Source organism: Mesorhizobium sp. A623, from assembly GCF_054489405.1.
Genome location: NZ_JBTMXB010000006.1, coordinates 1 through 56,151 on the forward strand (window position 1 = coordinate 1; position 56,151 = coordinate 56,151).

Sequence of the window (56,151 nt, forward strand, 5' to 3'; positions counted from 1 at the left end):
CTGCTGCGCTTCATTGTCCGTCTCCAAAAGTGGGCGGACTCTACCAAAACATGGAGGAAGTTTAGGGTCTAAGGTCAGGTGTCAGACATCTCTGCCTTCATGCCCGAGGCGTTGTCGAAAGCGAGAAGCGGCAAGGATGAATGGGCAGCACTCGGCGTGCTTTCCTTCAACGGCACCGCCCGGGTTGGCAACCAGGTTTCTTCCGGCGAGACGCGGACGCTCCTTTCGGGAACCTACGAGGTGCGTGAAAAGCCCCTCTGGTCGGAAGATACCGAGGTGCTGAAGGCCGGCAAGATCAGGAGCGGTGAGAGCGCCGAGATCATGACCGCAGGCAAGGAAGGAAGGCAGCCGGCCGAGGTCTTCGGCCATATCGCCAAGATCGAACCGGGCAAGCCGGGATTCAATGTCGGCCTGGTTTCGGCTCCCGGTCCGGTGTCGCTGGAGATCGGCTATTTCGGCGGCGCCAAACCGGCGAACATCGCGCCGACCTGGATGGATCGCGCGCTGACGAGCCCTCTGGTCCTGGCCCTTGCTTTCCTGCTGTCCGTCATCCTCAGCGCCGTGCAGTTCATCGGCGGTATTGTTCCAGCTATCCTCAGGCTGGCACCCGGAGCCGAAGCAGCGGCCGTCCCGGAAAAGACGGTCGTGCAAGACCCGGTGGCCGATCACTGAACTGCCGGAATTTTTCCGTGTTCACCCTCTGTAAACCATGATTGGCCAACTGTGCCGGCATGGCTGACCTGATTCCTTTTCCGCTGAGTTCCCGCACACATCTCGTCAAGACGATGGTCGACGATCTGGAGGTGGTGCACGGCCCTGCCGCCAGCGAGTTCTGGCGGACAAGGGTCGCCGAGATCGTCACTGGCATGCGTGCATCGGGCCTGTCCGACGCGGTGATCCGCTCCGAAATCCTCGATCTCCAGGACGCCGTGCAGACCGAGATGCAGTTCCGGAGCCGGCGCGAAGCCTGATCCCCGCCGCCTTCGCCACCGCCAGGGACAGCCCGCTGGCCATCTGCCATTTCGGCAGAAGGCCCGCACATCCATGGACATGCGGGCCCGTTGCCTGAGACGCCCCGAGAATGGGTGCGAGAGAGAATGGACGGAAGCGAAACCGGTTCCACGGCTTTCTGAAAAAAAGTGGAATTGCGGAACTTTTCCGCCGGCTGCGGCTTTTCGTTGCGCAACAACAAGGGGAAACGCATCATGAGCCTCAATCTGAAAAATGTCGCGGTCGCGCTGATCGGGCTACTGGCCTACAAGAACCGCGACAAACTTGGCGAACTCATCAGCGGCGCGTCTTCGACCGACCCGAACGGCGGCGGTCTGGCTGGCGGCCTGAACGACATGCTCGACCGGCTGCGCAATGCGGGCGCCGGCGATCCCGTCGATAGCTGGGTTGGCACCGGGCCGAACAAGTCGGTTCAGCGCGACCAGATCGAAAAGGCGATCGATCCCGATACGCTGAAAGAACTTTCCGCGCAGACAGGATTGTCGATCGATGAGCTTGTCGAGCGGCTGACCAAGGATCTGCCGGACGCGGTGGACGGCCTGACGCCCGAGGGCCGGATGCCTTCCGGCGACCTGAATACGCTGCTGGACAATTTTCCGGGCGGCCGCCCGGCGTGACTGATCGGGTGTGGAAATCTAAAGCGGGAGCGGGAGATCGCCCTCGCTTTCCGGCTCTACGCCGGGCTGAACAAGCGCTGACGCGACGGGTGCTTTCAGGACCCAGCGCAAATTACCTTCTATCTTTTCCAGGGTGGCGGTTCCATTGACCGCCGCCGGCGCGACTCGCTGGAGGACGATGCTGCCAAAGCCGTGCCGACCGGTGTCCGTCGTTGCAGAAGGCGTCGTTTCTTCCCAGATGATCGACAATTCGCGTTGCCCTGCTTCGTCTGACGTCACCTGCCAACTTACCGCGATCCGCCCGGCACCCCGCGAAAGAGCGCCATGCTTGGCCGAGTTGGTTCCCAGTTCATGGAACGCCATGCCGATATACTGGACGGCGTTCGGCAACAGGGTGAGAAGCGGGCCGGAAAGCGTGATCTGCTCTTCATAGCCGAACGGTTTCAAATGCTCTTCGACAAGGTCGAACAGGCTGGCGCCCTGCCAGTCGGAGGTGACCAGAAGGTCGTGGGACCGCGACAGCGCGATGATGCGGTCGCGTATCTGCCTTTCGAAATCCTGCGGGTTGACCGCCCGCTTGGCCGTTTCCCTGACCATGGAGATAATGACCGAAAACTGGTTTTTTACGCGATGATTGACCTCACGCAGCAGCAGCTTGATACGCCGCTCGCTTTCCTTGGCCTGCGAAATATCCCTGGCGATCTTGGACGCGCCGACGATCTCGCCATCGCTGTTCCTGATCGGTGAGATGGTCAGCGAAACGGGAATAAGCGTTCCGTCCTTGCGCAACCGCAGCGTCTCGAAGGTTTCGACCCGCTCGCCACGGCTGATGCGGTCAATGATGTCGGTTTCTTCCATGTGCCGGTTTTCGGGGATGAGCATGAGAACGGATTTGCCCACCGCTTCCTGCGCGGTGTAGCCGAACAGCCTTTCGGCGGCGCGGTTCCAGTCCGTTATGACGCTGTTCAGATCCTTCCCCACGATGGCGTCGAAGGACGAATCGAAAATCGCGGCAAGGCGGGCGGCGGCGTCCACCGCCTGGCTGCTGCGGGCGCTTTCCGAAATTACCATGAATGTTCCGCCAACATGAGGTCGACAACGAGGGATCAGCTTTTGCGCGGCCGACTATATAGAATAATCCCTCATTCCGCCAAGCGCTGCCGTGCTGCGGAGCCAAGATGAATCGCGCCGTGGATGGCCGCCTGCCAGCCAAGGCAGGCCCAGCGTATATCCGGCGAATGGATCAATCCGGAGTGCGGCAGGCAGCCAACGATGCGGTGCTTGAGCAGATCGCGGGGGTATCCCGTCATTTCGACGACACCGCCGCCCAGAAGAATGGTTTGCGGCGAGAATAATACTGCGGCGCTGGCGACCGTCACCGCCTGCTGCCATAGGATGTCGTCAAGCGCGTCGGCGAGCGCCGGCGAGCCGGCGCCCGCCTCAAACAGATCGTTGACGGCGACGCCGTGCCTGGAAGCGAGATCGACCAGCGTGACGCCCGAAGCATAGGCTTCGACGCGCCGGGGCGGATTACCATGGTCGTCCATTCGGCGCACTGGCATATGCCCGATTTCAAGCGCCCATCCGCCGCCGCGGAAAATGCCGTCCCGGCCGAGATATGCCGCACCGATGCCGGTGCCGAAATAGACGCCCAGTACTTCGCTCTCCCCGCGAACGGCGCCGGCGATGCTTTCGCCGAGCAATTGGAGAACGACGTCGCGCTCAAGGCGCACCGGCACGCCAAGCGCCGCCGCCAGTTCCGAAGCAAGATGCGTTCCGTTCAACTCCGGGATGTTGGCTGTGTGCAGGACAGTGTCGAAATCGCGCCCGATGAAACCGGGAACGGTCGCCACCACGCGCTCTATCGCCAGCCCGGCCTCGAGCGAGGCAGTACGCAGGATGGCCGCCAACCTGGAAACCGGCACGCCGTGCCGAAGTTCGTCAGTCGAACAGGTGCGCGTAAACTCAAGCGGCTCGCCACGATCGGCAAAGCCGACCTTGACCGAAGTTCCGCCGATTTCCGCCACGGCGATCGTTGCCGTTTCTGCACCTTGCATCATGCCTGGGCATCCAGGAATTCGGCAAGACAGGCCCCAAATTCCTGCCGGTAGGCGTTCCGGTCGACGGCCTTCGGCGTTATGACGCGGAGGATCGCTCCAGGGATCAGGCGGGCCAGCGTCTCGGCATGGGCCAGCGGATGAGCCAGGTCGTGGCCATGGCCGATCACCAGCGTCGGAACCTCGATGGCGCGCAGTTCCTCTTCGGCAATGCCGGGCCCGTCGGCGGCGATGGCGCTCAGCAAGCCACCAAAGGCCACCGGCGCGGCGCGGGAAAAGAACCCTTCCAGGCTGGCGAGATTGTCGGGCGCGCGCTGCCTTAACTCGGCCGCCGTTTCGCTCGCGTCGAACCGGCGTCGCGCCTCGTCCGGCGGGCAGCTCTGGAGCAGCTCGCCGACCAGGCCGTAGGGCAGCATGTTGGCGGGGGCGGAAGCCGTCACCCATGCCGGCCGTGCAAGAACCAGCGCGCGTACCCGTTGCGGCCGCCGCACCGCCATGCGCAGGGCAATTGCCGCTCCCATGGAGATGCCGCCGACAACGGCCGCTCCCAGCTTCAGGCGATTTGCCAACGCATCGAGGTCGTCGGCGAAGGTCTCGATGGAAAGCTGCGCGACCGGTCCGAACGACGAACCGCCCTGCCCACGGCACTCCAGCGTGATCCTGCGAACCTCCGGCACATCCGGGAAAATGTCGGCGACCTGTGCATCGTCACCGCCGAGACCGTGCTGGAAAAGCACCGGCCGGTCGCTTCCGATGTCCCGATATTCGAGATGAACGCCGTCCCGGTCGAAAGCGGTCATCTGCCGCCTTCCTGCGCCGCCCGAGAGGACGCATGGCGCTCTAATACGCCCTTTAGGAAGCGGGCCACCGCAGGCGCCTTCGCTTCGGTTAGCCCATGGGTTATCAGGGGACCGTCGAAGCCGGCGCTTTCCAGGCAAGCGACGAAGTGAGGAAAATCGATCACGCCTTGCCCGGCCGCCGTAAAGCCGCCGTCCGCGCTGCGGTCCTTGGCATGAGCCATCGTGATGTTTGGGCCGAGCAGGCCGACCGCTTCTTCCACCAGCCTATGCCTTTCTTCCGGCGTCGCCACCTCGAACAAGTTGGCCGGATCGAGCACGATGCGCAGGCGCGGGCTGGCCATTTCCTTGAAAAGCTGTGCTGCGGCAGCCGCGCTGGAAACGACATTGGCCAGTTCGGGTTCGATGCCAAGTTCCAGATCGAAGCGCTCTGCGATGGCGACGGCCTTCTCCATCTCCACGAGAAGGTCGCGCCATGCGTCGGCATCGGCGTTTGCCGGATGCCACCGCCATTGGTCGGCCGGATCGCGCGTTCCGGTACACAGCGTGACCAGCCGCGTTCCCATGCCGTGGCTCACGCCGCAAAGAACCTCCAGTCTGGCAAGGCCGGCTTTCCGCACGGTAATGTCCGGGTGGATCATGTTGTAGGTGCCGGAGACGGCGGTGATCGATATGCCCGTGCGCACTGCCGCTTCCGCGACATCTGCGGCCACGGCGGGATCGATGTGTTCGGGCATCGACGGCATGCCGAGGCATGCGAGGTTGAACTGTGCGGTCTCAAAGCCTGCGGTGGCGACCGCCTGCAGACTGGATAGCGCCCCTTGTGCCGCGAAAGTCTTGGCGAAGATGCCGAGCTGCATCACACGATTCCTTCGGCGTCGGCGAGACGGAAGGCCTTGCCGCTGGCCACCGACCGCGCAATCGCCACCATGGCGCGGACCGATGCGATGCCGTCGTCGATGTCGGCGCCTTCCATGGGCGCGCCGTTCAGAATGACATCGGCGAAGCCCTCGACCTGGCGCCGGTAGAAATGACCGTCCGCTCCCAACAGGCGATGCCAGCTTCCGTCCGCTTCCCGGAAAATATCGACTTCGCTGCTCTTATAATACCAGGGATTGTAGGTCTTGGCCAAAACGCTGCCGTTCTGGCCGTAGATCTGGAAACCTTCATGCCAGTCCATCCGCACGGCGACGGTAAGATCGAGCTGGCCGACCGTGCCATCCTCGAAATAGGCGTTCACGAACCAGCAATAGGCTCCGAACCGCTGGGTGAGGCGGGCATCTACCGCCTCGATCGGGCCGAACAGATGCCTGGCCGTGTCGACCAAGTGGCTGCCATGAGCCAGCATGTAATACTGGGCCAGATTGTCCTTGGGGTTGACCGCCGGTTTCCTCGCCTTGGCGCTCTTGACGATCAGGGGCTGGACAGCGTCGGTCATGGCGTAGCGGTGGGTGTTGTCGCAATACCAGCCCTTATAGGCCAGCCGCTCGCCCATTTCCCCGGTCACGAATGCCTTGGCCGACTGGATGCCGGGATCGAACCGCTTCATGTGCCCGACCTGGAGCACCTTGCCGCTGGCCTTGACCAGCCCGCGCAGGCCCTCCACTTCCTCGATCGATACGCCAAGCGGCTTCTCGCACAGCACATGCTTGCCCGCCTGAAGCGCCATTTCGGTGGCCCTGACATGGAAGGCGTCGGAAGTCGCGATGATGACGGCATCGAGATCGGGATCGGCGAGCATCGTCTCGTAGTCGGCGTAGGATTTTTGCGGCGCGTGCGTCGCGGCCATCCGCTCGCGCAGATCGTCGGCGACATCGCAGATGGCATAGAGGTCCGCGTTCCGTGCCTTGGCGCATGATTCGAAGTGCGCCGCCTGCGCAATCGGACCGCAGCCCAGAATCCCGATCCGCAGCCTGTTGTCGTCTTTGCGAGGCATGAAAACTCCTGTCTGTTACAATTCTGCGAGATCGCGCGGCTGCAGGCGCGATTCTCCCGAGAACAGCGCCTGATGAAGCAGATAGGCCGCGCCGAGCGCCGGCCCGTCATTGCCGGTGCGCGATAACTCGATGCGCGGCACGGGGTAGCCTTCGACGAAGGCTACCGCCAACGAAGCCTCGGCCTGTTCGGCAACGAACGGGTAAACCGCACTGACCGACCCGGCGAGAATGATGCGCCCGGGCTGCAGCACGCAGGCAAGCGCGCCAAGCCCGCGCACGAGCCAGTGCGCCCAGTCTTTCGCGCAGGCCAGGGCGGCGGGTTCTCCGGCGGCCAGTCTCTCGATGAACGCGTCCAGCGTGCAGGTGACGCCCGCCATATGCGCGTACCGGGCAAGCAGCGCGTCCTTGCCGATAAAGGTCTCCAGGCGGCCGGGCCGCACCGGGTCGTAGATGAAACCTGCCTCGCCGATCGGCATATGGCCGATCTCGCCTGCGCCGCCCAACTGGCCGCGATGCAGCCGGCCGCCACTGACGATGCCGCCGCCGACGCCGTTTTCGATCAGGACAACGAGGCTGTCTTCGCTTTCCCCCTCGCAAAGACCGGAGCGATAGGTTTCGGCCACGGCCACCGCGTTGGCGTCGTTTTCAAAAAGGATCGGGATATTCAGGCCGGCGGAGACGGAAAGAAAGTGCGTCAGGTTAATGCCGTGCCAGCCGAGAATCGCGGCATGGTAGGTTGCGCCATTCGCGCCAAGAAAACCCGGGAGGGCTATGTTCAAGCCGTAAGTCCGCGTGCCTGGGGGCAGCTTGCGAAGCACGTCCCCAACGAGCGCCATGACGATCTCCACCGCCAGATCGGGCTTGCTCGCCGCACCCGAAAAGCCGCGCGACGCCCTGGCGCAGATCGCTCCGGTCAGGTCGACGGCAAGAACGTCGACCCGGTTGACGCCGATATAGGCGCCGAGAAAGGAGGCACCGTTGCCATCGAGTTCGACGATGATTCCCGGTCGGCCGACCCTGGCCCCGCCTTCGTCCCCTGCAGTGTCCTCCCGCTCCCGGGCAAGGCCGGCATCGACCAGGCTCTGGACGAGGATGCCCGTCGTCGAGCGCGTCAGGCCAAGTTCGCGTGCGAGTGCCGCCCGGCTGAGGCCGCCCATACGGAACAGCGCGCCAAGCGCACGGACTTCATTTGGTCGAAAATCGGAGGTGCCCAAGGAGGTATCCACCTATTTGTTCGATACATTGACTAATTGACTGTGCATTCACTGTCAATTCGTGATTATCGTGCTGCATTGCAGCATACCGAAGCTGCATTCCGGCTATTGACGGGCCGTAAAAAGGGTGGTTTGTTCGATAAAATTACAAAGATGCGGGGAGATGCGATGACCCTTCTGGCGCGGCTCGAAAATATCGTGAAGGATTTTGGTGCCGTCCGCGCGCTCGATGGTGTTTCACTCGACATCAACCAGGGCGAAGTTCTGGGTCTGATGGGAGACAATGGAGCCGGCAAGTCGACCCTGGTGAAAACCATCGCCGGCAATTTCCAGCCCTCGTCTGGTTCTTACGTGCTGGAGGGCAAGCCGGTAGTGTTTTCCGGCCCGGCCGACGCCCGCCGCCACGGCATCGAGGTCGTCTATCAAGACCTCGCGATCTGCGATAATCTGACGGCTTCGGCGAACGTTTTCCTCGGCCGCGAATTGATGAAGCGGCTCGGGCCGGTGAAGGTGCTGGATCACAAGGGCATGAACGCCCGGTCGGCCGAAATATTCAAGGAACTGAAATCCGAGACGCGCCCTGCCGATCTGGTCATTCGCATGTCGGGGGGCCAGCGCCAGGCGGTGGCGATTGCGCGCACCAGGCTTGCCAGGTCGAAAATCGTGCTGATGGACGAACCGACGGCGGCAATCAGCATCAGGCAGGTCGCCGAGGTGCTTGCCCTCATCCGCCGCATGAAGGAGCAGGGGCTTTCCGTCATCCTGATCAGCCACCGCATGCCGGACGTCTTCGAGGTGTGCGACCGGGTGGTCGTGATGCGCCGAGGCCGCAAGGTAGCCGACAAGATGATCGACCGGTCGAGCCCGGAGGAAGTGACCGGCCTGATTACCGGCGCGATCCAGACCGCCTGAAACCGACGATCCGGAGAAGAAACGCATGAGTGCTCCCGACGAAGCCCCCGGCATGGATGTCGACCTGCTGAAAGGCTCCGAACGGCCGTTCTGGGGCCGTGTAGTCCTGGCGCAGGAAACGTGGATAGCGCTGGCGATCCTGGTGATCGGCCTCGCCGTCTCGCTGATCTCCTCGAAATTCGCGACCCCCGGCAATTTGCTCAACGTCTTCCAGAACGCCTGTTTCATCGGCATCATGGCGCTTGGTATGACGCCGGTGCTCATCTGCGGCGGCATCGATATTTCGGTCGGTTCCATCCTCGGCATGTGCGGGGTGACGCTCGGCATCGTGCTCAACGCCGACATGCCGCTTGTGGTTGGCATTGTGGCCACGCTTGTCATGGGTATTGCTTGCGGCGCGGTGAACGGCGCCATCATCGCCTATATCAGGCTGCCGCCCTTCATCGTCACGCTCGCCACCTTGTCTATCGGCCGCAGCCTGGCGCTGGTGCTGACCAACAACGAGGTGTTCTACGAGTTCGGCCGGGCGACGAACGGCATCATCGCGCTTGGTGGCGGCTACAGCTTCGGGCTGCCCAACGTGGTCTATGCCCTGGTCGTCGGCGTCATCGTCCTGCACTTCCTGCTGACCATGACGCGCTGGGGCCGCTATCTGTTTGCCATTGGCGGCAATGAGAGCGCGGCGCGGCTGGCCGGCATCCCGGTCGACCTCGTCAAGGTCTCGGCTTACGCGTTCAGCGGCATGATGGTCGCGATCACGGCCGTATTCCTGGTGGGCTGGCTCGGCGCCGTCACCAACGCGATCGGCACCGGCTACGAGTTGCAGGTCATCGCGGCGGCGGTCATCGGCGGCGCTTCGCTGACCGGCGGCTTCGGCACCGCGCTTGGCGCCGGCATCGGCGCCATCCTCGTCGAGGTCATTCGCAACGCGCTGCTCATCGCAGGCGTCAACCCCTTCTGGCAGGGAACGTTCGTGGGAAGCTTCATTCTCGCTGCCGTCCTGCTTGAAAGAATCCGCTCGCTGCGTCGCTGAGGGCGGATCCACACCTGAAAAAGAATAACGGAGGAACGTCCATGCATCTCTCTCGCAAACTCAAGGTAACCCTTTCGGTCGCTTGCCTGGCCATCGGCATGACGGCAGTGCAGGCCAATGCGGCGGAGCGCGAGTTCGCGCTCGTCTTCAAGGTTCTCAACAACGCCTTCAGCCCGCCGATCAAGCAGGGCTGCGAGGCTGCCGCCAAGAAACTCGGCGACGTCACCTGCACCTATCTCGGACCGACCGAATATGACGAAGCCAAGCAGGTCCAGCTTGCTCAGGACATGGTCACGCGCGGCGTTGCCGGCCTCGGCATTTCTGCCGGCAATCCGAAGGCGATGGCCCGCATCATGAAGATGGCCAAGGAAAGGGGCATTCCGGTCGTCACCTTCGACACCGACGTCCTGCCGGAAGACGCCGGCCTGCGCTCCACCTATATCGGCACCGACAATTACGAATTCGGCATTGCGCTGGCGCAAAAGGTGCTCGACAACAAGAAAAGCGGCGGAACCGTCTGCATCCAGTCGGGCGCGCCGGCTTCCGAAAACCTGAAGGCGCGCGTCCAGGGTATCCGCGACACGCTGGCCGGCGTCGCCAAGGACAAGGGCGTGGATACGCTGACCGGCCAGAATGGCTGGACGGAGCCGGCAGGTTGCCCGGTCTACAACAATGACGACATCACGCTGGCGGCCCAGCAGGTTCGCGACGTCATGACCAACAATCCCGAACTCAGCGCCTTCGTTGCGGTCGGCGGTTGGGCGCAGTACGCGCCGCAGGCCTACAAGCAGGCAATGGAGCCGCTCAAGGCCCGTCTCGACAGCAAGGATCTGGTGGTGGTATTCGGCGACAATTTCGGCCCGCAGCTGCCGCTGCTCGCCGAAGGCCTCAGCCATTACAATATCGGCCAGCGCCCTTACGACATGGGCTACGAAACCATCATGGCGCTGGACAAGCTGACCAAGGGCGAAACCGTTGAGCCGTTCATCAAGACCGGCACCGAGGTCTGTACGCCGGAAGACGCGCTGACCACCTGCGGCAAGATCGCCGAGTAACCGAAACTCCCTGCATCCCGGCCGAAGTTCGGCCGGGATGCAGCATATCGGATGGAGCGACCGTTCAACGCCCTCGCTCCCCTCAAGGATAGAGTCGTCTCCGAGCCGGGCGGACGTCAGGCCCGGTTGGCGGACGCCTTGATGAAATCGATGAAGGCGCGCAGCGGCGCCGGCACGAGGCGGCGACCGGGATAGTAAAGGAACGGCCCGGAAAAACGCGGCCACCATGGTTCGAGGACGGGCTGGAGGGCGCCGCTCCGCAAATGCGGGCGCAGCCATTCTTCGAACAAGTAAATGATGCCGTTTCCCGCGATTGCCGCATCGACGGCGAGATCGACCCCTCCACCTGCCCGCACGATGAGCGGCCCTGTTGGATCGACTTCTATCGTCTTGCCGTTGCGCTCGAATTCCCACGGGGTGACGGCCCGCCCGGAAAAGCGACTGCGCAGGCAGGCATGGTCGAGCAGGTCGCGGGGATGTTCCGGCCGATCATGGCTGGCAAGGTATGAAGGGGAGGCGGCGGCGGCGAAGCGCTGGACGCGCGGTCCGATCGGCACCGCAATCATGTCCTGCTCCAGCCGCTCGTCGTAACGGATGCCTGCATCACACCCAGCGGCCAGCACGTCGACGAAGCTTTCCTCGGTGATCACTTCCAGCCGGATGTCGGGATAGGCGTCGAGGAATTGCGGAACGATAGCGGGCAGCACCAGGCGAGCAGCGCTGACCGGAACGTTCAGCTTGAGCATTCCCGCCGGCCTGTCGCGAAAGCCGGTCACGGCGTCGAGGGCAGCTTCAACCTCGGCGAATGCCGGGCTAAGCCGCTCCAGCAGGCCCTTGCCGGCTTCGGTGGGAGCGACGCTGCGCGTCGTCCGGTTGAGGAGCCGGACACCAAGCTGCGCTTCGAGCCTACGCACGGCCTCGCTCAGACCCGAAGCGCTCAGGCCGCTGGCCCGCGCTCCCACGCGAAAGCCGCCGGCGCGCGCCACCGCGACAAAGGCATTCAGATCGGACAGGTCGCCCTTCATTGTTCGGTACTCCGCACAAGCTGTTCGGATTGTACCTAATTATCAACAGGCCGCATAGCGACTATCTTCGGTTCATCTTGATAGGAGATCGACCATGACCAATATCGACAAGTCCGGCACCTTTATCTTAGGCGGCCGCAGCGTGAACCGCCTGGGCTACGGCGCCATGCAACTCGCGGGGCCGGGCGTTTTCGGCCCGCCCAGGGACCACGACGCGGCTCTGGCCGTGCTGCGCGAGGCCGTGGCATCCGGGGTGAACCACATCGACACCAGCGATTTCTACGGCCCGCACGTCACCAACAAATTGATCCGCGAGGCGCTGCACCCCTATTCCGACGATCTGCTTATCGTGACCAAGATCGGCGCGCGGCGGGGCGAGGACGGATCGTGGCTGCCAGCCTTTTCGCCCGAAGAACTGACCCAGGCGGTACACGAAAATCTGCGCAATCTAGGCCTCGACGTGCTGGATGTGGTCAATCTCCGGCTGATGTTCGATACGCACGGCCCCGCCGAAGGGCCGATCGAAGCGCCGCTTTCCGCTCTCGCCGAACTCCAACGGCAGGGTCTGGTGCGCCATATCGGCTTGAGCAACGCCACGCCGGTCCAGATAGCGGAAGGCCGTCGCATCTGCGAAATCGTCGAGGTGCAGAACCAGTACAATCTGGCGCATCGGGACGACGATGGCCTGATCGATGATCTTGGGCGCGAGGGCATCGCCTATGTGCCGTTCTTTCCGCTTGGCGGGTTCACCCCGCTGCAGTCGTCGACCTTGTCCGGTGTCGCTGCTCGTCTAGGCGCGACACCCATGCAGGTTGCGCTGGCCTGGCTGCTTCGCCGCGCGCCGAATATCCTGCTGATCCCCGGAACGTCTTCCGTCGGGCATCTGCGGGAGAACCTTGCCGCGGCCGAACTGGTCCTGCCGGACGAAGCCATCGAGGAACTGGACGGCGTTGGCGATAGCAGCGCCGACTAACACTCTGACCCTGGACCAATCGACATATCACGCTCCGATCGCTGAATGTCGATTGGTCCCAATAAAACCCGTTTGGAAAATTTGTGAGAGGGGGCTTTAAGAGCCGCACGAAAACCCGGCTAATCGCCTCACCTCTTGCCGTACCCGGAAACGGCGTGATACCTCGCCTCCAACCTTTATCACGGAACGGCGGAAAGAATGTCCAAGCTCAAAGACGTCAAGAAGGTCGTGCTTGCCTATTCGGGCGGTCTCGATACCTCGATCATCCTGAAATGGCTGCAGACCGAACTCGGCGCGGAGGTCGTCACCTTCACCGCCGACCTCGGCCAGGGCGGTGAACTGGAGCCGGCGCGCCAGAAAGCCGAGATGATGGGCATCAAGGACATCCGCGTCATGGATGTGCGCGAGGAGTTCGTGAAGGACTACGTCTTTCCGATGTTCCGCGCCAACGCCGTCTATGAAGGCTGCTACCTGCTCGGCACCTCGATTGCGCGCCCGCTGATCTCCAAGCATCTGGTCGACATCGCGCGGGAAACCGGCGCGGACGCCGTCGCCCATGGCGCGACCGGCAAGGGCAACGACCAGGTCCGCTTCGAACTGGCCGCCTATGCGCTCAACCCCGACATCAAGGTCATCGCGCCGTGGCGCGACTGGGCGTTCAAGTCACGCACCGACCTGTTGAACTTTGCCGAACAGCACCAGATTCCGGTGCCGAAGGACAAGAAGGGCGACGCCCCGTTCTCGGTCGATGCCAACCTTCTGCACTCCTCTTCCGAGGGCAAGGTGCTGGAAGACCCGTGGGTCGAGCCGCCGGAATTCGTGCATCAGCGCAGCGTTTCGCCGATGGACGCGCCCGATGTCGTCACCGAGATCGAGATTGAATTTCTCAAAGGTGATCCGGTCGCGTTGAACGGGAAGAAAAAATCTCCTGCCTCGATGCTGGCGGCGCTCAACGACCTTGGCCGCGACAACGGCATTGGCCGGCTCGATCTGGTCGAGAACCGTTTCGTCGGCATGAAGAGCCGTGGCGTCTATGAGACGCCGGGCGGCACCATCCTGCTGGCCGCGCATCGCGGCATCGAATCCATCACGCTCGACCGAGGTGCCGCGCATCTCAAGGACGAGTTCATGCCGCGCTATGCCGAACTGATCTATAACGGCTTCTGGTTCTCGCCGGAGCGCGTCATGCTGCAGGCGATGATCGACAAGAGCCAGGAAGACGTCGAGGGCACGGTGCGGCTGAAGCTCTACAAGGGCAATGTCATCGTTTCCGGCCGCAAGTCGCCAAAATCGCTCTACCGCAACGACCTCGTCACCTTCGAGGACGACCGTGGCGCCTACGACCAGAAGGACGCAGAAGGCTTCATCCGCCTCAACGCGCTGCGCCTGCGCACGCTGGCCGCCCGCAATCGCGGCAAGTAGGCTTCGGCCAGCGGGCGCTGCTCGCGGGTACAAATCGACATAAAAAAACCCGGCGCGAGGCCGGGTTTTTCATTTTTGAGGCGAAAAAGAATCAGAACGGAGAATCCGGGAAGTAGAAGCTTTCCGCATTGTCCTTGGTCACCAGCGTGGCGTCGAGGATGAAGGTGCCGCGAACCGGAACCTGATCGTAGAAGTTGCTGGCGGTGAGTTCCATCGCCGTGCCGATCATTGCCGGCGGATACAGCACGTCCACCGGGACCATCTTGTCGCCGTCCATGACCTTCTTGATCATGTCCTTGGAACCCGCGCCGGCGATGACATACTGGATGTCGGTGCGCTTCGCCTGCTCGATGGCCTGCAGCACGCCGACGGCCATGTCGTCATCCTGGCACCAGACCGCGTCGATCTTGGGGTACTTGGTCAGATAGTCCTGCATCACCTTGAAGGCGTCGTCGCGGTTCCAGTTGCCGAACTGCTTTTCCAGCACCTTCACGCCCGAGCCTTCGATCGCCTTGTCGAAGCCGTCCTGGCGCTGCTGGTCAATCGGAATTGGCAGGCCGCGAATGACGACGACCTGGGCATCCGGGGTGGTGTCCTTGATGTATTTGCCAGCGACAGCGCCAAGGGCGGTGTTGTTGCCGGCGACATAGAGGTCACGCACCGAATCGTCGTTGTTCGACGGCGCACGGTCGACCAGCGTCACGAAGGTGCCCGTGTCCTTGACTTCCTTGATGGCATTGACCAGCGGGTCCGGATCGGACGGCAGGATGACCAGCGCGTCGATGCCCTGCACGGCCAGATCCTGGACCGCGTTGGCCTGCGACGCCGCATCCGCTGAGGTCTTGACGATGACGTTCAACCCCGGATGTTCTGCCATCAGAAGCTTGGCCACGCGCTCTGCGTGGTACACGATGCCGGCGGTCCAGCCATGGTCGGCCGCAGGTATCGAAACGCCGATCGTCACTTTCTTGTCTTCGGCGTGAGCCACGCCCATTAGGGCCGCCATGGCGACGGCCAAGCCCAACATTCGCTTACGCATAGTTACCTCCCAAGAGCTTCAGGTCAGTTGATCGACGACCGGGCGACCCGACAATCCGGCCATTCACGATTTCCGCACCAGCGAACGCTGGACGAGCATCGCAATGATGATGATCGCGCCCTGTATGGCGCCGATCAGATATTCGCTGACGAAGTTCGACAAAAGCATGATGTTGCCGACGATTTCGAGGATGAACGCGCCGCACACCGTGCCCCAGATGCGGCCGACTCCACCGCGTAGCGCGGTGCCGCCGACCACCACGGCGGTGATCGCCTGCAACTCCCACATCAGGCCGGTGGTGGCCGAGGTGGAGCCGAGGCGGGGCACGTAGAGCAGGCAAGCCACGGCGACGCACAGGCCCTGGATGATGTAGGTGACGGTGCGCACGCGGTCGACCGGAATGGCCGAATAGCGCGCCACGTCCTCATTGGAGCCGACGGCCAGCACATGGCGTCCGTAGCGGGTCCGATGCAGCACGAACGCGCCGATGAGTGCCACCGCCACGATGATGATGATCGGCACAGGAACGCCCAGCACCGAGCCGAAATAAGCCGGACGGTAGAGCGTCTGGATTTCGGGCGAACGCACGGTGATCGCGCCGCCCTGCGACAGCCAAGTGGTAAGGCCGCGATAGATGCCCATGGTGCCGAGCGTCGCGATGAACGGCTCGATGCGCCCGACCGTGGTGACGAGGCCGTTGGCAAGCCCGCAAGCCAGGCCGACAACGATGGCCACGCCCATGGCGGCAACCAGCATGAGGGCCGGGTCGGCGATCACGCCGCTGTTCATGAACAGGATCATCAGGCTGGCAACGAACGCCACCATGGAGCCGACCGACAGATCGAGGCCGCCGGCGGCGATCACGAAGGTGGCGCCGACCGCGATGATGGCGATGAAGGCGCTGCGGGTGATGACGTTGAGGAGGTTGTCGACGCCCAGGAAATTCGGGTTGGCGAAAGTGCCAAGCACCAGAAGCAAAGCCAGCGCGACGAAGGGCGCGACCGCCCTCAGGTCGATGTCCTTCCACGATTTCCGGACTTTTTGATTGCTCGCTGCGAGGTCGGTCATTGTCGATCCGCTATGCGGCCTCCCCGGATTTGACGCCCGTCGCCATGACGACGATCTCGTTTTCGTTCATGTGTTCGCCCGACACTTCGCCGACGAGGCGGCCGCCGCGCATGACGACGATGCGGTCGCAGATGCCGATCAGTTCCGGCATCTCGGACGAGACGACGATGATCGAACGCCCTTGCGCGGAAAGCTCGGCGATGAATTTGTAGATCTGTTCCTTGGTGCCGATATCGATGCCGCGCGTCGGCTCGTCGATGATGATGATGCCGGGATCGGTCATCATCATCTTGGCCAGCAGCAGCTTCTGCTGGTTGCCGCCCGACAGTTGCCCGGCAAGCATGTCCTTGCGGCCGGCGCGAATGTCGAACTCGCCGATGGCCTTGTCGAGGGCGACGCGTTCCTTGGCGCGGTCGACCTGCAGGCCGCGCTGGAACCTGTCCAGCGAGGCAAGCGTCAGGTTGATGCGCAAATCCTCGGCCAGGAGCAGGCCCTTGCCCTTCCGATCCTCACTCAGATAGGCGATACCGGCCTTCAGGCTGGCGTCGACATTCTGGAAATGAGCCGTCTTGCCGTTGATGCGCAGCGCGCCACGACCGGGCCGGAGGCCAACGATGCCTTCCATCAGTTCGGTGCGCCCCGCGCCGACAAGGCCGGCAAAGCCCAAAATCTCACCCTTGCGCAGCTGGAACGAGGCGTGCTGGGCGTAGCCGGGAACCGAAAAGTCCTCGACTTCCAGCACCGTTTCCCGAACGGCTTCCGTGTGGCGGTCGGGGTAGAGTTTTGCCACGTCGCGGCCGACCATCAGCCGCGCCATGTCGACCGGCTCCAGTTCGCGGGCCGGATGGCTGGCGACCAGCTTTCCGTCGCGCAGCACCGTCACCTTGTCGGCGATTTCCTTCACTTCCGGCAGCCGGTGCGAAATGTAGAAGACGCCGACACCCTTGGCGCGAATGGCGGCAATCACCTTGAGCAGGGCGTCCGTCTCTACCGGGGTCAGCGAGGCGGTCGGCTCGTCGAAGATCACGACGCGGTGCGGCACCAGAAGCACGCGCGCGATCTGGATGAGTTGACGCTGCGCGATGGAAAGGCGGCCGACCACCACGTCGGGATCGATGTCGGCGCCAAGGTCGCGCACGGCCTGATGCGCTCCGGCGTTCATGGCGCGGTCATCGACAACGATGCTCCCGACGAGGCCCCGCTTGTGCAGTTCGCGGCCGAGATAGACGTTCTGGGCCACAGTCAGATCGGGCGCGAGCAGGATTTCCTGATGCACCAAAACGATGCCGCGCCGTTCGGCGTCGACCGGCCCCGTCAGCGTCACGGTCTCGCCGCCGATATGCAGTTCTCCCCGCGTCGGCTGAAGGTGCCCGGACAGAAGCTTCATCAGCGTCGATTTGCCGGCCCCGTTCTCGCCGATGATGGCATGGACCTCGCCCGGATTGACGCCAAGGCTGACGTCCTTCAACACCTCGACCGGGCCGAAGGATTTCGACAGGCCGACCGCTTCCAGTAGCGGCACGCCGGGATTGAGAGGAGCGAGGTCGGCGAAAGGGCTCATCCCACTTTCGTCCACACATTGCCGGCTTTCGATGAGGCGACCGCCGCGTCGATGAAGCGCATGCCGTCAAGCCCGTCCTGCACGGTCGGATAAAGCACGTCGGCGTCCAGTGCCGTCCCGCTGCTTGCGGCGCGAATGGCGCGCGCGGCCTCGGCATAGATCGTGGCAAAGCCTTCCAGATAACCCTCCGGATGGCCGCCCGGCACGCGGCTGACGCGCGCGGCCTGCGGCCACACACCGGCCCCGCCGCGGGTCAACAATTGCTTTGGCTCGCCTAAGCGAGTGAACCACAGATAGTTAGGGTCGGCCTGCGTCCATTCCAGCCCGCCCTTGCTGCCATAGACGCGCAGCTTCAACCCGTTTTCATGGCCGACCGCGACCTGGCTGGCCCACAGCATGCCGCGCGCGCCGCCCTTGTACCGGAGCAATATCTGCACGTCGTCGTCGAGCAGCCTTCCCGGCACGAAGGTCGTCAGCTGCGCCAGAAGATCATCCGTCTCGAGCCCGCTGACGAAGGCCGCCAGATTGTAGGCGTGGGTGCCGATATCGCCGATGGAGCCGCCAGCGCCCGAGCGCTTCGGATCGGCGCGCCATTCGGCCTGCTTGGAGCCGGCAAGCTCGGCCCGCTCGGTCAGCCAGTCCTGCGGGTATTCCGCCTGCACCAGCCGAAGCTCGCCCAGTTCGCCGGCAGCGACCATGGCGCGCGCCTGCCGCATCATCGGATAGCCGGTATAATTGTGGGTCAGAACGAAGACCTTGCCGGTCTGCTTCACCAGATCGACCAGAGCTTCGGCTTCGGCAACGGTGGTCGTCATCGGCTTGTCACAGATGACATGGATGCCGGCTTCCAGAAAGGCGCGGGCGGCCGGCGCATGGACATTGTTGGGGGTGACGATGGACACGGCTTCGATGCCGTCGGGCCTTGCCGCTTCCGCCTTGGCCATTTCCTCGTAGGAGCCATAGGAGCGGTCGGGCGCGATGCCGATTTCCGCCGCCGAAGCCATGGCGCGAGCCGGGTCCGAAGACAGTGCGCCGGCCACCAGCTCGAACTGGTCGTCGAGGCGCGCCGCGATGCGGTGTACCGCGCCGATGAAAGCGCCCTGCCCGCCGCCGACCATGCCAAGCCGGATGCGCCCCGCCTGTACTTCCTGCCTGCTGCCCTTGATCGTCATGTCCGTCTCCCTATGCCAGGCCAAGCATCTTGCGATTGGCCGCATCGTCGGTGCCGGCCCCGGCAAAATCGTCGAATGCCTTTTCCGTGACGCGGATGATGTGATGCTGGATGAAGGGCGCGCCCTCAGCCGCGCCGTCTTCCGGATGCTTCAGGCAGCACTCCCATTCCAGCACGGCCCAGCTATCGTAGCCATATTGCGTCAGCTTGGAGAAGATGGAGCCGAAATCGACCTGCCCGTCGCCGAGCGAGCGGAAACGGCCGGCGCGATCCACCCAGTTCTGGAAGCCGCCATAGACGCCTTGCCGCCCCGTCGGGTTGAACTCGGCGTCCTTGACGTGAAACGCCTTGATGCGCTCGTGATAGATGTCGATGTAGTCGAGATAGTCGAGCTGCTGCAGGACGAAATGCGAGGGATCGTAGAGCAGGTTCGCCCGCGCATGGTTGTTTACCCGCTGCAAGAACATCTCGTAGCTGATGCCGTCATGCAGATCTTCGCCGGGATGGATTTCATAGCAGACATCGACGCCGTTTTCCTCGGCACAGTCGAGCAGCGGCGTCCAGCGCTTGGCCAGCTCGTCGAAGGCGGCCTCGACCAGACCCGCCGGGCGCTGCGGCCACGGATAGATATAGGGCCAGGCCAGCGCGCCGGAAAACGTCGCATGCGCCTTGAGGCCGAAATGCTTTGAAGCGCGAAGCGCGCGCCGGACCTGATCGTTTGCCCATTCGGTGCGCGCGGCCGGGTTGCCGCGCACTTCGGGCGCTGCAAAGCCGTCAAAGGCGGCGTCATAGGCCGGATGCACCGCGACCAGCTGGCCCTGAAGATGCGTGGACAGTTCGGTGATCTCCAGCCCGTGGCTGGCGGCAACGCCCTTGATCTCGTCGCAATAGGTTTTGGAATCCGACGCCTTCTTCAGGTCGAACAGCCGCGCATCCCAGGTCGGGATCTGCACGCCCTTGTAGCCGAGGCCAGCGGCCCATTCGCAGATCGAATCGAATGAATTGAAGGGCGCGGCATCTCCCGCGAATTGCGCCAGGAAAATGGCTGGGCCTTTAATCGTCTTCATTCAGTCCTCCTGCGGAGTGACACCCGCTCTTCCGTTTCAGCGCGCCGGCAAAGCCGATCCTCCGCGCTTGTCATCCATGAAATTATAGGATGTAATCGATTACACCAACCATTACCGAAGCGCCGATGACAGTCAAGAGCGGCCAGTTTGAAACGTTCGGCCGCGATTTGATCCGCGCGGGAAAATCGCGCACAAGGCGCAAGCCCGGCCTCGGGTATTGTGGGTCGCGCACCGGTTCGGAGTAAAAATGGACGACGCCTTGACCAGAACCAATCCCCGCATCGGCGATGTCGCGCGGGCGGCCGGCGTATCGACGGCCACGGTCAGCCGTACGTTGTCGCATCCCGACCTGGTTTCGGCTAAGACGCGCGACGCGGTGCTGGCCGCCGTCGCGCAGACCGGCTACCGCATCAACCACGCGGCCCGGAACCTGCGCCGCCAGCAGACCGGCGGCATTGTCGTTCTGGTGCCGCATCTGTCCAATCCGTTCTTCTCGCTGATCCTGTCGGCCATCGCCCATGTCGCTTCGGCGGCCGGCCTCAACGTGCTCGTCGCCGACACACAGGAACCGAAGGGCGCGGACCGCCAGATCGCCGAATATCTCCACAACAATCGGGCCGACGGCCTGATCGTGCTGGATGGCACGCTGCCGGAAAACACGTTTAGCGGGCGTGGCCGCATGGCGCAGCCTCCGGTGATCTTCGCCTGCGAGTGGGTGGACGACCAGCCGAGCGTCACCATTGACAACCATCACGGCGCGATGCTTGCCGTCGATCATCTGGTTTCGCTTGGCCACCGCCGGATCGGCCATGTCATGGGGCCGCCCGACAATGTCTTGACGCAGCAACGCGCGGTGGGCGTGCGTGCAGCCCTTGCCCGTGCCGGGCTTGCGAGCGATGAACGCTGGTTTTTCGACGGCGATTTCACGCTGGCTTCCGGAATTGTAGCCGCCCGCCAGTGGCTGGCGCTGGAGCAGCGACCGACGGGGGTGTTCCTGTCCAGCGACGCCATGGCTTGTGGCTTCATGTCGGAACTGAACCGGCACGGCATCCACGCGCCCGCGGACGTGTCCGTCGTCGGGTTCGACGATCTCGAAATGTCCGAGCATTTGATCCCGTCGCTGACCACCATCCGCCAGCCACGCGCCGCGATCGGCGAGACGGCGGCCAAGATCCTGCTGAGGTTGATCGAGGGCGAGCGCAAGGGGGACACAGCCGGCGCGCACGGCAGCGAAAGCCAGGTTCTGCCGGTCGAGCTGATCGTGCGCGACAGTACGGCAACACCCTCCCTTGCCTGACATTCTTTTTCTCCTCCCGGCTCCTGACCCGTTTCAGACGTAGCGGTTGACGATGTTCTCCAGATATTCCTGCCGGCCGGAACGCGGCTGCGGCTCGATTTTTTCGTCAATAACGCGCCCGGCGATGTCCTCCAGCGTGCGTTTGCCGGATAGCATTGCCTTTGCCTCCGCCGAGTTCCAGCCGGCATAGCGTTCAGCTAGCGGCCCGGACAAAGCCTTGCCCTCGACCATTTTCGCGGCTGCCTTGAGACCGCGCGCGCAGCAATCCATCGCACCGATATGGCCGATCAGCAGGTCCTGCGGATCGAGCGACTGGCGGCGAAGCTTGGCGTCGAAATTGGTGCCGCCTGTGGTGAAGCCGCCTGCCTGCAGCACCTGATAATAGGCTAGCGCCATTTCCGGCACGTTGTTGGGAAACTGGTCGGTGTCCCAACCGGACTGGTAGTCGTTGCGGTTCATGTCGATGGAACCGAAAATGCCGAGCGCATCGGCCAGCGCCAGTTCGTGTTCGAAGGAATGGCCAGCGAGGATGGCATGACCCTGCTCGATATTGACTTTCACCTCGTTCTCCAGCCCGAACTCCTTGAGGAAGCCGTAAACGGTGGCGACGTCATAATCGTACTGGTGTTTTGTCGGCTCCTGCGGCTTCGGCTCGATCAGGATCGCGCCCTTGAAGCCGATGCGGTGCTTGTAATCGACCACCATGGACAGGAAGCGCCCGGCCTGTTCGCGCTCGCGCTTGAGGTCGGTGTTGAGCAGCGTCTCATAGCCTTCGCGACCGCCCCACAGCACATAGTTCTCGCCCTTGAGGCGCTGGGTGACGTCCATGCAGGCCTTCACCGTCGCCGCCGAATAGGCGAACACGTCAGGGTCCGGATTGGTCGCGGCGCCCGCCATGAAGCGGCGGTTGGAAAACAGATTAGCCGTGCCCCAAAGCAGCTTGGTGCCGGCCGTTTCCATCTTGCCGCCGATATAGTCGGCGATCTCGTCGAGACGCGCCGCACTTTCGGAAAAACTGTCGCCCTCCGGCCGCACGTCGGCGTCGTGGAAGCAGAAATAGGGCGCATCGAGCGCGGTAAACATCTCGAAGGCAATGTCGGCCTTGAGCTTGGCCAGTTGCATCGTGTCGATGCCGCCCGCCTTGGGGAACCATGGGCGATCAAAGGTCTGGCCGCCGAACGGATCGCCGCCCGGCCAGGCAAAGGAATGCCAATAGGCGACGGCGAAACGCAGATGGTCTTCCATCCGCTTGCCGGCGACGACCTCGTCCTTGTTGTAGTGGCGATAGGCGAGGGGATTGGTCGAATCCGGGCCCTCGTAACTGGCGGTCTTGATGTCGCCGAAAAATCCGGTGGTCATTCTGGTGCAGTCCTTAGCAAGCTGGTCGAAAGATCGCCCGTGGCGGGCAAGTCGAGTTGATTTAGATTTACGTACCTCAAAACTAGCACAGCTTCATCGCTCATGGCAGGTTGTCGCGAAGATAAATTTCGATGCGGATGTTTTCCTGCCCTTCGACGATCCTGCTTCCATCGATTGCGGCTTTCAGCAACCGCACCGCGCTGCGTATCTCATGGCCCGCATCCTGGTTGATGACGGCGTCGAACAGGCCGTCACGCAGCGCCTTGCGGGAATGGTCCGTCAGTTCGTGCGCCACGACCACCAGATCGCGATAGGTGGGCTTGCTCTGAAGCACGTCGATGACGCCGCGATTGCCCGCGCCGATGCTGTAGATGCCGACGACGCCCGGCTCGTGTTCCAGACAATCGCCCAGCAGCTTGCGGGTGATGTCGGCGTCGTCGCGCCCCTCCAGCACCGGCAGGCATTCGAGGCCGGGAAATTCGGCCCGTATCACCTGATCGAAGCCCATGCGGCGCTCGACATGGTCGCGGACCAGCATCGAGCCAGCGACGAGCGCGATCTTGCCCGTTTTTGGCCCGATAAAACGCCCGATGAGGCTTGCGGCGGAACGACCGGCGGCCACGTTGTCGATGCCTACATAATGGTCGCGCCGCGAGGCGGGCATGTCGGAAACCATGGTCACGACCGGAATGTTCGCCTGCCGCAGCCGCGCCAATGCTTCGCCGGCGGCGGGCGATTCCGTCGCCACCAGCGCGACGCCTGAAACGGTAGCGGTGTCGAACTTTTCGATTGCGCCGGCAAGGGCGGCACCGTCGAAAGCCGGAACCTTGACGATGTCGATGATCGTGCGATCCAGCGCCGAACGCGACGCGATCTGCTCCAGTTCCCGCTCCATCCCGCGCATAAAGCTGTTTGGCCCTTCGGGGATGATGAAGGCGAGATGGTAGATGCGCTGCTTGGCGAGGTTGGCGGCCGAAATGTCGCGCACGAAACCCAGTCTCGCGACGGCGGTCTCGACCCGTGCCACGGTCACCGCCTTGACGCCGGGCCGCTTGTTGAGCACGCGGTCCACCGTCGCCAGGCTGACGCCGGCCTCTTCCGCTACATCGTGAACCGTCGGACGCACCTGAAACCCTCCCACCAGGATGAACCTAGCGGGAATTTTGAGGTACGTAAAGCAGATTTGCTTCGAGAACAAAAACGCCCGGCCGGGTCATTCCGGTCGGGCGTGATGGGGCGGAATGGGCAGCCGGTTATCAGTTGGCGATACGACGCGCGAACTCGGCCAGCGCCTTCTGGTAGATCGTGGCGCGGTTCCAGTCGTTCCAGACGCCGTAATTGGCCTGTCCCGGCCCGTAGCCGCCGCCGGCGCTCCAGCCATGGCCGCGCAGGAAATTGGCCGTCGAAGCCAGCACGTCGGCGCGCGAGTGGATCAGGTCGCGGCGGCCGTCGCCGTCGAAATCGACCGCGAATTGCAGGTATTTGGACGGCAGGAACTGCGTCTGGCCGAGTTCGCCAAAGCCGGCTCCCTTCATCTGGGAGGCGGCGATGTAACCCTTCTGGGCGATCTCGAGGGCCGAATTCAGTTCATTGGTGAAAAAGGCCGAGCGGCGGCAATCATAGGCCAGCGTCGCCAGCGGGCCGAATACGGCCTTGTTGCCGGAATTGGCGCCGAAGCCGGTTTCCATGCCCCAGATGGCCAACAATACTTCGGGTTGAACGCCGTAGCGCTTCTCGATCTTGTTCAGCAGCGGGCCTTGCGATTTCATGTAGCCCTTGGCCTTCTTGACGTAGGAGGCGGGTGCGCGGCGCGCCAGGAACTGCTCTACCGTGCCCTTGAAGGCGGCATGCTGGTTGCGGTCGATCTTGATGACACCGCGGTCATATTTGACGCCGGCCATTGGACCGGTATCGATGCCGCGCGCCCTGGCGTCCGCCTTGTAGGCTTCGACCCATGCGGCAAAGCCGCTCGAATCCTTGCCGCATTTGCCGGCAGCTTCAGCCCCTGCCGTCGCCGCGAATACCGCCGCAATCGCAGCCGCAACAATCTTTCCCTTGGCAAGAAATGCCATGTTTTTCTCCTGGTTGCCTGAATCACGTCCCGAAGCGAACTTGCCAGCGAAACGCCGGCTTGTCACCGTCGTTTCGGCAACCCGGCGGTCAATGACGACCGGCGCACTCGCTTACGATCAAGGGATAATTGTGGCGGAGGGGCAATGTGAGGCGATTTTTCCGGTTCGCATCGGGACGATTCCAGCGCCAGAGAACCCGAAAACCGGTGCCTTTTCTCGAGTCTGCATCATACATGCACTTCGCCGAAATCACCCTCGCCGGCATCATCGGGCGTGCGCAGCGAGGCAAACAGCAGCCACAGGAAGAAGATCGCGACGCCGGCAACCATCAACCAGCCGGGGATGGGTCCGAAGCCGGCATTCGCCAGCACCTCCTGCAGCGAATGGGCCAAACCGGAGCCGGCATTCTCTTCCTGAAGGCGCGGCGTCGAGATCTTCAATATCCACGCCAGCAGCAGGATCAGGAACATCCAGATATAGTTGCGGCGCAGCCGACGCGAAAAAGCGTCGCCGTAGGAAATGAAGAATTTGGGCTGGCGCAGGCTCTGGCCGAGGATTTGCGTCCAGTTTGCCGAAAAGTCTTCCGCCGGTGAAAACAACTGCGCGAAATAATGCCGCTCCATCTGCCGCACCCGGAAGCGATAGACGTCGAAGAAACGATAACGCCGCGCCTCGATCATCAAAAGCAGATAGACCAGCAGCATGGCGAACAACAGCACGCCGTGATGGGCCGACGCCGTCGACAGCGAAACCGACAAAAGGGCCGCGACCACGGTGATCGCCCAATTGGTGGTGCGGTCGATGCGGTCGCGCCAGCCGGCCATGCGCGCCAGTTCGGCGCGGTAATAATGGACGGCGGCGGTAACGGTCTCCGAATGGTTTTCGGGCAGCGGCGAAGGCTGGATCTTTTTGCTGGTGTCCGCCATCGCCATGCCTCCCTGACTGCTTTCCGTCTGCTACGATATAGGGCGCTGTCGAACCCCGTCGCTCGTCTTTCTTGACTCTTCGGCGTTTTTCCTGTTTACACCGCGCGAATTCCGCGACGAGTTTTTCTCCGAGCAAGCCGACCGGGACGCCAAAACCTTTCGAGGCTAGGCCGTAAATCGATCCTGGAGGCCAACACCCGGCAGCGCTGTGCGCCCCCGGGTGCTTTTGGCTTTGGGTTTTTTGCCCAAGGGTTTACTTGGAAGCCTGGCGCGGACGCATTACCTCTCCGGCATCATCCGGGTGCCTGGGAAAAGGAAAAAGCATGTTCGAGAGCCTGCAAGAGCGCTCAAGAGGCGTGGAGGCCCGACGGGCCGACAGGGATCAAAAGGGAACCGAGGCGTTCAAGCGCTGCGGCATAGTCGATGTTTGAGTCCCTCCAGGAACGCCTTGGTTCCATCCTGGACGGCCTGACCGGCCGTGGCGCGCTGTCGGAAGCCGACGTCACGGCGGCCCTGCGCGAGGTGCGCCGCGCGCTGCTGGAAGCCGACGTTGCGCTGGAAGTGGTGCGCTCGTTCACCGACAAGGTGCGCGAAAAGGCCGTGGGCGCGGCCGTCGTCAAGTCGATCAAGCCCGGCCAGATGGTCGTCAAGATCGTCCATGACGAGCTGATCGCCATGCTCGGCGACGAAGGCGTCCCGATCGATCTCAACGCGCCCGCCCCGGTCGTCATCATGATGGTCGGCCTGCAGGGCTCCGGCAAGACCACCACCAGCGCCAAGATCGCCAAGCGCCTGACCGAGCGCCAGAACAAGAAGGTTCTGATGGCCTCGCTCGATACGCGCCGTCCGGCCGCGCAGGAGCAGTTGCGTCAGTTGGGCGAGCAGGTGAACGTCGCGACGCTGCCGATCGTCGCCGGCCAGACACCGGTCGATATCGCAAAGCGTGCCGTGCAGGCGGCCAGGCTCGGCGGCCACGACGTCGTCATTCTCGACACTGCCGGCCGCACCCATATCGACGAGCCACTGATGCTCGAAATGGCCGACATCAAGAAGATGGCGGCCCCGCACGAAATCCTGCTGGTCGCGGATTCGCTGACTGGTCAGGACGCCGTCAATCTGGCGAAAAGCTTTGACGAACGCGTCGGCATTACCGGCCTGGTGCTGACCCGCATGGACGGCGACGGCCGCGGCGGTGCCGCCCTGTCGATGCGCGCCGTCACCGGCAAGCCGATCAAGCTGATCGGTACCGGCGAAAAGATGGACGCGCTGGAGGAGTTTTATCCCAAGCGCATCGCTGACCGCATCCTTGGCATGGGCGACATCGTTTCGCTCGTGGAAAAAGCCGCCGAAAACATCGACGCCGAACAAGCGGCCGCGATGGCGAAAAAGATGCAGTCGGGCAAGTTCGACCTCAACGACCTTGCCGGGCAATTGCAGCAGATGTCGAAGATGGGCGGCATGGGCGGCATCATGGGCATGATGCCCGGCATGGGCAAGATGAAGGACCAGATGGCCGCTGCCGGTCTGGACGACAAGATGTTCGGCCGTCAGATCGCCATCATCTCGTCGATGACCAGGGCCGAGCGCGCCAATCCCGACCTTCTCAAGCACAGCCGCAAGAAGCGCATCGCCGCCGGCTCCGGCACGAATGCGGCCGAGATCAACAAGCTTTTGAAAATGCATCGCGGCATGGCCGACATGATGAAGGCCATGGGCGGCAAGGGCAAAGGCGGCGGCATGATGCGGTCCATGATGGGCGGGCTGGCCTCCAAGATGGGCCTTGGCGGGGGCATGGGCGGGATGCCCGGCGGCGGCATGCCGGACCTGTCGAAGATGGACCCGAAGCAGCTTGAGGCGCTGCAGAAGCAGGCCGAAGCGGCAGGCCTCGGCGGCGGACTGCCCAAGGGCCTGCCCGGCATGGGCGCCGGCGGCTTGCCGGGCCTTCCCGGCGGCATGAAGCTTCCCGGCTTGGGCGGCGGATTCCCGGGATCGGGCAAGAAGAAGTGAGGGTGCTGTGAACGAAGAAAAAGCCATCGCGGAAGCACGGAAAATCCTCGCGGATTACCGCGCTTCCATCGACAATATCGACGCAGCCCTCATCCACATGCTGGCCGAGCGCTTTCGCTGCACCCAGGCGGTCGGCGTTCTCAAAGCGACGCATGGCTTGCCGCCCGCCGATCCGAGCCGCGAGGCCGATCAGATCGCCCGTCTGCGCCGGCTGGCTGACGACGCGCATCTCGACCCGGATTTTGCGGAAAAATTCCTCAATTTCGTCGTGCGCGAAGTCATCCGCCACCACGAGCAGATCGCCGCTTCGAACAGCGGTGGTGATAAAAATGCCGCCTCAAACGGCGTGTCCGAAACCGGCTGACAACCAGCCGTCATCCAACAAACAGAGCTTTAGGAGAAAAAGAATGTCACTGAAAATCAGGCTGGCCCGTGCGGGTTCGAAGAAGCGCCCTTACTACCACGTCGTCATCGCCGATGCGCGCAGCCCGCGCGACGGCCGTTTCATCGAGCAGATCGGCTCATGGAACCCGCTGCTGCCCAAGGACGGCGACCGCGTCAAGGTTGACGCCGACCGCGTCAAGCATTGGCTCTCGCACGGCGCGCAGCCGACCGACCGCGTGATGCGCTTCCTCGACGAAGCCGGTATCGTCAAGCGCGAAGTCCGCTCCAACCCGACCAAGGGCGAGCCGGGCAAGAAGGCGCAGGAACGCGCCGCCCTGTTGCAGAAGGCGCAGGAAGACGCCGCTGCAGCCGTTGCCGCTGCAACGGCCGCTCCGGCGGAAGCCCCAGCGGAAGCCAGCGCCGAGTAAGCCTTCTTCCATCGCAAAAAATAAAAGCTGCGCGAGCCATCCGGTTCGCGCAGCTTTTTTTGTCAGGCCGAAACGCGGGCTACGCGTTTCGGATCGTCATGGTCCATGACCGATGCGATCAATAGCCGTTGTTGTAGTGCCGGCGCCTGTAATCGCGGCGGTCATAATCCCGGCTCTCGTAGCGATCACCGGACGGGCAGCGATCCACATAGACGCGGCCGCGACGGTCGCGGTAGCGACATTGGCCGCGCTCGCTGGCGTTGCCGATCAGCGCGCCGCCGACAGCACCGATGGCGCCGCCGATGATCGCGCCCTCAACCGGATCGCCGGCTACGGCGCTGCCGATGGCCGCTCCGCCGAGGCCACCAATCGCGGCTCCCCGTTCCGTCTGGGAACAGGCAGCAATCGGCAGCAACAACGCCACCATCACCAGAATCTTTTTCATCGTATCTCTCCGAAAATGTTGTCCCAGCCCTCAATGGCATCAGTAACGCACGAAAACACGATTCGATCCGAACAAGGCGGATAAAGGGCGGGGACGTTCGCCGCCCGCACTTTGTCTAACAGGGTGACTCGGGAGTTTACCACGATTACGGGCGCTCCAGCGTGTCCCGCCGCCCATCTTTCGGTGCTTCAGGAGCAGTCGTCAGGCCGATTGCATGGCGGATTTCGGCGGATGGCGATTGCCCAACTGTATCCGGAAATTCTCCGCCGGGGTCGGCCAGCCGATATGGTAGCCTTGCGCCTGGTCGATGCCCAGTTCCCGGATCAGGGCCATCTGATCCTCGCGCTCGACGCCTTCAGCCAGGATTCGGGGGCCGCGATTGCGGACCAGGCCGACAATATCCTGAAGCATCGTGCGACCTTTCGCGTCGCTGCTGCCGTTGATAAACGACCGGTCGATCTTCACCACGTCGAAATCGATCAGGCGAAGCCATGACAGCCCGGCGAAACCCGTGCCGAAGTCATCCAGCCATATCCGGATGCCCAGCAGCTTCAGGTCGCCGATGCAGCGAAGGACGTTCGAGCGCATGTCCATCTCGATGCCTTCGGTGATCTCGAAGGCCAGCCTGTTCCCGGAAGCGCCCGTTTCGCCGAGGATGGCGGCGACGGAAGACGCGAACCCCGCCGAGGCCAGCTGGATCGGCGAGACATTGACGCTGACGACGCCGATGTCGTTGTCCGCCAGCAGTTCCCGGCACGCCGTTCTGAGCGCCCAGCGGCCCAGTTCCAGGATAGCGCCGGTCCGCTCGGCCACGGGAATGAACTGGCTCGGCGGAACCACCGTCCCGTCGAAGGTCGTCAGGCGCATCAGGGCTTCCGCCGCCTCCACGCGCCCCGAGGCGACGTCCAGGATCGGTTGGTAGACGAGGGAAACAAGGCGCTGGTCGACCGCGATCTTGAGCAAGGCGGCGATGTTTTCGCTTTCGTCGCTGCTTTCAGGATCGTCAGGATCGAACAGCCGGGCACAGTTTCTGCCACTTGCCTTGGCCAGATAGAGCGCGCGGTCAGCCTCGTGAATGATCTTCTCCAGTTTCGCGCCGGCGCCCTGCCGGGTCAGGGACGCGCCGACGCTTACCGTGACGATGGCGGTGCCGTCGCGCCGGTGCTCATGCGTGACAGTCAGTTCCTCTACCGCCCGTCGGATCTCCTCCACCAGTGCGGCGACCTCTTTCTTTTTCCGCAGATGGGCCAAAACGATGAACTCTTCACCGCCGTAGCGGCCGATAGAGCCGTCATATCTGGCTATCGTGGCGCTAAGCGCGTTCGCGACGACGACGAGGCAGCGGTCGCCTTCCTGATGCCCGTAATAATCGTTGAACCGTTTGAAAAAATCGACATCGATCAGGACCGCGACAAAGCTTTTGCCGTCATGCTGCCAGTCGTTCCAGTATTCCTGCAGCTTTTCATCGACCGCCCGGCGATTTTGAAGGTTGGTCAGCGGGTCCGTTCGCGACAGCCGCAGCAGCGCCTTCCCGCGCTCCGTCGCCTCCCTGTGCTGGGCCTTGGCCTCCAGCGCGTTCAGGAACACCTTGTAGCGCTCCTTGTTCAGCTTCCAGTTCACGAAGGACGTGAACATGAAACAGGAAAGATAAAAGGTTCCAAGCGTGACCGTGTACGGCACGCTCGAAGAGAAAAAGGAAAGCGCGACAAAGAATATGACGAAGATGGTGCTGGACGATATGATGGAAATGGCGAAGCGAAAGCTGAAAAATAAATTGGCGCCCATCATGAAGATGGCGCCGAAAATCATGTAATAGGATAGGTTTTGCGTGTACGCCGTAGCCAAAGCCGGAATCAGCCAGCCGACATAGCCTGAAATGATCGCGGCAGCGCAGGTTATGTCGAGCCATTCCGTATGGACGGCTGCACGAACCTGCATTTCGATAGCGGCCAGAACAAGCACAGCGACGACAAGGCGAGCCGCGACAGTGACGACGGCGACGTCCGGGATGAGCAGGATATCGGTCCCCGCAAACAGCAGATAGACCGCGACCGCGAGCCACAGTCCCTTCCTGGCGTCGGCTCTCCGAACGCTATCGCCTTCCTGCCGGTAGAGCGCACGAAGCTCCTCTTCGCTCAGCTCCAGCTGCTTGCGAAGACCGCTGTCCACCAGGGCAGTCCATCCTTGGGTCATCGGCCGGTTCGTTCCGTTACGCCCGGCGGAGCGAGGAGTTTTTGCGCATCTTTGTGGAAATCGCTGTACTGCTCCGTCATTGCAATCGCCTAATCCCGCAGGCTGATAGTAACGGCTGCCTCTTACGGAATGTTACGCGATATTCCGTCAATTTTTCATAAACTGACGGCGGCCCATTGGCACAAGCCAAATCCGGAGCCGTCATAGATTTACGAAGCGGCTGGTCAAGTCTCTCGTCTCCCGATAAATTAGTTAAAATGCTAATGATTTGGGACTGACCACATGAACGAACTCGTCCTCGACGGTGAAAGTCTTATCACGCCCGAAGCGATCGCCGCCGAGGCGGTTTCCGCGAGAACCGGTTCCAGCCCCAACCTGTTTACGGGGGCAAGAGATCAGCTTGCACTTGTTCTCGGTATCGCGAAGCAGCAGTTCGAACAGGGAAAAGAACCCGCAGCCATCGTCGAGCGGACCGCTGCGGAACTCCACAAGATACGCGCCAGGATTGGCCCGGAAACCTGGCGCGAACTGATACCGGTCGCGCAGGACCATCCGGTATCCGATTTCTTTCTCCAGGACCCGTTTACGCGGTGGTCGTTCGAGAAGCCCAGGGGCTATTCCGGCGACGCGCAATTGCTCGACTTCATCTACGGGCATGCGAGCGTCGCAGCCGAGATCGCGAACGCCTCCGCGCTCGGCCAGGCCCTCTACGGCTACACGAAGGATGTCTCGTCATCGGTCGCCGTGCGGGAACGGCGCGATATCCTGACCCGGCATGTCGACGAGATCGCCGCCGCACGTGGCAAGGAAACGGAAATCCTGACCATTGCCGCCGGGCATCTGCGTGAGGCTGACCGGTCGGAGGCCCTGCACCAGGGAAATATCCGGCGCTGGGTAGCACTCGACCAGGATCCGCAGAGCGTCGGTTCCATCATCCGGGACTTTCGCGGAACGGCGGTCGAGGCGATCGACGGTTCGGTACGAGGCCTGCTGACCGACGCCTACGGGCTAAGCCGGTTCGACTTCGTCTACGCGGCGGGCCTCTACGACTATCTTTCCCACAAGGTGGCGGTAAAACTTACCCAGTGCTGCATGCGGATGCTGAAGCCGAACGGGGTCTTCCTCTTCGCTAATTTCGCCCAGGATATCGGCGTCGACGGCTATATGGAAACCTTCATGAACTGGGAGTTGCTGCTGCGCTCCGAAACCGAGATGTGGGACATCGTCAACGCCAGCGTCGACCGCAACGCCGTCGATGCCAAGGTGTTTTTCGGAGAGAACAAAAACATCCTCTACGGCGTCCTGACCAAGCGGGACTGAGCACCGCACCGAAAAATGGAATCGGTTTCGGGAGACATGCGAGAAAAAAGAGATCTAAAGCTCGGCAAGCGAATCTGAAAGATCGCGACGTGCTTTAGTCGCGTGAGAGAGACCGGGCTTTCAGGTAAGCGGCTTCGAGCCCGGCCCGCACGGCGGGGCCGAAGCCCAGTTCTCGCATCTTCGAGATCGCGGCAGCCGTCGTGCCACCATAGTCAACGAAGGCCTTGACGGTTTCTGCCGGCGTGGCGTCCTGCGTCTCAAAGATACGTGCGGCCCCGATCAATGTCTGGACGGCTGCCCGGCGCGCCACCTCGGAAGGGATCCCCCGATCGAGCGCGTCGGCAATCATGGCCTCGGCGAGCAGCGCGGGAAAGGCCGGCCCGGAACCCGTCATTCCCGTGAAATAGTCGATCAGGCCTTCGTCGGTTACGAGATCGACGCTGCCGCAGGCTTCAAAGAGAGAACAGACCGTTGCGCTATCGTCGGCCATGTCGGAGTGCATGAAGATCGGCGTATAGGAGGCCCGGACCGTCGCGGCAGCGTTCGGCAGCGCGCGGGCCAGGCGCGTTGCGCCGGTGCGCTGGCGCAGGCTTGCCATCCTGATACCGGCCATGACTGAAATCACCAGCTTTTCGGGGGCCCGGAAGGAAAGCGAGGGCCAGTCGCCCGGCTGGACCGAAACGATGATGATGTCGGACCCGGCGACAAGTTCGACATTGTCCCGTGTCCAGCGCCAGTCGCTCGGCCGGGCTGGCCTGGTTGACCGGTATGAGCAAGTGAGTTTTGCCGGGTCGACGGTCCCTGACGCGACGAGCGATTGAGCAATGGCTGAACCCAGCCACCCGGCTCCACCGATGATTCCGACCCGCTCAACGATCATGATGTCTTGCTCCCGTTTGAACAGCTGGCGCTTTGCCCGGTTTGATACAGACATTTGCATCGCCCGGAATCGCCACGCCGCTAGCGGTCGATTCGTGTCGAGAGAATGATCGAGGAGAGCGTGCGTTCCACTCCCTCCATCGCGCCGATGCGGTCGATCAACGCATCGAGATCGCCGATCGACGGCGACTCCACGATGACGATCATGTCGAAATTGCCGCTCACCGAGTGCAGCGTCTCGACCGACGGCAACGCCCGTAAGCCCGCAACCACCCGGTCGGCGAGCTTTGGCGTCACCGTCAAAAGCACATGCGCCCGCACCAGACCCTGCTCGTAGTCGCGCGACAGCCGCACGCCATAGCCGGCAATGACGCCGCGCGCCTCCAGCCGCTCGATGCGGCTTTGCACGGTGGTGCGCGACACGCCAAGCCGGCGCGCCAGTTCTGCCGTCGAAGCGCGCGCGTCTTCGCGCAAAAGCGCGAGCAGGGCTTGTTCGGCATTTGTCAGCATTATGACGATCCTGATCGGCGTAATGTCTAAAAGAGGGCGTTATATCGACGGATCGCACGCTTCCTTTCGTCTGGCAAGCTGCGATGCTGGACGAAACACACCATTCGGAGGGCATCATGAAGGAAATCGTCATCGTCGGAGCAGGCAAGATCGGCTCCACCATCGCCGCAATGCTGGCGGAAACGGGCGACTACGCCGTCACCATCGTCGATCGCGCCGCCGCCCAGCTCGAGGCGCTCGACCTGCCCAAGGGCGTGACGACGCTGGAATTGGATATCGCCGCCGAAGGCGCGCTCGAAAAAGCGCTGGCTGGCAAGTTCGCCGTCATGAGCGCCGCCCCCTATCACCTGACCACGCGCATCGCCGAAGCGGCCGCAAATGCCGGCGTGCACTATCTCGACCTGACCGAGGACGTCGCCTCGACGCGCCGCGTCAAGGAACTGGCGCGTGACGCCAAGACCGCGTTCATTCCGCAGTGCGGGCTGGCGCCAGGCTTCATCTCCATAGTCGCCAACGATCTCGCCAGCCGCTTCGACACGTTGGAAAGCGTGCGCATGCGCGTCGGCGCGCTGCCGCAATATCCGTCGAACGCGCTGAACTACAATCTGACCTGGAGCACGGACGGCGTCATCAACGAATATTGCGAGCCCTGCGAGGCCATCGTCGAGGGCGAACTGGTCGAAGTGCCGCCGCTGGAAGAGCGTGAGGAATTCTCGCTCGACGGCGTCACCTATGAGGCGTTCAACACCTCAGGCGGCCTCGGCACGCTGGCCGAGACGCTGAAAGGCAAGGTGCGCACGCTGAACTACCGCACCATCCGCTATCCCGGCCACGCGGCGATCATGAAGGCGCTCTTGAACGATCTCGGCCTGCGCCACCGCCGCGAGCTGATCAAGGACATCTTTGAAAATGCCTTGCCGGCAACGACGCAGGACGTGGTCATCGTCTTCGTCACCGTTTCGGGCCGCAGACAAGGCCGGCTCATGCAGGAAACCTACGCCAACAAGGTCTATAGCCAGCGCGCTGGCAAGACCGTCCGCAGCGCCATCCAGATCACCACGGCCTCCGGCATCTGCGCCGTGCTCGACATGCTGGCCGACGGCAGCCTGCCGGCAACCGGCTTCGTCCGCCAGGAAGACATTTCGCTCGACGCCTTCCTCGCCAACCGGTTCGGGCAGGCCTACGCCCAGCACGAAGCGGTGACACGGCTGGCCAGCTGATTTTTTCTCGACACGCATCGGCGCGGTCAAAAACCGCGCCGTCGCCGACAAGCGGCATAACCACCCCACCTCGTCATCCCGGAAGCCAGCGCCAGAGCGTCAGCGACGGCGTGGCTATCCGGGATCCATACCGTGACGATGGCGGTTGGCTGCTGGCTGCTGACACGTTCGCGTCCGACCCGGCTGTCGTCACGGCATGGGTCCCGGGTCTCACGGAGCTATGCTCCGATCGCCCGGGAGGACGCCGAGACAGTGTTCGGCACCTCAGATATGCAGCGCATGCCCAAGCGCCTTGAGCGCCGCTTCCTGAAACCCTTCGCCCTGCGTCGGGTGTGCGTGGATCGTTCCGGCGATGTCTTCCAGCCGCGCGCCCATTTCCAGCGCCAAGCCGAAGGCGGCCGACAATTCCGAAACACCCTGCCCGACCGCCTGGATGCCCAGCACCAGATGGTTGTCGGCCCGCGCCACCACACGCACGAACCCGTCCTCTCCTTGTCTGGTCATGGCGCGGCCATTGGCGGCGAACGGAAAGTTTCCAACCTTGACCTCCAGCCCCAGCTTTTTCGCTTCTTCCGGCGACAGGCCGGCGGTGACGAGTTCGGGATCGGTGAAGCACACGGCGGGAATCGCCCGCTTGTCCCAGCTTCGCTTGTGGCCGGCGACGATCTCCGCCACCATTTCGCCCTGCGCCATGGCCCGGTGCGCCAGCATCGGCTCCCCGGTGACGTCGCCAATGGCAAAGACGCCGCGCATCGAGCTGCGGCACTGGTCGTCGATGCGGACGAATTTTCCAGTCATCGCCAGGTCGATTTCCTCGAGGCCCCAACCGCCAGTCACCGGCCTGCGCCCGACCGTGACGAGCACCCTGTCCGCCCCGATCTTCTGATCCGCGCCGTCCGCCGCCTCGACCAGCAGCGCATCGCCCTTGGCCGAAAGTCCTTTCGCCTTGGTGCCGGTCAAAACCTTGATGCCGAGTTCTGCAAGCCGCTTTGTCACCGGCCGCGTCAGTTCGGCGTCGTATTGCGCGAGAATGCGCGGCAAAGCTTCGACCACCGTCACCTTGGAGCCGAGTTTGGCCAAGGCGGTGCCGAGTTCAAGCCCGATATAACCGCCGCCAACCACGGCCAGCCTTTTGGGTACTTCCGTCAAGGCCAAAGCGTCCGTGGATGAGATAACCGGCCCGCCGAATGGCAAAAACGGCAATTCGACCGGGGCCGACCCGGTGGCGATCACCACCGTCTCCGCGCGAATTATCTGCATGCCGGTCTCGGTCTCGACCTCGACCGTCTTGCCGTCGCGAAACCTTGCGCGGCCCGGAACCGTCTTGACTCCAGCCTTTTTGAGCAGGCTTGCAACGCCGCCGTTAAGCCGACTAACGATAGAATCTTTCCAGGCTATGGTTTTGGCCAGATCGAGCGTCGGGGCGCTCGTGGAAATGCCGAGCGGGCTGTTTCCCGCAGCCAGGTGCGAAACCTTGTCGAACTCTTCCGCCGCATGGATCAAGGCCTTTGAAGGGATGCAGCCCACATTGAGGCAGGTGCCGCCCGGCTTGCCCGCCTCGACGATCACCGTATCGATGCCGAGTTGGCCGGCGCGGATAGCGCAGACATAGCCGCCGGGACCCGCGCCGATGACAAGAAGCTTACAGGCGATGTCCTTCATGCCTCACCCCTCCACGAAAATCAGCGCCGGCGTTTCCATCAGCGTCTTGATGCGCTGGATGAAGACGGCGGCGTCCCAGCCATCGATGATCCGGTGATCGAAACTGGACGACAGGTTCATCATCTTGCGCGGGATGAACTGCGTGCCGTCCCACACCGGGCGAACCATCATCTTGTTGACGCCGATGATCGCCACTTCCGGGTGGTTGATGACCGGCGTCGTCACCACGCCGCCCATCGCGCCAAGCGAAGTAATGGTGATAGTCGAGCCGGAAAGTTCCTCGCGCGTCGCCGTGCCCGATTTCGCGGCCTCGGCAAGCCGGGAAACTTCGGCCCCGCAATCGAAAATGTCGCGCGCTTCGGCATGGCGCACCACCGGCACCATCAGGCCGGACGGCGTTTGCGCGGCAATGCCGATATGCACGCCGCCATATTGGCGCACGATGCCGGCCTCGTCGTCGAACAGCGCATTGACCTGCGGCTGCTCGGCAGTCGCCCTGACCATCGCCCGCATCAGGAAGGGCAGCAGCGTCAGCTTCACCCGGTCCGCGCGCTTCTCCTTGTTGAGCACTGCGCGCAATTCCTCGAGCGCCGTGACATCGACCTCCTCGACATAAGTGATGTGCGGAATGCGCGACGCCGACAGCGCCATTTTTTCCGCGATTTTTCTTCGCAGGCCGACGATCTTTATCTCTTCGACGGCATCGTTGCGCATGAGCCCCGAGGGTTTGGAGGCTTGAGGTCCGCGCGCCAGAAAAGCCTCGATGTCCTCGTGGCTTATGCGGCCGGCCGGGCCGCCGCCCGGAACTTGACGAAGATCGATGCCGGCTTCCTTGGCACGCAGCCGCACGGCGGGCGACGCAAGCGGTTTTTCGCCTTCGGGGCGAGGTGCGCCTGAGGCGAGAGAGCTTCCCACGGATTTCGCGGCGGGATCGCCATTACCCCCACCCCTAACCCCTCCCCACAAGGAGGAGGGGGATTCTGTTGCGGCCGGTCGCTTTGTTGTCGAAGCAATGTCAAATGGAGTCGCAGCCGGATTGTCTGAGGGGGTGACGTATTCCCCTCCCCCTTGTGGGGGTCCGAAGGATGGGCGAGACCCGTGGCTCGCCCCAGCAGGGATGGGGGTGTCCTGCGCGACCGGAATTGCACTTGCCGCACCCGCCGCGACATTCCCCTCGCCTGCCACCTTCAGCCGAACGATGGGCGAGCCGACCGCGACCGTGTCGCCGATCTCGGCGCCAAGCCAGAGAATCTCGCCTTCGACCGGGGAAGGAATCTCGACGGTCGCCTTATCGGTCATCACGGCGGCCAGCAACGCATCCTCGCGCACCAGGTCGCCTATCTTGACATGCCATTCGACCAGTTCGGCCTCGGCGACGCCTTCACCCACGTCCGGCAGCTTGATGACATGTTCGCCCATCTAAGCCTCCATCGTCTCGACAAGCGCTCGGCCAACGCGGGCCGGCCCCGGAAAATAGTCCCACTCCTGCGCATGCGGATAGGGCGTATCCCAGCCGGCAACCCGCACGACAGGCGCTTCCAGATGGTAGAAACAATGCTCCTGCACCAGCGCGCACAGTTCCGCGCCAAAGCCGGAGGTCAATGTCGCTTCATGCACGACCACGCAGCGCCCGGTCTTTTTCACCGACGTCACGATTGCATCGAGATCGAGCGGCAGCAGCGTGCGCAGGTCGATGATCTCGGCGTCGATGCCGGTTTCCTCGGCCGCCGCCTGCGCCACGTAGACCATGGTTCCATAGGCCAGCACGGTAACGGCGGAGCCGGCCCGGCGGATCGCGGCCTTGCCGAGCGGTACGGTGTAATGCCCGTCCGGCACCTCGCCCAACTCATGCTTGGACCAAGCCGTTACCGGGCGCTCATGATGTCCGTCAAAGGGCCCATTATAGAGCCGTTTAGGTTCCAGGAAGATGACCGGATCCGGGTCTTCGATCGCCGCGATCAGCATGCCCTTGGCGTCATGCGGATTGGACGGCACCACCGTTTTCAGACCGGAGACGTGCGTAAACAAAGCTTCCGGGCTCTGGCTGTGGGTCTGGCCGCCGAAAATGCCGCCGCCGGTCGGCATCCGCACCACGATCGGGCAGGTGAAATCGCCGTTCGAGCGATAGCGCAGCCGAGCCGCTTCCTGGCTAAGCTGGTCGTAGGCAGGAAACATGTAGTCGGCAAACTGGATTTCCACGCAAGGGCGCAGCCCGTAGGCCGCCATGCCGATGGCAGCGCCGACGATACCGGATTCGTTGATCGGCGCATCGAAACAGCGGCTCTTGCCGTATTTCGCCTGCAGCCCCTGCGTACAGCGGAAGACGCCGCCGAAGAAACCGACATCTTCGCCGAACACGACGACTTTCTCGTCTCGCTCCATCGTCACGTCCATGGCGTCGCGGATCGCCTCGATCATGGTCTTGCGCGGCATGGTCAGACCCCCGCCTGCTGGCGCTGGCGTCGCAGATGCGGCGGCATCTCGGCATAAAGCCCCTCGAACATGTCGCGTGTCGACGGCTTGCCGCCAGAGTGCAGCGTGCCATGGTTCTCGGCTTCCTTTTGCGCGGCGATCACCGTATCGAGAATTTCCGCCTCGGCTTGGGCATGACGCTCATCGGACCAGACACCGCGCAGAAGCAGATGGTTTTTCAGGCGCATGATCGGATCGCCAAGCGGCCAGGCGTCGGATTCAGTCTTCGGCCGATAGGCGGACGGGTCGTCGGAACTGGAATGCGCGCCGGCGCGGTAGGTGACATATTCGATCAGCGTCGGGCCGAAATTGCGGCGCGCCCGCTCAGCGGCCCATTTGGCGACTGCGTGAACCGCGAGATAGTCATTGCCGTCGACGCGCAAGGCGGGAATGCCGAAGCCGAGCCCCCGCGCCGCAAACGTGCCGGCCCCGCCACGCGCGATGCCCTGGAAGGTGGAGATCGCCCACTGGTTATTGACGACGTTCAAGATCACCGGCGCCTTGTAGGTGGACGCGAACACGAGTGCCGAATGGAAGTCAGACTCCGCGGTGGAGCCGTCGCCGATCCAACCTGCCGCAATCTTCGTGTCGCCGCTGATTGCCGAGGCCATCGCCCAACCGACCGCCTGTATATATTGGGTCGCCAGATTGCCGGAAATCGAAAAGAAACCGTGCTCCTTCGACGAATACATGATCGGAAGCTGGCGGCCCTTCAACGGATCCTTCTCGTTGGAGTAGATCTGGTTCATCATCGTGACCATCGGATAGCCGTCGGCGAGGAGCAGGCCGGCCTGCCGGTAGGTCGGGAAATTCATGTCGCCGGGCGAGAGCGCCTTGCGAAACGCCGTGCTGACCGCCTCCTCGCCCAGATGCTGCATGTAAAACGAGGTCTTGCCCTGGCGCTGCGCCATCTGCATGCGCGTATCGAAGGTCCGCAACGTCATCATGTTGCGCAGGCCTTCGAGCAATTCATCGTCGGTGAGCAGCCCAGCCCACGGCCCGACCGCTTCGCCGGAACGATTGAGCACGCGGATGATGGAAAAGGCGAGGTCGCGGATATCGCGCGGATCGACATCGATCTCCGGACGCGGCACCGATCCGGCTTTGGGGATCGGCACGTTGGAAAAATCCGGCGTACCGCCCGGCCTGACCTCCGGCTCGGGAACATGGAAATGCAGAATTCCAGCGTCGGCCATGGCTGTCACTCCGTTATCACCAGACAGATTGTTGCATATTTGGGCTGCAAGGCCAGCACAAAGCGGAGTCAGTGCCTGTTATGCGTACTGCCTCCCGTCGCGGGCCATTGTGGCAGTAACGGCACGCAATTTCCGGTTTTTCGTAGCAGTCCGCCCGCAACAAACGGCATGCCGGACGCTCCGTTGCGGATCGATTGCTGCGCAAGCGCGCGCTCGCCGGCATGGCAAACCCGTTCACGCTTTCTGCAGAGCGTGATAGGGAGAAAAAATGGCACAGAAGAAAGCGTACGAAGTCGATTCCTGGCTGGCGCGCCCGGACCCGCGCATCTCCATCGTGTTGCTCTACGGTCCAGATCGCGGGCTGGTGGCGGAGCGTGCCCGCATCTTTGCCGGCAAGACCGGCCTGCCGCTCGACGATCCGTTTTCCGTCGTGCGGCTCGACGCCGGCGAAATCGACCGCGACGAAGGCCGCTTGCTGGACGAGGCGCGCACCGTGTCGATGTTTTCGGATCGCCGACTGCTCTGGTTGCGCAATGCGGGTGCCCACAAGCGCCTCGCCGACGATATCAAGCTGCTGGTGGCCGAGCCGCCGCGTGACGCCGTCATTCTGATCGAGGCGGGCGAGCTGAAGAAGGGCGTCGGGTTGCGGGCCGTGGTCGAAGGAGCGGCAAGTGCCATGGCGCTACCGTGCTACGCCGACGAGGACAGGGACATCGATGCGGTTATCGACGACGAGCTGGGCAAGGCCGGCATGACGATAACCATGGAGGCGCGCCAGGCGCTGCGCCGCAATCTCGGCGGCGACCGCCTCGCCTCGCGCGGAGAGATTGAAAAGCTTCTGCTCTATGCCCACGGGGCGCGTGAAATTACGCTGGGCGATGTCAGGGCGATGACCGGGGACATTTCCGGCCAGTCCTTTGACGATGCCGTCGACGCGCTGCTCGAGGGCAGGATAAGCGATTTCGACTCGGCCTTCACCCAGCATTGCCAAAGCGGCAACGGGCAGGCCTTTCTGGTGCTTTCGGCGGCCATGCGCCAGATGCAGGCCATCCAGATTATGCGCGGCGCTGTCGATACAGGCCGGCAGAATGCCGCCGGCGCCGTCGCGGCCCAGAAGCCACCGATTTTCTTTGCCCGGCGCAAGCTGATGGAAAAAGCGGTGGAGCGGTGGAGTGCGGATGCGCTGGCCCGCGCGCTGGCGCGACTTCAGAACGCCGTGCTCCAGACCCGCCAGCGCCAGAACCTGGCCACGGCGCTGGCTCGGCAGGCGCTGCTCGGCATTGCGGTTGAAAGTGCCCGGCTACAACGCCGCTGACGCAGCTTTGATCGGACGGACCGAAGCCCGTCTTCTGCTTGCGGCAAAATAACTAGTCGGCTAAATATATGAAAAATTGGCAGGCAAAACGTGCTCCCAACCGCACCCATCCCGAAATGCGACGGCAGCCCCTATCGTTCCTGCTTCAGCCGGCGGCAGAGATCGTCCAGTTGTTCGAGCGTACGGTAGGTGACGCGGACCTCGCCACCGCCATCCTTGTGCGCTATCGCGACTTTCATGCCGATGGCGTCCGATAAAAGCTTCTCCAGCGCCAGCGTATCGGCATCCTTATGCGTCGGTTCACTTGGCCGCTTCTGCGATGGCGCACCTGCTGGTTGCTGCGCCAATGCCTCGGCCTGCCGCACAGATAGCCCGCCCTCGACGATCCGCCTGGCGAGGCCTGCCGGGTCTTCGGCCGTAACCAGCGTGCGCGCATGCCCGGCCGACAGAGCACCATCGACCACCATGTCACGGATGACATCCGGCAGCTTCAGGAGCCGTAGCGTGTTGGCGACATGGCTGCGGCTCTTGCCGATAACCTGCCCGAGGTCGGCCTGCGTGTAACCGTGGTCGTCGATGAGGTTCTGGTAGCCCAGCGCCTCCTCCACCGCGTTGAGATCCGTGCGCTGGACGTTCTCGATAATCGCCAGTTCCAGCGCCGTGCGATCGTTGACGTCGCGGATAATTACCGGAATGTCGGTCAGGCCGGCCCGCTGCGCCGCCCGCCAGCGGCGCTCGCCGGCAATGATCTCATAGCGGCCCGCCTGCGTCGGCGAGGGCCGGGCTATCACGGGCTGCATAACGCCATGCTCTCGGATGGATTGCGCCAGATCGGTCAGATCGGCATCGCCGAACTGGCGGCGTGGGTTTTTGGGGTTTGGCGACAGGAACTCGATCGGCACGCGCCCGTCTGCCGGCGCCGACTGCCTGTCCGGCTCCGCCGGGCGGTCGATTTCTCCGATCAATGCCGCCAAGCCGCGGCCGAGTCGCTTTCTGGAAGGGTCTTCGTTCATGTCCCGCTCGAATCGTTTCGTAGCCGAATGGATTTCATGCCGCGCGCAGCCTGCGCTCGCGCCGGATCACTTCGGAAGCGAGTTGCAGATAGGCCTGGCTGCCGGTGCATTTGAGGTCATAGAGGATTGCCGGCTTGCCATAGGAAGGAGCCTCGGAAACCCGCACATTGCGCGGGATCACCGTTTCATAGACCTTGTCACCCATATGGGTGCGCACATCCTGCACTACCTGATTGGCAAGATTGTTGCGGCCGTCATACATGGTCAGCACGATGCCCTGGATCGTCAAATCGGGGTTGATGGTGCGCCGAACCTGCTCGACCGTTTCCAGCAACTGGCTCAGCCCCTCCAGCGCGAAGAATTCGCACTGCAGCGGCACCAGCACGGAATCGGCGGCGGCCATCGAATTGAGCGTCAGCAGATTGAGAGACGGCGGGCAGTCGATCAGCACATAAGTGAAATTAGCGGCGCGCTCGAAGGATGCGCGAATGGCGTTGCGCAGGCGCAAGACGCGATCCGGCGCCGTCGACAATTCCATCTCGACCCCGAGCAAATCGAGCGTCGAGGGCACGATCGACAGGCCGGGTACCGCCGTCGGCATCGCCGCTTCCTCGATGCCCAGCGCACCCGTCAGCACATCATAAGACGATACGGAGCGATCGCGGCGTTCGATGCCGAGACCGGTGCTGGCGTTTCCCTGCGGATCGAGGTCGATAATCAACACCTGCTCGCCGATGGCGGCCAGCGCGGTTGCCAGATTGATGGCAGTCGTGGTCTTGCCGACGCCGCCCTTCTGGTTCGCAACTGTGATGATACGGGGTGCGATCATGTTTTTGCCGAAGAATTTGCGTCCATTGCGAGGCTACTGCCCATCATAGCGACCGCAGGTTCCGAATTTCGAGAATGGCGCCTTGCGGGTCGATCATGCTTGCATGTTCTATCAGATCGAAAGACCAGCGTTGAGTGCTTTCTTCCACCTCGCTCCGGTAATCCCGGCCTTTGTGAAAGAGCGCAATTGCCCCACCGGTCAGCCATGGCGCAGCCAGGCCGAGCAGTAACGGCAGCGGCGCGAGCGCTCGAGCGGTGACGATTTGCGGTTCGATAACAAGAGGATAGCTGTCCTCGATACGCCGTGCGTGGACACGCGCCGGCAGATTAAACTGGCCCGTCACCGTCTGCAGGAAGGACGCTTTCTTGCGATTGCTCTCAATCAAGTGAACAACAGCCCCTTGCCGCTCGGCGAGCAGAAAGCCAAGGATCAAGCCCGGAAACCCGCCGCCGGAGCCCAAATCGACCCAGCGATTCGCCGTCGGCGCCAGCCGAAGAAGCTGGGCACTGTCGAGGATATGGCGCTCCCACACGTCCGCCGCCGTAGATCCGGCCACCAGATTGATGCTCCTGTTCCATTTCTGGAACATTTGCTCGAACGTTTGGAGCCGTTCAAATGTTTCACGTGAAACCGGCCCTGCGATGTCGGAAACGGATCGATGAAGCGCGCTCATGCCGCACCCCGGCGCGCCGAGGCTTCCGCGTTGGCCACATGCGCAACGACAAGGGCGAGCGCGGCCGGAGTCATGCCCTCCATACGCTGCGCATCCGCCACAGACCGCGGCAGGCGTTCCATCAGCTTTTGCTTCAGCTCGTTCGATAGGCCGGATATGCCGCCGAAATCGAAATCGGCAGGAATCAAACGGCCTTCCTCGAACCGGATCTGTTCGACACCAGCCTTCTGCCGGTCCAGGTAAACCGCATATTTCGCCTCAGTCTCCAAATGTTCCGCCGTCTTGCTGTCAATCTGCGCGAAGGCCGGATCAAGGCGAGCAAGCCAGGCGACATCGACTCCGGGATAATTCAACAGATCATAGGCGGATCGGCGCACCCCATCCCTGTTGACTTCGAGCCCATGCTTGCCGGCTTCGGTTGGGGTTACGCTGACGGAAACCGCCAATTTACGAGCCATATCCAACCGTTCCCGGCCTTGCTTGAAGCGTCGGCTTCGCTCGTTTGAAACAATGCCCAGGTCTTCAGCCATAGATGTGAGACGCTCGTCTGCATTGTCGGCGCGCAACGAAAGCCTGAACTCGGCGCGCGACGTGAACATCCGGTAAGGCTCGGCGATGCCGCGGCTGGTCAGATCGTCGATCATCACCCCGATATACGCCTCCGTCCGGCTGAGCATGATAGGCGCGCCATCGGCTGCTAGCCGCGCCGCATTAAGGCCAGCGACCAGCCCTTGGGCCGCGGCCTCTTCATAGCCCGTCGTCCCGTTGATCTGGCCCGCGAGAAACAGTCCGCCCACACGCTTTGCCTCCAACGTCGGTTCCAGTTCGCGCGGGTCGATATGATCGTATTCGATGGCATAACCCGGTTGCAGCATGGCGGCCCGTTCAAGACCGGGGATGGTCTTGAGCAGGTCGAGCTGAACGTCTTCGGGCAGCGACGTGGAAATTCCGTTCGGATAGACGGTGTGATCGTCCAGCCCCTCCGGTTCCAGGAATATCTGATGCCCATCCCGGTCGCCGAACTTGACGATCTTGTCTTCGATCGAAGGACAATACCGTGGCCCGATACCCTGGATCGAGCCGGAATACATGGCCGACCGCCCGAGATTTGCGCGGACAAGGTCATGAGTCGCCGGTGTAGTACGGGTAATTCCGCAATCGATCTGCGGGTTCCGGATCGCATCCGTCATGAGTGAGAAGGGAACTGGATCTTCGTCTGCCGCCTGGCTTGCCAGAGATGCCCAATCGATCGTTCGCCCGTCGAGGCGAGGCGGCGTCCCTGTCTTGAGCCTGCCCAGCGTAAACCCTATCCGCGCCATGGTCGCCGACAGCCCGAGTGAGGCCTGCTCGTTCATGCGCCCAGCCACGATCTTGCGCTCGCCGATATGAATCAGCCCCCGCAAGAACGTCCCGGTGGTCAAGACAACAGCGCCGCACGTAAGACGGCGACCATCACTGAGAATGACCGCCCCAATTCTGCCGTCCACGATCTCGAAATCGAGGACTTCGCCCTCGACAACCTCAAGCCGGGATTGCTCGCGTATCGCTGCCTGCATGGCCAGGCGATACAGTTTTCGGTCCGCCTGCGCCCGTGGGCCGCGAACGGCCGGCCCCTTGCGCCGATTCAGCATACGAAACTGTATGCCGGCCGCGTCGGCAACCCGCGCCATCAACCCGTCCATCGCGTCGACCTCACGCACGAGATGTCCCTTACCGAGGCCACCGATAGCCGGGTTACAGGACATGACGCCGATCGTGTCAAAGCGCAACGTAACCAACGCCGTATGCGCGCCGGCTCGAGCAGCCGCGCTGGCGGCCTCGCATCCAGCGTGGCCGCCACCGACAACAATGACATCGTAGTTTTCGCGCATGGCGGGCTCCGGGGTTTATCGCGGTGTAATCGGGAACGGCACCGTGTCAAGACGATGGCGGGAAAAGTTTCACGTGAAACACCCACCACGGCATTTCACCCCTGGTTGTTTCACGTGAGTCACGCCAGGTCCTGCTCAATGTCTCACGTGAATCATTTGCCGATGCAAAACTGCGAAAATATGACGTCAAGCAGGTCTTCAACGTCGACCGTACCCACGATCCGGCCCAGTGTATGGCCTGCAAGCCGTAGCGATTCACAACGAAGTTCCGGCGCGAGGTCGGTCGAATGAACCGCTTCCTGCATATAGCACACCGTCTCCCTAAGCAGTTCGACATGGCGCGCGCGTGACGGCAGGACGTCACCGGCGCTTCCTACCGCTTCTGCTGCGCGCGCACCGATCTTCGCAAGAAGCTCACCGAGACCTTGCCCATCTCTTGTCGAGACAGCCAGATCAAACTGCTCTGCTGCCGGTCGTGCTACGAGATCAGATTTGGTACCGATCCTCAACGTCGCAATACCTCCGAAATCCAGGTCAACCGGTACCGGTGCGTTAATGTCCAGCAGGACCAGGACCAGATCGGCCGAATGTGCCCGCTCACGTGCCCGCTCGATGCCGATGGCCTCGACAGAACCGGCACCGGCGCGGATACCTGCCGTGTCCGTCACCCGAACACGCAGCCCGCCTATATCCAGCGCTACCTCGATCAGATCGCGCGTCGTGCCCGCTTCCTCCGTAACGATGGCCGCGTCCCGGCGCGCCAATGCGTTGAGAAGACTGGACTTGCCGGCGTTCGGTGCGCCAACGATTACTACATCATAGCCGTCACGCATGATTTCCGCCGCATGGAAGCCTTCGATATGCGTCTCCATCTCGCTCTGCAGCGCGTCGACGTCCCTCCACACCGAATCCGCAACCGAGCCCGGCACATCTTCCTCATCGGCAAAGTCGATATCGGCTTCCACCATGGCGCGGGCATGAATCAGGCGCTTTCGCCATGCGCCATAGAGTTCGCTTTGGGCGCCGGAAGCATTGAACATGGCGAAACGCCGCTGTGCTTCCGTTTCAGCGTTGAGCAGGTCGGCCAACGCTTCAGTCTCGGTCAGGTCCAGCTTGCCATTAAGAAATGCGCGCCGCGTGAACTCGCCGGGTTCGGCATGGCGAACCCCCGGAAAGGAAACGAGGCAATCAAGCAGCGCCGCGACGACAGCACGACTTCCATGAACGTGAAATTCCGCACTATCTTCGCCAGTGAAGCTTCCCGGTCCGGGGAAAAAGAGCACAAGGCCACGGTCAAGCACCCCACCGTCACCGTTCCTCAAGGTCCGATAGCTCGCCTGGCGTGGAGGAGGAATCGGGCCGGAAATCGTTTCGGCTACGAATCGGCTTTGTGAGCCGGATATACGGACCACCGCGACACCCGCCGGCAGCCGTCCGCTGGAAAGCGCTACAATCGTATCCGTGAATATCATTGCCGGCCTCACCGAACCCTTCTACGCTTGGTAACAAAAGCCCTATCGCAGATTGAACACGCCGTGCCCATGCCCCCGCAAAACCTGCTCGCCGCCGAAACCAGCCCCTACCTTCGGCAGCATAGCCACAATCCGGTCCATTGGCGCGGGTGGTCGCCGGCCGCACTCGCAGAAGCTCAGGCGCTGGATCGCCCAATCCTGCTTTCCATCGGCTATGCCGCCTGCCATTGGTGCCATGTGATGGCCCATGAAAGCTTCGAGAACGAGGCGGTCGCGGCTCTCATGAACCGGCATTTCATCAATATCAAGGTCGATCGCGAGGAGCGGCCCGACATCGACCAGATCTATATGGCGGCTCTGAGTGCGATGGGAGAGCAGGGCGGTTGGCCGCTGACCATGTTTTTGACGCCGCAAGGCAAGCCTTTCTGGGGCGGGACCTATTTTCCGCCGGAGCCGCGCTACGGGCGGCCGGGTTTCGTGCAGATATTGGAGGCCGTAGCCAAGGCATGGGAGGAAAAGAAGGTTGATCTCGCAGAAAGCGCCGACGGGCTCATCCGGCATGTCGAGGCGCGGCTGGCCGGCACGCACCCAAAAGGCACGCTCGATCCGAGCGCCCTGGCGTCCCTTGCCGAAGGCGTTTACGGCATGATCGACATGCAGGCCGGCGGGTTTCGCGGCGCACCGAAATTCCCCAACGCCCCGTTCATGCAGACATTGTGGCTTTCCTGGCTCAAGCACGGGAACCCCGCGCATCGCGATGGCGTGCTCGTCAGCCTCGAAAAAATGCTTGGCGGCGGCATCTACGACCACATCGGCGGTGGCCTCAGCCGCTATTCCACCGATGCAGCCTGGCTTGTCCCGCATTTCGAGAAGATGCTCTACGACAATGCCCAGCTTCTCCGGCTTTGCAGCTGGGCCTACGCCCAGACCGGCAATGATTTGTTCCGTATCCGAATCGAAGAGACCGTCGATTGGCTGTTTCGAGAAATGCGCGCCGAAGGCGGGGCTTTTGCTTCCAGCCTGGACGCGGACAGCGACGGCGAGGAGGGGCTCTTCTATACCTGGACGCGGAGCGGAATCGACGCCGCGCTGGGAGACGATTCCAGCGCGCTGTTCAAATATCTGACGCTTTCCGCGCCGGCCGGATGGGAAGGCGAACCTATCCTCCACCAGACCGACCCGCAACGCAGCGAGAGCACACACGCCCAGGCCGAACTGGCGCCCCTCAAGGCAAGGCTGCTGGCCGTCCGCGAGGGCCGGGTAAGGCCGGCGCGAGACGACAAGGTGCTGACGGACTGGAACGGGTTGATGATAGCGGCCCTTGCCGAGACCGGTCGCGCCCTTGGCTGGACCGACTGGATCGCAGCCGCCGAGACAGCCTTCGCCTCCATCGCGGGTGCGAGCGAGGCCGGCAGACTGCCGCACTCCATGCTTAGCGGCCAGAAGCTGTTTCCCGCCCTTTCGAGCGACTACGCCGCCATGATCCGTGCTGCCGTGGCACTCTTCGAGGCAACGACCAACCGGCAGTACATTGCCCATGCTCAGCAATTCCTGAGCCAACTCGACCGCTGGCATGCCGACGCCGAACAGACAGGCTACTATCTGACCGCATCCGACAGCGCCGATGTTCCGATGCGTATAAGAGGCGATGTGGACGAAGCCATTGCGTCGGCAACAAGCCAGATCATCGAGGCGCTATCGCTTCTATCGTCTCTGACGGGCGATGAGCAACTGGAGAGGCACGCCGGTCTGGTGGCTGAACACGCAGCCGGACGGGCCGCGAAGCAGACTTACGGGCAGGCCGGCATCGTTAATGCATGTGCGCTGGTGATCGAACCGTTGAAGCTCGTGGTGGTGGAAAACCCCACAGAGCCCCAGCTCGTTACGGTTGCGAATCGGAATCCCGACCCCCGCCGGGTCGATGTGTTCATCCCAATCGGAACGGCTCCGAATCTACCCGTACTGCCGGGCGGCGCTTTGCCACCCACGGACCGCGCCGGTGCGTATTTGTGCTCCGGTCAGATGTGCCTGCCTGCAATAGCGGACCCGCTCGAACTGGAAGCCAAATTGCGCCGCAACTGACGACCACAGCATCGAACCGAAAAACGTCACCGGTTTTTGGCAAAATCCGATGCCCACATAATAGAGCACCAGCCCGGATAAATCCGGGTGCAGTTCATTGACAAAGACATCTGTTCACACGCCGTCATCAGCGGCACAAGACCGAGAATGACGGCGTGGATTCGCCAACGGTTTGTCAGCAGGCTGAGCCCGGATTACTCCGGGCGTCCCCCGCTCCAGTCGGGCGTTCCCGATCAGGTATTCATCGAATCGAAGAAATCGGCGTTGGATTTCGTCTGCTTCAGCTTGTCGATCAGGAACTCGATGGCGTCGGTAGTGCCCATCGGGGCGAGGATACGGCGCAGCACGAAGATCTTCTGCAGATCGGATTTCTGGACCAGCAGGTCCTCCTTGCGGGTACCCGACTTGAGGATGTCCATGGCCGGATAAATGCGCTTGTCCGCGACCTTGCGGTCGAGCACGATTTCCGAGTTGCCGGTACCCTTGAACTCTTCGAAGATAACTTCGTCCATGCGGCTGCCGGTGTCGATCAACGCGGTGGCGATGATGGTCAGTGAGCCGCCTTCCTCGATGTTGCGCGCAGCGCCGAAGAAGCGCTTGGGGCGCTGCAGGGCGTTGGCGTCGACGCCGCCGGTCAGCACCTTGCCGGATGACGGCACGACGGTGTTGTAGGCGCGCCCAAGACGCGTGATCGAATCGAGCAGGATGACGACGTCGCGGCCATGCTCGACCAGGCGCTTGGCCTTTTCGATGACCATCTCTGCGACCTGAACGTGGCGCACCGCCGGTTCGTCGAAGGTCGAGGAAACGACCTCGCCCTTCACCGAACGCTGCATGTCGGTGACTTCTTCCGGCCGCTCGTCGATCAGAAGCACGATCAGATAGCATTCCGGGTGGTTGGTGGTGATCGAATGCGCGATGTTCTGCAACAGAACCGTCTTGCCGGTACGCGGCTGCGCCACGATCAGCGCGCGCTGGCCCTTGCCGAGCGGCGCGACCAGGTCGATGACGCGCGGTGAAATATCCTTGGAGGTCGGAACCTCCAATTCCATTTTCAGCCGCTGCGTCGGATATAGCGGCGTCAGATTGTCGAAGTGAATCTTGTGCCGGATCTTCTCCGGGTCGTCGAAATTGATCGTATTGACCTTGAGCAGCGCGAAATAGCGTTCGCCTTCCTTCGGGCTGCGGATCGGCCCTTCGACTGTATCGCCGGTTTTCAGCGAAAAGCGCCTTATCTGCGACGGCGAGATATAGATATCGTCCGGACCTGGAAGATAGTTGGCATTGGCCGAGCGCAGGAAGCCGAAACCGTCCTGCAGCACCTCGACGACGCCGTCGCCGATGATCTCGACATCCTGGGCGGCCAGCTTTTTCAGGATCGCGAACATCAGTTCCTGCTTGCGCATGACGCTGGCGTTCTCGACCTCGAGCGATTCGGCGTAAGCGATCAGCTCCGGCGGCTTCTTGTTCTTGAACTCGGTGAGTTTCATTTCCTGCATAGACGGACTCTGAATGAGCGAGGGGAAATTTATCGGCGGAATGCGATGAGTGCCGGCGCGGCCGCAAACAGACAAGGGCGGCGCATGGCGGGAAGGAAGACCCGCCTTTTATCGCCGGATCGGCGAAAGAGCAAGCGGGCTTTTACGCATCGTAAGAACCTCAGAAAGGCTTCACGATCACCAGGATCACGATGAGGACCATCAGCAATGTAGGGACTTCGTTGACGATGCGCCAGTGCCCGGCCGATTTCGTGTTCCGATCCTGCGCGAATTTCCGCACCGCCCCGGACAGATAGCCATGCACCGCCGACATCGCCACCACCAGCGCGATCTTCGTATGCAGCCAACCGCCCTGGAAGCCGAAGCCCGTCCAGGCCAGCCAGAGGCCGAACGCCCAGGTGGCCAGCATCGCCGGATTGATGATGCCGCGCAACAGGCGCCGCTCCATGACCTTGAACGTCTCGGACTGCACGGAGCCCGTTTCGGCATCGACGTGATAGACGAAAAGCCGGGGCAGATAGAGCATGCCGGCCATCCACGCGATGACGGCGACGACATGAATGGCTTTCGCCCAAGGGTAGAACGACAGCGGCAGCAGCCAGAAAAGCAGGCCGATCAGCACGGCAAACACGATGCCTGAGACGATAACCCGCTTCATCGCGTGCGCACCGTTGGTTTCGGAAGGGTTAACCGTCATCGCGCAGCGCCCCGTACCATTTTCACCATCTGCTCGACATGAGCGACGGGCGTTTGCGGCGTAATGCCGTGCCCCAGATTGAAGATCAACGGTCCACCGCCCAGCGCCTTCAAGATGGCGCTGACGCCGTCGGTCAGCGCCGCACCTCCAGCCGTCAGGCGCAGCGGGTCGAGATTGCCTTGTACCGCGCCCTGCTTCTGAAGCTCCCGTGCTGCCGACAGGGGCATCGTCCAGTCGATGCCAAGCCCCGTCACCCCGGTCTTCTGGCGATAGGTCGCATAATGCGCACCGGCCCCCTTGGGAAAGCCGATGATCGGCACGTCCGGATAGACGGCGCGCACCTGCCTCACGATTTCTGTAACGGGCGCAACGCAAAAGGCTTCGAAGGAGGGCTCGTCCAGTATGCCGGACCACGAATCGAAGATTTGCACGGCATCCACACCCGCCTCTATCTGGCGAATGAGATAGGCGGCCGAATAGTCGGCAAGAATGGAAATCAGGCGGGCAAACGCCGCCGGTTCGCGGTAGGCGAACAACCGCGTCGGCGCCTGGTCGGGCGTTCCATGCCCGGCGACCATATAGGTCGCGACGGTCCATGGCGCACCGCAAAAACCGATCAGCGTGGTCTTGTCCGGTAGTTTTCGGCGCAAGCGCCGCACCGTTTCATAAACCGGTTCGAGATTCACGTGAAACGCTTCGCCGTCCAGCACCGCGATTTCAGCGGCCGTGATCGGCGTCATCATCGGCCCGCGTCCCTCCTCGAAACGCAGGTCACGGCCCAGCGCATGCGGCACGACCAGAATATCGGAAAACAGGATCGATGCGTCGAAGTCGAAGCGCTCGATCGGCTGCAGGGTCACCTCGACGGCGAAATCGGGATTGTAGCAGAGGTCGAGAAAGGAACCCGCCCGTTTGCGCGCTTCCCTGTATTCCGGCAGATAGCGCCCGGCCTGGCGCATCATCCAGAGCGGCGGCGGAAACACCGTCTCGCCCTTCAGCACGTCCAGAACGATCCGGTTCGCAGGCATCAAGCCTCCTATTCCCTAATCTATCTATAATTAAAGATTCTATCGAAAAGAGTCTTCTGATTCTAAGAGTCTGTTGGTTGTGGTGGTTGGCTCTTGTCCAGAAAAGGCGGCAAAAAGGCCAGACAGCATATTGTCGCGTATTGTTTTTCGGGGGCTTGAGAACAACGGGGAAAACATGGAATTATCCTTTTTAATCAGGGTTGTAAAAGATCAGTCCGGCCAGACCGATGGGGATAAGGCAGAGCCAGTCCTGTCGATCCCCACAACTGTCCCCAGCCGCCGAAAAATCTCTCGCCGCATCGAATTGTGGACAACTGGGCATCTGATACAGTCCGGTCTTTCCTAACCGTCCCGGGTACCGACCTTGTCCACATCAACCCACAACCCATCCAGAGACCCTGTGAACAAACCGCATAGCTTCTTTCACCTGCACCTGATTTCCGACGCCACCGGCGAAACGCTGCTGGCGGCAGGCCGTGCCGCCTCGGCGCAATACAAGGACGCGCGCGCCATCGAGCACATCTATCCGCTCATCCGCACGGAAAAGCAGGTGATGAAGGTGTTCGACGATATCGAGGAAGAACCCGGCATCATTCTCTATACGCTGGTCGACCAGAATCTGGCGCGCGTCATCGACGAACGCTGTGCGGCCATGGGTCTTCCATGCGTCTCGGTGCTGGAGCCGGTGCTGAGCGTGTTCCAGTCCTATCTCGGTGCACCGGCGGGTCGCCGCGTCGGCGCGCAGCATGTGCTCGACGCGGAATATTTCCAGCGCATCGATGCGCTCAACTTCACCCTGGAACATGATGACGGCCAATTGCCGCTCAACATGGAAGACGCGGACATCGTGCTGATCGGCATCTCGCGCACGTCGAAAACGCCAACCAGCATCTATCTCGCCAACCGTGGCATCAAGACCGCCAATATCCCGATTGTCTTGGGCGTGCCGGTGCCTGAAAGCCTGATCGAGGCGAAAACGCCGCTGGTCGTCGGGCTGATCGCGACGGCGGAGCGCATCTCTCATGTCCGCCAGAGCCGCACGCTTGGCACGACCGCGGGCTATGAGCCGAACGAATATGTCGACCGGGCGACAATCACCGAGGAACTCGCTTACGCCCGCAAAATTTGCACCCGTCATGGCTGGCCGATGATCGATGTCAGCCGCCGCTCCATCGAGGAAACCGCGGCCGCGATCATGGGCTTGCGCGGCAAGCGATAGCCGCATCGAGCCGAGACGATAACCGGGAAAGAACATGACCGAAAAAATCATCCTCGCTTCTTCAAGCCCGTTCCGCAAGGCGTTGCTGGTCAATGCCGGCATTGCGGTGGAGGCGATTGCCGCCGGCGTCGACGAGCGCGCGCTCGAAGCGCCGTTGCAGGATAGCGGCGTTTCTCCCGAGGATGTCGCGCTGGTATTGGCCGAAGCCAAGGCCGTCGATGTGAGCGAGAAAAAGCCAGGCAGCCTGGTGCTCGGCTGCGACCAGACGCTGTCTCTGGGCGACGAAGTGTTTCACAAGCCGGCCGACATGGAAGGCGCGCGCCGGCATCTTCTGGCGCTGTCGGGAAAGACGCATCAGTTGAACAGCGCGGCCGTTCTGGTGCGCGACGGCGTCGTTTTATGGCGGCATGGCGGCATTGCCAATCTCACCATGCGCAAGCTCGACCCGGCCTTCATCGGCCGCCATCTGGCGCGCGTCGGCGAAAAGGCGCTGGGCAGCGTCGGCGCCTACCAGATCGAGGGCGAAGGCATCCAGCTGTTCGAGACTATCGAGGGCGATTATTTCACCATTGTCGGCCTGCCGCTGCTCGCTGTGCTGGCCGAACTGCGCAAGCTGGGAGCCATTGATGGCTGAGCGCATGAAGAAGGCATTTGTGACTGGCCACCCCATTGGCCATTCCCGTTCGCCTAAAATCCACGGTTTCTGGCTGAAACAGTACAGCATCAACGGCAGCTACGAGGCCATCGACGTGGCTCCGGAAAATTTCGATGCATTTCTGGCCGGGTTGCAAGGGCAGGGTTTCCGCGGCGGCAACGTCACCATCCCGCACAAGGAAGCGGCTTTCGCCTCGGTTGAGCGTCGAGACGAGGCGGCGGAAGAAATCGGCGCGGTCAACACGCTGTGGTTTGAAGACGGTATCTTTTGCGGCGGCAATACCGACGCGCATGGCTTTGCCGCCAACCTCGATGAATATGCTCCCGGCTGGGCGCAGAACGGCCCTGCAGTGGTGCTGGGTGCCGGCGGGGCTGCTCGCGCCGTGATCCATGCGCTGAAAAAGCGCGGCGTGAAAGACATCCGCATCGTCAATCGCACGCTTTCGCGGGCGCAGGAACTGGCGCATCGCTTTGGCGTCGGCGTTTCTGCGCATGAGATGGCAGCGACCGACGAGCTGCTGGCGGATGCCGGTCTGCTCATCAACACGACGGCGCTGGGCATGCATGGCAATGAGGGGCTTGCGGCCGATCCGGCGCGGCTGCCCGGCCACGCCATCGTTACCGACATCGTCTATGTGCCGCTGGAAACGCCCATGCTCGCCGCTGCGCGGCAGCGCGGATTGAAAACGGTCGATGGGCTGGGCATGCTGCTGCATCAGGCCGTGCCCGGTTTCGAGCACTGGTTCGGCGTCCGCCCTGAGGTGACTTCGGAACTGCGCGGGCTGATCGTCGCCGATCTTGGAGGCGAGAAGATATGATCGTGCTGGGCCTCACCGGCTCGATCGGCATGGGCAAGTCGACCGCCGCGAAAATGTTCGCTGAAGCCGGCGTGCCGGTGCACGATTCCGACGAGGCGGTGCATCGTCTCTACGCCGGCCGCGCCGCGCCGCTGGTCGAGGCGGCTTTTCCGGGAACAGTTGTCGACGGTGTGGTTGACCGCTCAAGGCTGGCCGGGCGCGTCCTCGGCGACAAGGCGGCGCTGAAAAGGCTGGAAGCCATCGTCCACCCGCTGGTGCGCGCCGATGCCGATGCCTTTGTCGCGCGCCACCGCGCCGCCAATGTCCCGCTGGTCGTTCTCGACATTCCGCTGCTGTTCGAGACGGGCGGGCGCGACCGTGTCGACAAGGTCGTGGTCGTCAGCGCTGCGGCAGACACCCAGCGCGAGCGCGTGCTGGCACGGCCGGGCATGAGCGAGGAAAAGCTGGCGTCGATCCTGGCGCGGCAGGTGCCCGATGCCGAAAAGCGCCGGCAGGCGGATTTCATCATCGATACGGGCGGAAGTTTCGATACCACCCGCGCGGCGGTGCAAAGGATTGTCGTCGAACTCGCGGGGGATAAGGCCGCGCCGCCCGCCTCGTGATCTTGCCCCGCATGGCGCGAATCGCCATTTTGGGGCAAAACCCTCGCTTG

General features: G+C 62.6%; 51 protein-coding genes and 1 pseudogene. 20 read left to right on the forward strand and 32 right to left on the reverse strand.

Annotated elements, in window-relative coordinates; genetic code table 11:
- Positions 1 to 78: 78 nt before the first annotated feature.
- The 3 genes from ACX3P1_RS07970 (at position 79) to ACX3P1_RS07980 (ending at position 1,628) form a co-directional block, all read left to right on the forward strand.
- Positions 79 to 672 (forward strand): hypothetical protein, encoded by a 594-nt coding sequence (locus tag ACX3P1_RS07970; RefSeq protein WP_459079038.1) that lies wholly within the window; start codon positions 79 to 81, stop codon positions 670 to 672.
- Positions 673 to 731: 59 nt separating this feature from the next.
- On the forward strand, positions 732 to 971 hold the full coding sequence (locus ACX3P1_RS07975) for a DUF6074 family protein (RefSeq protein WP_459079039.1): 240 nt from the start codon (positions 732 to 734) through the stop codon (positions 969 to 971).
- Positions 972 to 1,205: 234 nt separating this feature from the next.
- Positions 1,206 to 1,628: a YidB family protein gene (locus tag ACX3P1_RS07980; RefSeq protein WP_459079040.1), complete on the forward strand. Its 423-nt coding sequence runs from the start codon at positions 1,206 to 1,208 to the stop codon at positions 1,626 to 1,628.
- An 18-nt stretch (positions 1,629 to 1,646) separates the two neighbouring features.
- Here the strand turns inward: ACX3P1_RS07980 and ACX3P1_RS07985 are convergent, their stop codons facing one another.
- From ACX3P1_RS07985 to ACX3P1_RS08010, 6 genes are all read right to left on the reverse strand, one after another.
- Positions 1,647 to 2,699, reverse strand: coding sequence for a sensor histidine kinase (locus ACX3P1_RS07985; RefSeq protein WP_459079041.1), 1,053 nt, complete (start codon positions 2,697 to 2,699; stop codon positions 1,647 to 1,649).
- Positions 2,700 to 2,770: 71 nt separating this feature from the next.
- On the reverse strand, positions 2,771 to 3,688 hold the full coding sequence (locus tag ACX3P1_RS07990; RefSeq protein ID WP_459079042.1) for an ROK family protein: 918 nt from the start codon (positions 3,686 to 3,688) through the stop codon (positions 2,771 to 2,773).
- The gene (locus ACX3P1_RS07995; protein WP_459079043.1) at positions 3,685 to 4,485 is read right to left on the reverse strand and encodes an alpha/beta fold hydrolase; all 801 of its coding nucleotides are present in this window, start codon (positions 4,483 to 4,485) and stop codon (positions 3,685 to 3,687) included. The genes ACX3P1_RS07990 and ACX3P1_RS07995 overlap by 4 nt, the downstream gene beginning before the upstream one ends.
- Complete coding sequence (locus ACX3P1_RS08000) at positions 4,482 to 5,342, reverse strand: sugar phosphate isomerase/epimerase family protein (protein ID WP_459079044.1); 861 nt, start codon at positions 5,340 to 5,342, stop codon at positions 4,482 to 4,484. Before ACX3P1_RS08000 ends, ACX3P1_RS07995 begins: the two co-directional genes overlap by 4 nt.
- Positions 5,342 to 6,418 (reverse strand): Gfo/Idh/MocA family protein, encoded by a 1,077-nt coding sequence (locus ACX3P1_RS08005; protein WP_459079045.1) that lies wholly within the window; start codon positions 6,416 to 6,418, stop codon positions 5,342 to 5,344. The genes ACX3P1_RS08000 and ACX3P1_RS08005 overlap by 1 nt, the downstream gene beginning before the upstream one ends.
- Positions 6,419 to 6,433: 15 nt before the next feature.
- A complete protein-coding gene (locus ACX3P1_RS08010) occupies positions 6,434 to 7,633 on the reverse strand; it encodes an ROK family transcriptional regulator (RefSeq protein WP_459079046.1) in 1,200 nt (399 codons plus the stop codon).
- A 168-nt stretch (positions 7,634 to 7,801) separates the two neighbouring features.
- Between ACX3P1_RS08010 and ACX3P1_RS08015 the strand changes: the two genes are divergently transcribed.
- From ACX3P1_RS08015 to ACX3P1_RS08025, 3 genes are read left to right on the forward strand one after another with little or no spacing between them, the layout of a single operon-like run.
- The gene (locus tag ACX3P1_RS08015; protein WP_459079047.1) at positions 7,802 to 8,545 is read left to right on the forward strand and encodes an ATP-binding cassette domain-containing protein; all 744 of its coding nucleotides are present in this window, start codon (positions 7,802 to 7,804) and stop codon (positions 8,543 to 8,545) included.
- A 52-nt stretch (positions 8,546 to 8,597) separates the two neighbouring features.
- Complete coding sequence (locus tag ACX3P1_RS08020) at positions 8,598 to 9,578, forward strand: ABC transporter permease (RefSeq protein WP_459079233.1); 981 nt, start codon at positions 8,598 to 8,600, stop codon at positions 9,576 to 9,578.
- A gap of 41 nt (positions 9,579 to 9,619) precedes the next feature.
- Positions 9,620 to 10,633 (forward strand): sugar-binding protein, encoded by a 1,014-nt coding sequence (locus tag ACX3P1_RS08025; protein ID WP_459079048.1) that lies wholly within the window; start codon positions 9,620 to 9,622, stop codon positions 10,631 to 10,633.
- A gap of 116 nt (positions 10,634 to 10,749) precedes the next feature.
- Here the strand turns inward: ACX3P1_RS08025 and ACX3P1_RS08030 are convergent, their stop codons facing one another.
- Positions 10,750 to 11,658, reverse strand: a complete 909-nt coding sequence (locus tag ACX3P1_RS08030; RefSeq protein WP_459079049.1) for a LysR family transcriptional regulator — start codon at positions 11,656 to 11,658, stop codon at positions 10,750 to 10,752.
- Between the two features lie 94 nt (positions 11,659 to 11,752).
- Between ACX3P1_RS08030 and ACX3P1_RS08035 the strand changes: the two genes are divergently transcribed.
- Both ACX3P1_RS08035 and ACX3P1_RS08040 read left to right on the forward strand, forming a co-directional pair.
- Positions 11,753 to 12,631, forward strand: coding sequence for an aldo/keto reductase family oxidoreductase (locus ACX3P1_RS08035; RefSeq protein ID WP_459079050.1), 879 nt, complete (start codon positions 11,753 to 11,755; stop codon positions 12,629 to 12,631).
- 198 nt (positions 12,632 to 12,829) lie between these two features.
- Positions 12,830 to 14,053, forward strand: coding sequence for an argininosuccinate synthase (locus tag ACX3P1_RS08040; protein WP_459079051.1), 1,224 nt, complete (start codon positions 12,830 to 12,832; stop codon positions 14,051 to 14,053).
- Between the two features lie 91 nt (positions 14,054 to 14,144).
- Here ACX3P1_RS08040 and ACX3P1_RS08045 read toward each other — a convergent pair whose 3' ends face one another.
- The 5 genes from ACX3P1_RS08045 to ACX3P1_RS08065 form a co-directional block, all read right to left on the reverse strand.
- Positions 14,145 to 15,092 (reverse strand): substrate-binding domain-containing protein, encoded by a 948-nt coding sequence (locus ACX3P1_RS08045; protein ID WP_459079052.1) that lies wholly within the window; start codon positions 15,090 to 15,092, stop codon positions 14,145 to 14,147.
- 63 nt (positions 15,093 to 15,155) lie between these two features.
- Positions 15,156 to 16,160: an ABC transporter permease gene (locus ACX3P1_RS08050; RefSeq protein ID WP_459079053.1), complete on the reverse strand. Its 1,005-nt coding sequence runs from the start codon at positions 16,158 to 16,160 to the stop codon at positions 15,156 to 15,158.
- 10 nt (positions 16,161 to 16,170) lie between these two features.
- Entirely contained in the window at positions 16,171 to 17,721 is a 1,551-nt protein-coding gene (locus tag ACX3P1_RS08055; protein ID WP_459079054.1) for a sugar ABC transporter ATP-binding protein, read from the reverse strand.
- A complete protein-coding gene (locus tag ACX3P1_RS08060) occupies positions 17,718 to 18,893 on the reverse strand; it encodes a Gfo/Idh/MocA family protein (RefSeq protein WP_459079055.1) in 1,176 nt (391 codons plus the stop codon). Before ACX3P1_RS08060 ends, ACX3P1_RS08055 begins: the two co-directional genes overlap by 4 nt.
- A 10-nt stretch (positions 18,894 to 18,903) precedes the next feature.
- Positions 18,904 to 19,959: a sugar phosphate isomerase/epimerase family protein gene (locus ACX3P1_RS08065; protein ID WP_459079056.1), complete on the reverse strand. Its 1,056-nt coding sequence runs from the start codon at positions 19,957 to 19,959 to the stop codon at positions 18,904 to 18,906.
- Between the two features lie 247 nt (positions 19,960 to 20,206).
- Between ACX3P1_RS08065 and ACX3P1_RS08070 the strand changes: the two genes are divergently transcribed.
- Entirely contained in the window at positions 20,207 to 21,256 is a 1,050-nt protein-coding gene (locus tag ACX3P1_RS08070; protein WP_459079057.1) for a LacI family DNA-binding transcriptional regulator, read from the forward strand.
- Positions 21,257 to 21,289: 33 nt separating this feature from the next.
- On the opposite strand, the gene xylA is transcribed toward ACX3P1_RS08070, so the two are convergent.
- The 4 genes from xylA to ACX3P1_RS08090 form a co-directional block, all read right to left on the reverse strand.
- A complete protein-coding gene (gene xylA, locus ACX3P1_RS08075) occupies positions 21,290 to 22,615 on the reverse strand; it encodes a xylose isomerase (protein ID WP_459079058.1) in 1,326 nt (441 codons plus the stop codon).
- A 100-nt stretch (positions 22,616 to 22,715) separates the two neighbouring features.
- On the reverse strand, positions 22,716 to 23,741 hold the full coding sequence (locus ACX3P1_RS08080; RefSeq protein ID WP_459079059.1) for a LacI family DNA-binding transcriptional regulator: 1,026 nt from the start codon (positions 23,739 to 23,741) through the stop codon (positions 22,716 to 22,718).
- 130 nt (positions 23,742 to 23,871) lie between these two features.
- On the reverse strand, positions 23,872 to 24,687 hold the full coding sequence (locus tag ACX3P1_RS08085; RefSeq protein ID WP_459079060.1) for a lytic murein transglycosylase: 816 nt from the start codon (positions 24,685 to 24,687) through the stop codon (positions 23,872 to 23,874).
- 227 nt (positions 24,688 to 24,914) lie between these two features.
- On the reverse strand, positions 24,915 to 25,613 hold the full coding sequence (locus ACX3P1_RS08090) for a DUF2270 domain-containing protein (RefSeq protein ID WP_459079061.1): 699 nt from the start codon (positions 25,611 to 25,613) through the stop codon (positions 24,915 to 24,917).
- Positions 25,614 to 26,036: 423 nt separating this feature from the next.
- On the opposite strand from ACX3P1_RS08090, the gene ffh reads away from it, so the two are divergent.
- The 3 genes from ffh to rpsP are packed head-to-tail and all read left to right on the forward strand — an operon-like array spanning position 26,037 to position 28,432.
- Entirely contained in the window at positions 26,037 to 27,620 is a 1,584-nt protein-coding gene (gene ffh / locus ACX3P1_RS08095; RefSeq protein ID WP_459079062.1) for a signal recognition particle protein, read from the forward strand.
- Between the two features lie 7 nt (positions 27,621 to 27,627).
- A complete protein-coding gene (locus ACX3P1_RS08100) occupies positions 27,628 to 27,984 on the forward strand; it encodes a chorismate mutase (protein WP_459079063.1) in 357 nt (118 codons plus the stop codon).
- Positions 27,985 to 28,027: 43 nt separating this feature from the next.
- The gene (gene rpsP / locus ACX3P1_RS08105; RefSeq protein ID WP_459079064.1) at positions 28,028 to 28,432 is read left to right on the forward strand and encodes a 30S ribosomal protein S16; all 405 of its coding nucleotides are present in this window, start codon (positions 28,028 to 28,030) and stop codon (positions 28,430 to 28,432) included.
- Positions 28,433 to 28,619: 187 nt separating this feature from the next.
- On the opposite strand, the pseudogene ACX3P1_RS08110 reads toward rpsP, so the two are convergent.
- A pseudogene (locus ACX3P1_RS08110) lies at positions 28,620 to 28,877 on the reverse strand (glycine zipper domain-containing protein); the annotation flags it as partial.
- A gap of 201 nt (positions 28,878 to 29,078) precedes the next feature.
- Positions 29,079 to 31,070, reverse strand: coding sequence for a putative bifunctional diguanylate cyclase/phosphodiesterase (locus tag ACX3P1_RS08115; protein ID WP_459079065.1), 1,992 nt, complete (start codon positions 31,068 to 31,070; stop codon positions 29,079 to 29,081).
- Positions 31,071 to 31,352: 282 nt separating this feature from the next.
- On the opposite strand from ACX3P1_RS08115, the gene ACX3P1_RS08120 reads away from it, so the two are divergent.
- The gene (locus tag ACX3P1_RS08120; RefSeq protein WP_459079066.1) at positions 31,353 to 32,390 is read left to right on the forward strand and encodes a class I SAM-dependent methyltransferase; all 1,038 of its coding nucleotides are present in this window, start codon (positions 31,353 to 31,355) and stop codon (positions 32,388 to 32,390) included.
- A 94-nt stretch (positions 32,391 to 32,484) separates the two neighbouring features.
- On the opposite strand, the gene ACX3P1_RS08125 is transcribed toward ACX3P1_RS08120, so the two are convergent.
- Both ACX3P1_RS08125 and ACX3P1_RS08130 read right to left on the reverse strand, forming a co-directional pair.
- Positions 32,485 to 33,273, reverse strand: a complete 789-nt coding sequence (locus tag ACX3P1_RS08125; protein ID WP_459079234.1) for a pyrroline-5-carboxylate reductase family protein — start codon at positions 33,271 to 33,273, stop codon at positions 32,485 to 32,487.
- A 77-nt stretch (positions 33,274 to 33,350) separates the two neighbouring features.
- Positions 33,351 to 33,779, reverse strand: coding sequence for an Lrp/AsnC family transcriptional regulator (locus tag ACX3P1_RS08130; protein ID WP_459079067.1), 429 nt, complete (start codon positions 33,777 to 33,779; stop codon positions 33,351 to 33,353).
- 116 nt (positions 33,780 to 33,895) lie between these two features.
- Between ACX3P1_RS08130 and ACX3P1_RS08135 the strand changes: the two genes are divergently transcribed.
- Positions 33,896 to 34,999 (forward strand): saccharopine dehydrogenase family protein, encoded by a 1,104-nt coding sequence (locus ACX3P1_RS08135; protein WP_459079235.1) that lies wholly within the window; start codon positions 33,896 to 33,898, stop codon positions 34,997 to 34,999.
- Between the two features lie 264 nt (positions 35,000 to 35,263).
- Here ACX3P1_RS08135 and lpdA read toward each other — a convergent pair whose 3' ends face one another.
- Genes lpdA through ACX3P1_RS08155 form a run of 4 tightly spaced genes read right to left on the reverse strand, consistent with a single transcriptional unit; the run spans position 35,264 to position 40,329 of the window.
- Positions 35,264 to 36,661, reverse strand: coding sequence for a dihydrolipoyl dehydrogenase (gene lpdA, locus ACX3P1_RS08140; RefSeq protein WP_459079068.1), 1,398 nt, complete (start codon positions 36,659 to 36,661; stop codon positions 35,264 to 35,266).
- Between the two features lie 3 nt (positions 36,662 to 36,664).
- The gene (locus ACX3P1_RS08145) at positions 36,665 to 38,080 is read right to left on the reverse strand and encodes a dihydrolipoamide acetyltransferase family protein (protein WP_459079069.1); all 1,416 of its coding nucleotides are present in this window, start codon (positions 38,078 to 38,080) and stop codon (positions 36,665 to 36,667) included.
- Positions 38,081 to 39,094 carry an alpha-ketoacid dehydrogenase subunit beta gene (locus ACX3P1_RS08150; protein ID WP_459079070.1) on the reverse strand — a complete coding sequence of 338 codons (1,014 nt, stop codon included), beginning with the start codon at positions 39,092 to 39,094 and terminating at the stop codon, positions 38,081 to 38,083. It lies immediately after the preceding gene.
- Between the two features lie 2 nt (positions 39,095 to 39,096).
- Entirely contained in the window at positions 39,097 to 40,329 is a 1,233-nt protein-coding gene (locus ACX3P1_RS08155) for a thiamine pyrophosphate-dependent enzyme (protein ID WP_459079071.1), read from the reverse strand.
- Positions 40,330 to 40,597: 268 nt separating this feature from the next.
- On the opposite strand from ACX3P1_RS08155, the gene holA reads away from it, so the two are divergent.
- Complete coding sequence (gene holA, locus ACX3P1_RS08160) at positions 40,598 to 41,644, forward strand: DNA polymerase III subunit delta (RefSeq protein ID WP_459079072.1); 1,047 nt, start codon at positions 40,598 to 40,600, stop codon at positions 41,642 to 41,644.
- 131 nt (positions 41,645 to 41,775) lie between these two features.
- On the opposite strand, the gene ACX3P1_RS08165 is transcribed toward holA, so the two are convergent.
- The 5 genes from ACX3P1_RS08165 to mnmE form a co-directional block, all read right to left on the reverse strand.
- Entirely contained in the window at positions 41,776 to 42,657 is an 882-nt protein-coding gene (locus ACX3P1_RS08165; protein ID WP_459079073.1) for a ParB/RepB/Spo0J family partition protein, read from the reverse strand.
- A gap of 34 nt (positions 42,658 to 42,691) precedes the next feature.
- Positions 42,692 to 43,486 (reverse strand): ParA family protein, encoded by a 795-nt coding sequence (locus ACX3P1_RS08170; RefSeq protein WP_459079074.1) that lies wholly within the window; start codon positions 43,484 to 43,486, stop codon positions 42,692 to 42,694.
- Positions 43,487 to 43,529: 43 nt separating this feature from the next.
- Complete coding sequence (gene rsmG, locus ACX3P1_RS08175; protein ID WP_459079075.1) at positions 43,530 to 44,159, reverse strand: 16S rRNA (guanine(527)-N(7))-methyltransferase RsmG; 630 nt, start codon at positions 44,157 to 44,159, stop codon at positions 43,530 to 43,532.
- Positions 44,156 to 46,030 (reverse strand): tRNA uridine-5-carboxymethylaminomethyl(34) synthesis enzyme MnmG, encoded by a 1,875-nt coding sequence (mnmG, locus tag ACX3P1_RS08180; RefSeq protein WP_459079076.1) that lies wholly within the window; start codon positions 46,028 to 46,030, stop codon positions 44,156 to 44,158. Before mnmG ends, rsmG begins: the two co-directional genes overlap by 4 nt.
- A gap of 152 nt (positions 46,031 to 46,182) precedes the next feature.
- Complete coding sequence (gene mnmE / locus ACX3P1_RS08185) at positions 46,183 to 47,502, reverse strand: tRNA uridine-5-carboxymethylaminomethyl(34) synthesis GTPase MnmE (RefSeq protein ID WP_459079077.1); 1,320 nt, start codon at positions 47,500 to 47,502, stop codon at positions 46,183 to 46,185.
- A 69-nt stretch (positions 47,503 to 47,571) separates the two neighbouring features.
- Here mnmE and ACX3P1_RS08190 point away from each other — a divergent pair, with 69 nt between their 5' ends.
- Positions 47,572 to 49,584 (forward strand): thioredoxin domain-containing protein, encoded by a 2,013-nt coding sequence (locus ACX3P1_RS08190; protein ID WP_459079078.1) that lies wholly within the window; start codon positions 47,572 to 47,574, stop codon positions 49,582 to 49,584.
- Between the two features lie 233 nt (positions 49,585 to 49,817).
- On the opposite strand, the gene rho is transcribed toward ACX3P1_RS08190, so the two are convergent.
- The 3 genes from rho to hemE form a co-directional block, all read right to left on the reverse strand.
- Positions 49,818 to 51,083, reverse strand: a complete 1,266-nt coding sequence (gene rho, locus ACX3P1_RS08195) for a transcription termination factor Rho (protein ID WP_459079079.1) — start codon at positions 51,081 to 51,083, stop codon at positions 49,818 to 49,820.
- 160 nt (positions 51,084 to 51,243) lie between these two features.
- Complete coding sequence (gene hemJ, locus ACX3P1_RS08200) at positions 51,244 to 51,780, reverse strand: protoporphyrinogen oxidase HemJ (RefSeq protein WP_459079080.1); 537 nt, start codon at positions 51,778 to 51,780, stop codon at positions 51,244 to 51,246.
- Positions 51,777 to 52,808, reverse strand: coding sequence for a uroporphyrinogen decarboxylase (gene hemE, locus ACX3P1_RS08205; RefSeq protein WP_459079081.1), 1,032 nt, complete (start codon positions 52,806 to 52,808; stop codon positions 51,777 to 51,779). Before hemE ends, hemJ begins: the two co-directional genes overlap by 4 nt.
- Positions 52,809 to 53,208: 400 nt before the next feature.
- Here hemE and ACX3P1_RS08210 point away from each other — a divergent pair, with 400 nt between their 5' ends.
- From ACX3P1_RS08210 to coaE, 4 genes are read left to right on the forward strand one after another with little or no spacing between them, the layout of a single operon-like run.
- Positions 53,209 to 54,027, forward strand: coding sequence for a pyruvate, water dikinase regulatory protein (locus ACX3P1_RS08210; RefSeq protein WP_459079082.1), 819 nt, complete (start codon positions 53,209 to 53,211; stop codon positions 54,025 to 54,027).
- A 34-nt stretch (positions 54,028 to 54,061) separates the two neighbouring features.
- Positions 54,062 to 54,661, forward strand: a complete 600-nt coding sequence (locus ACX3P1_RS08215; RefSeq protein WP_459079083.1) for a Maf-like protein — start codon at positions 54,062 to 54,064, stop codon at positions 54,659 to 54,661.
- Positions 54,654 to 55,499 (forward strand): shikimate dehydrogenase, encoded by an 846-nt coding sequence (locus ACX3P1_RS08220; RefSeq protein ID WP_459079084.1) that lies wholly within the window; start codon positions 54,654 to 54,656, stop codon positions 55,497 to 55,499. The genes ACX3P1_RS08215 and ACX3P1_RS08220 overlap by 8 nt, the downstream gene beginning before the upstream one ends.
- A complete protein-coding gene (gene coaE, locus ACX3P1_RS08225) occupies positions 55,496 to 56,101 on the forward strand; it encodes a dephospho-CoA kinase (RefSeq protein WP_459079085.1) in 606 nt (201 codons plus the stop codon). Before ACX3P1_RS08220 ends, coaE begins: the two co-directional genes overlap by 4 nt.
- Positions 56,102 to 56,151: the final 50 nt, after the last annotated feature.

Bases quoted from the DNA above. Each gene is read 5' to 3' on its own strand.
- ACX3P1_RS08035 (WP_459079050.1), top strand. From the start codon at position 11,753: ATGACCAATATCGACAAGTCCGGCACCTTTATCTTAGGCGGCCGCAGC.
- ACX3P1_RS08065 (WP_459079056.1), bottom strand. From the start codon at position 19,959: ATGAAGACGATTAAAGGCCCAGCCATTTTCCTGGCGCAATTCGCGGGA.
- ACX3P1_RS08025 (WP_459079048.1), top strand. From the start codon at position 9,620: ATGCATCTCTCTCGCAAACTCAAGGTAACCCTTTCGGTCGCTTGCCTG.
- ACX3P1_RS08150 (WP_459079070.1), bottom strand. From the start codon at position 39,094: ATGCCGCGCAAGACCATGATCGAGGCGATCCGCGACGCCATGGACGTG.
- ACX3P1_RS08130 (WP_459079067.1), bottom strand. From the start codon at position 33,779: ATGCTGACAAATGCCGAACAAGCCCTGCTCGCGCTTTTGCGCGAAGAC.
- ACX3P1_RS08050 (WP_459079053.1), bottom strand. From the start codon at position 16,160: ATGACCGACCTCGCAGCGAGCAATCAAAAAGTCCGGAAATCGTGGAAG.
- ACX3P1_RS07975 (WP_459079039.1), top strand. From the start codon at position 732: ATGGCTGACCTGATTCCTTTTCCGCTGAGTTCCCGCACACATCTCGTC.
- ACX3P1_RS08045 (WP_459079052.1), bottom strand. From the start codon at position 15,092: ATGCGTAAGCGAATGTTGGGCTTGGCCGTCGCCATGGCGGCCCTAATG.
- ACX3P1_RS07990 (WP_459079042.1), bottom strand. From the start codon at position 3,688: ATGATGCAAGGTGCAGAAACGGCAACGATCGCCGTGGCGGAAATCGGC.
- ACX3P1_RS08070 (WP_459079057.1), top strand. From the start codon at position 20,207: ATGGACGACGCCTTGACCAGAACCAATCCCCGCATCGGCGATGTCGCG.
- ACX3P1_RS07985 (WP_459079041.1), bottom strand. From the start codon at position 2,699: ATGGTAATTTCGGAAAGCGCCCGCAGCAGCCAGGCGGTGGACGCCGCC.
- ACX3P1_RS08030 (WP_459079049.1), bottom strand. From the start codon at position 11,658: ATGAAGGGCGACCTGTCCGATCTGAATGCCTTTGTCGCGGTGGCGCGC.
- ACX3P1_RS08115 (WP_459079065.1), bottom strand. From the start codon at position 31,070: ATGACCCAAGGATGGACTGCCCTGGTGGACAGCGGTCTTCGCAAGCAG.
- ACX3P1_RS07995 (WP_459079043.1), bottom strand. From the start codon at position 4,485: ATGACCGCTTTCGACCGGGACGGCGTTCATCTCGAATATCGGGACATC.
- ACX3P1_RS08090 (WP_459079061.1), bottom strand. From the start codon at position 25,613: ATGGCGGACACCAGCAAAAAGATCCAGCCTTCGCCGCTGCCCGAAAAC.
- hemJ (WP_459079080.1), bottom strand. From the start codon at position 51,780: ATGACGGTTAACCCTTCCGAAACCAACGGTGCGCACGCGATGAAGCGG.
- ACX3P1_RS08220 (WP_459079084.1), top strand. From the start codon at position 54,654: ATGGCTGAGCGCATGAAGAAGGCATTTGTGACTGGCCACCCCATTGGC.
- ACX3P1_RS08145 (WP_459079069.1), bottom strand. From the start codon at position 38,080: ATGGGCGAACATGTCATCAAGCTGCCGGACGTGGGTGAAGGCGTCGCC.
- ACX3P1_RS08120 (WP_459079066.1), top strand. From the start codon at position 31,353: ATGAACGAACTCGTCCTCGACGGTGAAAGTCTTATCACGCCCGAAGCG.
- ACX3P1_RS08190 (WP_459079078.1), top strand. From the start codon at position 47,572: ATGCCCCCGCAAAACCTGCTCGCCGCCGAAACCAGCCCCTACCTTCGG.
- rsmG (WP_459079075.1), bottom strand. From the start codon at position 44,159: ATGAGCGCGCTTCATCGATCCGTTTCCGACATCGCAGGGCCGGTTTCA.
- ACX3P1_RS08155 (WP_459079071.1), bottom strand. From the start codon at position 40,329: ATGGCCGACGCTGGAATTCTGCATTTCCATGTTCCCGAGCCGGAGGTC.
- xylA (WP_459079058.1), bottom strand. From the start codon at position 22,615: ATGACCACCGGATTTTTCGGCGACATCAAGACCGCCAGTTACGAGGGC.
- ACX3P1_RS08015 (WP_459079047.1), top strand. From the start codon at position 7,802: ATGACCCTTCTGGCGCGGCTCGAAAATATCGTGAAGGATTTTGGTGCC.
- ACX3P1_RS08165 (WP_459079073.1), bottom strand. From the start codon at position 42,657: ATGAACGAAGACCCTTCCAGAAAGCGACTCGGCCGCGGCTTGGCGGCA.
- ACX3P1_RS08215 (WP_459079083.1), top strand. From the start codon at position 54,062: ATGACCGAAAAAATCATCCTCGCTTCTTCAAGCCCGTTCCGCAAGGCG.
- ACX3P1_RS08060 (WP_459079055.1), bottom strand. From the start codon at position 18,893: ATGACGATCAAGGGCAGCAGGCAGGAAGTACAGGCGGGGCGCATCCGG.
- ACX3P1_RS08020 (WP_459079233.1), top strand. From the start codon at position 8,598: ATGGATGTCGACCTGCTGAAAGGCTCCGAACGGCCGTTCTGGGGCCGT.
- mnmG (WP_459079076.1), bottom strand. From the start codon at position 46,030: ATGCGCGAAAACTACGATGTCATTGTTGTCGGTGGCGGCCACGCTGGA.
- rpsP (WP_459079064.1), top strand. From the start codon at position 28,028: ATGTCACTGAAAATCAGGCTGGCCCGTGCGGGTTCGAAGAAGCGCCCT.
- hemE (WP_459079081.1), bottom strand. From the start codon at position 52,808: ATGCCTGCGAACCGGATCGTTCTGGACGTGCTGAAGGGCGAGACGGTG.
- ffh (WP_459079062.1), top strand. From the start codon at position 26,037: ATGTTTGAGTCCCTCCAGGAACGCCTTGGTTCCATCCTGGACGGCCTG.
- ACX3P1_RS08135 (WP_459079235.1), top strand. From the start codon at position 33,896: ATGAAGGAAATCGTCATCGTCGGAGCAGGCAAGATCGGCTCCACCATC.
- rho (WP_459079079.1), bottom strand. From the start codon at position 51,083: ATGCAGGAAATGAAACTCACCGAGTTCAAGAACAAGAAGCCGCCGGAG.
- ACX3P1_RS08000 (WP_459079044.1), bottom strand. From the start codon at position 5,342: ATGCAGCTCGGCATCTTCGCCAAGACTTTCGCGGCACAAGGGGCGCTA.
- coaE (WP_459079085.1), top strand. From the start codon at position 55,496: ATGATCGTGCTGGGCCTCACCGGCTCGATCGGCATGGGCAAGTCGACC.
- lpdA (WP_459079068.1), bottom strand. From the start codon at position 36,661: ATGAAGGACATCGCCTGTAAGCTTCTTGTCATCGGCGCGGGTCCCGGC.
- ACX3P1_RS08085 (WP_459079060.1), bottom strand. From the start codon at position 24,687: ATGGCATTTCTTGCCAAGGGAAAGATTGTTGCGGCTGCGATTGCGGCG.
- ACX3P1_RS08055 (WP_459079054.1), bottom strand. From the start codon at position 17,721: ATGAGCCCTTTCGCCGACCTCGCTCCTCTCAATCCCGGCGTGCCGCTA.
- ACX3P1_RS08005 (WP_459079045.1), bottom strand. From the start codon at position 6,418: ATGCCTCGCAAAGACGACAACAGGCTGCGGATCGGGATTCTGGGCTGC.
- ACX3P1_RS07980 (WP_459079040.1), top strand. From the start codon at position 1,206: ATGAGCCTCAATCTGAAAAATGTCGCGGTCGCGCTGATCGGGCTACTG.
- holA (WP_459079072.1), top strand. From the start codon at position 40,598: ATGGCACAGAAGAAAGCGTACGAAGTCGATTCCTGGCTGGCGCGCCCG.
- mnmE (WP_459079077.1), bottom strand. From the start codon at position 47,502: ATGATATTCACGGATACGATTGTAGCGCTTTCCAGCGGACGGCTGCCG.
- ACX3P1_RS08170 (WP_459079074.1), bottom strand. From the start codon at position 43,486: ATGATCGCACCCCGTATCATCACAGTTGCGAACCAGAAGGGCGGCGTC.
- ACX3P1_RS08040 (WP_459079051.1), top strand. From the start codon at position 12,830: ATGTCCAAGCTCAAAGACGTCAAGAAGGTCGTGCTTGCCTATTCGGGC.